Raw genomic sequence first — 57671 nt, forward strand, 5'->3', positions numbered from 1 at the left:
ACCGTCGGTGGTAGGGTCATGGGAACTTGGCTGTGGAGTGATTATGAACTGCGCGCTGGTGCTGATATGCAAAGTAACACACATCGTAAAGAGAGCAATGATCACTGGAATAAAGATGCACAATTTCAAGATTACGGTATTTTTGGTGAGCTGACATGGGATGCCAACGAACATGGAAAAGTTGTTACAGGTGCCCGAGCAGATAGGGTCTTAGTGGATAATGATACTACGATTGGCTCATCTGGCCGTAATACCGTGATGCCGGCTGGTTTTGTGCGTTATGAACATTCGTTGTCGGATATGCCAGTCATGTTGTACGCGGGGGTGGGTTATACCGAGCGATTCCCTGATTATTGGGAGCTGTTTTCACCAACCTATGGCCCTGATGGTACAACGAATGTATTTGATCATTTAAAAACTGAAAAAACGACTCAGTTAGATATCGGTGCAAAATATCATCACGAAAAAACCAGTGCATGGGTTTCTGCTTATATTGGCCGTGTGGATGACTTCATTTTATTCCGTTATAACCCACATAATTCACGAGAAAGCCAAGTTGAAAACGTTAATGCCATGATTATGGGGGGAGAACTGGGTGTTGCTCATAAATTAACGGATGAATGGAAAGCGGATGTGAGTCTTGCCTATGCTTGGGGAGAGAATCGTAGTGATCGACAACCATTACCACAGATGCCTCCATTAGAGACGCGTTTCGGGTTATCTTGGGAGAAAAATGATTGGACTGCGACAGGGTTAATGCGTGTTGTTAGCAGCCAACATCGTGTTGCAATCAATGATGGTAATGTCGTGGGTAAAGATTTTGGTCGTAGTGCTGGTTTTACTATTTTCTCTCTTAATACCGCTTATCGTGTTAACGATCATATGAAGTTAAGTGCTGGTGTGGATAATCTGTTTGATAAAAACTATAGCGAACACCTCAATTTAGCAGGTAATAGTGGATTTGGTTATTCATCTAATGAACCTGTAAATGAGCCTGGTAGAACGTTTTGGGCTAAATTAAACTTAACTTTTTAATTAGATATTACGGATTGAAAGTAAAATAGCCGATAGTGATATCGGGTATTTCAAACGACTGACAAAGCCCTCGTTTTTTGAGGGCTTTGATCTTATAAGGTCAGTATAAATAATGTGCTAACCGATTGGTTAAAAGAAGCATTCCCCCAACAATATCAGTTCGCAGCCCTTGCGGTGAATGAACTGATTTCTGAAGAGCGCCTTGTTAGAAAAATCGATATCGCGATGAGGCTTGAATTTATTTTTGATGTCTTCGCAATACAGGGTGGCTTCCTCTCTTTCATTGCGGTCAGTGCTTTTTTACTGACAGTGTCAGTGATTGTCCCGCCGAAAATAAAAACGCAGGCCTGATTGTCACACAATAAACCATGACTTTTGGGCAAAATAAAAAGCAATAACCAGAGTTTTTACACTTTCAAAGCACAGTACATTGAGCTCATCATCGTCAATGAGGTATCTAACATGCTACTTAAAGGTAAAACGGCAATTATTACTGGCGCATCTTCAGGCATTGGTCGCTCTATTGCCATCATGTTCGCACAGAACGGGGCTTCTGTTTGTTTGACTGGCCGGCGTGAAGAAGAGCTTCAGCGAGTGGTAAGTGAGATCCGTTCTGCGGGGGGAACGGCGATTTATTATGTTGGAGATGTGTGTTTAGAAAAAACGCATAAGGGAATATCAGACCTAATATCTCAAGAGTTTGGTCAGTTGGATATTGCGATTAACAATGCCGGTATGGTCGGGCCAATAAAACCCGTTGCCGAGTTCGATCTCAATGAATGGAATCAAGTTCAGAATACAAATTCTACCGCTGCGTTCTTAGGGGTTAAACACCAGATACCCTTGATGGTTAAATCGGGTGGTGGCTCGATCATATTCACATCCAGTTTTGTTGGCAGTCGTGTTGGGCTTCCCGGAATGAGCAGTTATGGTACGGCAAAAGCGTCCTTGCTGGCATTAGCTAAAGGTATCGCTGCGGATTATTCCGATAAGAAAATACGGGCAAACGTTATTTTACCGGGTGGGGTTAACACGGACATGGCAGGAGATCAGCAACAGCGTGAATGGGCTGCCAATTTACATGCAATGAAGCGGTTAGCTGAACCGGAAGAAATTGCATCTTCAGCGTTGTTTCTGGCGAGCTCTATGTCGAGCTTTATGACTGGGGCTTCACTGTATGTTGATGGTGGCGTTTCAGTGTGCAAATAAGTTTTCTTTCAGAGTAAAAAGCCCCTACAGTAGGGACAAAATACCATCGGGGTCGCATATCGGAGTCATGGTAGTTTTTCCCTTGGAACGAAATGACGTCAGTCGTTAAACGGCGAATAAACCCCATGCAAAAAGCATGAGGCTCGTCAGTGGTCTAAAATACCCGATAGTGATATCGGGTATTTTATAAAAGAACGATGGATAGCGCTAAATATGGTTAGCGGCCAATATCTCTCAGGGCATGACCTTTCATTAAATTTTCTTCAATATGCTCTAATGAAACATTCTTTGTTTCAGGCACAAAGTAGAGTGTGACAATAATAAATAGGGCGTTCAGTGCCGCGTAAACCCAAAATGTATTGGTGTCTCCTAATGTTGATAGCAATGTTAGGAAGGTTGCACTGACAATCATATTGGCTATCCAGTTTGATGTAGTGGAACAAGTGATACCAAAATCACGTCCTCTCAAAGGTTGAATTTCAGAACAGAGCACCCACATAACGGGTCCTGCACTCACAGCAAAGCCAATAATAAAGATTAATAAAAAGGCGATGCTAGTGTACTGTGATAATTGAGAGTGAGCATCGAATGATAATAAGTAGGCAAGAAAACCGATACTGATTGCCATGACACTAAAGCCAAAGGTTAATAATTTTTTCCGTCCGAAACGGTCAACAATCGAAATCGCAAAAATAGTGGCGATGACGTTGACGAGACCAATGAGAACGGTGCCATACATTTGCTGCACGGTACTTTCAAAACCAGCGAGCGAAAAAATTTTGGGCGCATAATACATAATGACATTAATACCGGTCAGTTGTTGCATAAATTGTAATGCAATCCCCAAAAAGACAGTGCGGCGGAAATTACTGTTGCTTTTGAATAATCCAAATCCAGTTTGTTTTACTTTTAAGCTGTTAAATATATCCTCTAATTCTTGTATTGCTTCAGTTTCTGATTTCCTTAATTTTAATAAAATAGCTTTGGCATCATTAGACCTATTTTTGCTGGCTAACCAACGAGGGCTTTCGGGTAAAAAAGTGACGCCAATAAATAACAGAACAGCAGGAATAGCGGTTATTCCCAGCATCCAACGCCATGCATGATCATAACTAAAAGCAGTATCAGAAATAAAAGCCAGTAAAATACCAATAGTAATCATTAACTGATACATAGAGATCATCCCACCCCGGATCTTTTTAGGTGCAATTTCTGATAAATAAGCGGGGGTCGTGAATGATGAAATACCAATAGCGAGTCCTAATATGACTCTTGAAAAAATAAGTATATTGGCATTGGGTGAAAAAGCAGAACCTAACGCACCGATAATAAATAATATTGAGCTAATTAATAAACTTTTCTTTCTTCCCCCCAAAGAAGATAACCAGCCACTAATAATTGCACCGGCGGCTGCACCGAACATCATTGAGCTAACGACGAGTTCTTGTTGGGTTGAAGATATATCAAACTGCTGACTTATAAAGGGAAGGGCGCCAGAAATAACACCGGTATCTAAACCAAAAAAAAGGCCTGCTAGCGCGGCGAGTAAGCCGACAAAGATAACCATAAGACCCGTTGGTGTATTATTTTTAACCATGATCATTAGTCCCTTATCGTAAAGTTAGATTATTATTTATCTGTCCTTTCAAAAGATAAGACTCAGATTTATCCTAACGCGATATTTATCTATTTTCAATGGGAGATAGTTATATTAAATATTAACCTTATTTAAACAACATTCAAATAAATATGTGGAATGATACAATATAGTCGTTATTGGAACATCATTTATTGATGTTTGTTTTGATAATGAAATTGATATTTATTAATGTTAATGATCATAAAAGTATTCAACGTTATTTATGTCAAAATAGCTGTATACAGAAGATGGGGAATTAACGATTAACTCACATGAACATTTTATTCTAAATCTAAAATGTCTTTTTTGTATCATCAATATATTGAATTAAATAATAGACTACATTTGAATGACGATTTTATCGGTAATTGATAGAGCTTATGATGATGGTTGATAATGAGTCATCATTCTATTTGAGGAGCTTTTGAATTTATGATTGATGTATTTTTATTGCTTCAGTCCATATAAACGAATATGTATTATCGGCAATATTACTGCGGTTGTTTTGTTTTTTTATTAACGTTCAGGATGGGAGTCATAACCCCTCGCGTTGCGAAGGGCAATGATAGTGTCAGATAATGACGGGAATATAATAGTTTAGCTCTTTAAGGTAGGTACGAGGACTATTAAGAAATGATTGGTAATTAGGCTTAGTTTTTAAGACATAGTTTTCAATGTCACAGCCTTCGCCTCTCGCTATATCCATACTCGCGAGGACTTTCCCATAAACAGTGTAGATGATATCGTTGTAATCGATGCCATGAAGCTCATCGCAGGTAAACTTAATTTGTAAATAGTCACCATCAGGGAGAGTCATCGTTTTGGGATTAAAGGCGACAGTATCAAGGTCATCCTCATCCAATGCAGTGGTATAACAAAATTGTCCTTCCTGCGAGTCGATCGTATCAACGCCATGAATTGCATATAAATTAGTGGTAACGCATTGGGTTTCACTGAGGAATTCTCGCCAGTAATAGCGTCTGAGTTCTTCGGTTTTAAAATTCCACTCATTAATCCCTTTTGTATACCGGTGCTGTTTGCCGATAAGTGTAATGGGCTCTAACTTGGTTAGGCTAACCTCAACACTAAATTCTTTGCTTTCCCTTAATGGCAAACAAAAGCCTTCAATTTTCCAGCCTGTTCTTTTGCGATATTCAGAAGGTGTGACATTGAACTGTTTTTTAAAGGCTCGACAAAATGTTTGTTGCGAGTCAAATCGATAACGCAAAGAGATATCCATAATGCTATCGTTTGTGAGCCGAAGAGCCACTGCTGAACAAGATAAACGTCTAGCACGGATATAGGAACCTAAGGCAAGCCCTGTTTGGTTTTTAAATAGGCGTTGGAAATGCCATTTAGTATATCCTGATTTTTCAGCAACAGTATCTAAAGATAGGCGAGACTCTAAATTTTTCTCGATCCAAAGAATAATTTCTCTGATAACACTTTCTTGAAGCATGATGACCCTTTTAAATCGGCTTTGTCCAAGATCTAAAATAAAGATAGAGTGAACATGATTTGGACTTTTTAGGCTATACCAAAATACATTCCAGTCGGCATCAGGATAGCATGCCGACTGAGAATTTTTTTAAATAGTTGTGAAGTTAAGTAAGTTTATGACTAAAATCACACCTAACTTAAATTATTAGTCCAATCTAAATCATATACTCACAAAATGATAGGGTTAATTTGCCAAATTTGAGAAGCATAGTCTTTTATCGTTCTATCTGACGAAAAAAATCCCATATTGCAAATATTTTGTGCAACTTTGGCTTGCCAAGCTAATGGGTCTTGATATAGATGATCGACCTGTTCTTGCGTATTAATGTAGCTACGATAATCTGCAAAGAGTAAATATTGATCGCCGCCATCTAATAAGCTATGCGTTAAATCTTGATAAAAATTAGGGGAATCAGGTTTAAAATAGCCGTTCGCAATTTGGTCTATGACCTGTTTTAGTTCCGTATCATTTTCATAATACCAGCGTGGGTAATAGTAGTTTTGCTTGATTTGTTTCACTTTATCAATGGTATTCCCGAATATGAAAATATTATCAGGACCGACATGCTCACGAATTTCAACATTGGCGCCATCTAATGTGCCTATTGTTAACGCCCCATTTAGCGCAAATTTCATATTACCCGTTCCCGACGCTTCAGTACCCGCGAGAGATATTTGTTCAGAAAGATCGGTCGCAGGGATAATTTTTTGTGCCAAACTGACACTGTAATCAGGGATAAAAACGACTTTTAGGCGTGAATCAATGCGTTGGTCATTATTAATAACGGTAGCAACATCGTTGATAAGATGAATAATTTTTTTAGCCGCGCTATAGGATGAGGCCGCTTTACCTGAAAAAATCACCACACGAGGTACCCAATTTTTTTCAGGGTTAGCTAATATTCGATTATAGCGAGTAATGACATGCAGCAAATTTAATAGCTGGCGCTTATATTCATGGATGCGTTTGATTTGTACATCAAATAAGGCTTCGGGATTGATAACAATTTGCTGAGTTTGTGCAATAAAGTGCGCCAATTTCATTTTGTTACTTTTTTTCACTTGGCTCAATTTGTCTAAGAACTGTGGGTAATCTATCCAGTGTTTCAGTTCGCAGAGCTGCGGTAAGTCAACTAACCATTGTTGGCCAATATAACTTTCTATCATCGACGTGAGTTCAGGGTTCGCAATGGCTAACCAACGTCTAGGTGTAATGCCATTGGTGATATTGCAAAATTTATTGGGAAAAATTTTAGCAAAGTCAGCAAAGAGAGAATCCGTCATTAACTGGCTATGTAGCTTAGAGACACCATTCACTTTATGGCTGACGATAGCTGCTAGCCAAGCCATTCGAACGAGCTGTCCATGCTCTTCATTAATGATGGAAACACGTCGAGGAAGTTCATAATCATGTGGAAACTCTTGGCTAACATGCTGTAAAAATTCATCATTAATTTGATAAATGATTTGCAAATGGCGCGGTAGAATTTTACGGATCATTTCAACTGGCCAAGTTTCCAGCGCTTCACTCATTAAAGTATGGTTTGTATAAGAAAATACTCTTTTTGCCAGAGTCATTGCTTCTTGCCAACTCACTTGGTGTTTATCGACCAGTAGTCGAATAAGCTCCGGAATAGCAAGAACAGGATGCGTATCATTTAAATGAATGGCTACTTTGTCCGCTAAGTTATCCCAACGTTTATACACTAGCCAGTGTCGATAAAGTATGTCTTGAACTGAAGCAGAAACAAGAAAAAATTCTTGCTTTAAGCGTAGTTCTTTTCCTGAATAGGTAGAGTCGTTAGGGTAAAGAACGCGGGAAACATTCTCAGAGTCATTTTTTTTCTTTACCGCTGAATAATATTCGCCATCATTAAAAATTTGTAGGTCGAACTCATCGCTTGCTTTAGCGCTCCATAGACGGAGCGTATTGGTTGCTTCAGTATTATAGCCGGGAATGATTTGATCATAAGCAATGGCGATAATATCGTTAGTTTTTACCCATTGATAACGACCTTCTTCTTCGACTACATGGCCTTCAAATTGTATTTGATAGCGACTTTCTGTTCGAGGAAACTCCCAAGGATTTCCATGAGCAAGCCAGTCGTCTGGACATTCAATTTGCTGGCCATTACGAATGGTTTGTTTAAACATGCCGTATTCATAACGAATGCCATAGCCGCCACCGGGTAGGTTCAGTGTGGCTAGAGAGTCTAAAAAGCAAGCTGCTAGCCTCCCTAAACCCCCATTACCTAGACCTGGGTCTGTTTCTTGCTCTAACAACTGTTCGAAATCGAATCCGAGTTCAGTCACTACTTGAGTCAGGTCATCATACATATTCATTGAAATCAATGCATTGGATAATGAGCGCCCAAGTAAAAACTCCATCGATAAGTAGTAAACTTGCTTAACCTGCTGCGAATAGGTTGCTCGATTAGTTGTCATCCAACGGTTTACAACCCGATCGCGTATCGCCAATAAAATAGCCTCTAACCATTCCCTTTGCGTTGCAATATAAGGTTCTTTGCCAATCACAAATTTCAATTTATAGATAATCGAGCTTTTTAGTGCCTCTTGTGTCACTTGGGGAGAATGACATTCATAAACAAAATGGGTGCTCACAATTTCATTCCTTATTCATGATTCAAATTATCTAACATTTCTTTTGTGACAAGAACGATACCCTGTTCAGTTCGGTAGAAACGTTGACTATCTTCTTCAGGATTTTCACCAATGACTGTATTTTCAGGAATAATACAGCCTCGATCGATAATACAACGCCGCAGACGTGATGAACGTCCAACATTGACGCCGGGGAGTAAAATAGAAGATTCAATATTGCAAAATGAGTTAACTCTTACACGAGGGAATAATACGGAATGGATAACAATAGAGCCTGAAATAATACAGCCGCCTGCAACCAGTGAGTTCATCGTCATTCCATGGCTTCCAGAACGATCTTGCACAAATTTTGCTGGCGGTAATGGTTCCATATAAGTTCGAATCGGCCAGTTTCGGTCATACATATCTAACTCAGGTGTCACAGATGCTAGATCAAGTGTCGCGGACCAATAAGCTTCTAAGGTGCCGACATCGCGCCAATAAGGGGGAACATTGCTATTACTTGTGACGCATGAATATTCAAAGGGATGTGCGAGAGCTTCTCGGCGAGCAACAATTTTGGGAATGATATCTTTTCCGAAATCATTACTCGAATTGGGGCAAATACTATCGTCCTCAAGCATTTTGTAGAGATAATCACTATTAAAAATGTAGATCCCCATGCTGGCTAAACATGAATCGGGAGACGCTTTTAATACAGGAGGATGCTGAGGTTTTTCATGGAATTGAGTGATCCAGCGGTTATCATCAATTTCCATTATACCGAATTGATGGGCTTCTTCTTTTTTTACTTTAATACAAGCAACGGTAAATTTTGCGTCGTTATTTACATGATCGAGCAACATGCGAGAGTAATCCATCTTATAGATGTGATCACCGGCAAGGATCACGACATACTCAGCATCATAATTACGAATAATATCCATGTTCTGATAGACGGCATCAGCGGTGCCTTTATACCAGTGATCTGTTATTTCTCGCTGTTGTGCCGGAAGTAAATCGACAAACTCATTCATCTCTTCATTGAAAAAAGACCATCCTCTTTGTATATGTTGGACTAATGAATGAGATTGATATTGGGTGATGACACCAATACGTCTAATTCCAGAATTTAGACAATTGGATAATGCGAAATCGATAATACGAAATTTTCCCCCAAAGTGAACGGCGGGTTTAGCGCGTTTGAGGGTTAAACCTTTAAGACGTGTACCTCTACCACCAGCAAGGATTAGGGCAACTGATTTTTGAGGTAAATGACGTGCTAACATCATCATATTATTCATATCATTATGAGACATACCTTAGAACTCTCCAAAATGAACAAATTGTTATTTAAAGATTCCCCAGTTGCTGCATATATTTTATATTTGTTCTTTTTAATTCAGTGACCTAACTATTGTGTTATTCACTGTTTACAATTGGTTATCACTTTCCAGATATAATATAAATCTTTGAAATCATTTTATGACGGTTATTTATCTAATAATGATGACTATTTTTGATTTTTATGCTTTTTATCATCAATAATATACTAGACTTTGAGAATTAAAATATGACTTTAAATGTTTTTTTATTAAAAAAAATTAATAGTCTGAAATCAATAGACATAAAATGTCACAAAATTTAAAGGTAAACTTACTTAATTCGATTATAATATAGAACTAATCTTATAGTTACTTTTCGAAATGGAAATAAAATATTAATAATAAACATATTAAAAATATGTGTTATAGTCTTTTAAAGACATTCCCAAATTGAATAATACGAAATTAGGATACGTTTTTTTTGTGATTAGTGTCACAATACGTTTTCGGTAATAACATAGCTTGCTTTTAATTTTTTCTAATGTAATTCAAGTTGTTATTATTTTATCTCTAGTATTATTCTTTTGTGGATAATCGTAATTGGAAGGTTTTTTTAGCGTAATTGTTTAATTTAAATCAATTAAATTATAGGGATTGAATGTTAATTTACGCACCATAAAACTAACTGCACTTCGATTATATTTTAGGGGGTTATTATGCAAAAAGATAATATTGCAAAAATGCTAGGTATCAAAATTCGTAAACAAAGAGAAAGTCATAAAATGACGTTAAAGCAAACAGCGCGATTGATTGGTGTTTCAGAGGATCAAATGTGCCGTTTTGAAAGTGGCGAAAGTTGTATTGACGTCGATTCATTATTTCAGTTTGCCTGCTTATTTAATTTAGAGCCAACCACGTTTCTATATGGGGTTGTTAACGTTAACGTAGGTACTCGGTGCACTCTCCATTAAAGGGATAACATATCGCAAGGAAGGTATAAATATCTTGTGAGCACTATCAGTAAAACCACTAGGATTAAACATAGCGAGATACTATGAGAAAGTTAATCGGACCGGAAGAAATTACAGAGCGTCTGCGGTTACTCTGTTTCTTCCGGGCTTGATTGTTCAATATAGTAATATTACTTAATTAATCTAGATTTAATCAAAAAAAACAATCAATAAAGTTATAATTATTAATGTTATTAATTCGTATTGATTATGTTTTTAATCATTAAATAAATTTACTTAATTTAAGTTGTGTTAAAATAGATTCAGTCATTTGATTAACCAGTAATAACTGAGTAGTTACCCGTATTTTGTTTATTTTATGTAAACTTAATATGAAATAATCAAGTTGCTTTATCATCAATGAGTTTTCGTCAATAATTGAATTTTGATTATTGAACATTAGAAAATTCTCGAATTGAAGATCATGATGGTGTTGTTTTAATGACAATTTATCTGAAACATTACCTGTATTAAAAAACAGTTCAAATGAAACGAGAAAGCCATCATTATTTTTAAGGTTAATAATTAATACATCGCCGGCTTCAATATTAGATAGCGGACGAGAGTATTGAACAGATGAGGTATCGAATTTAAAGTCAGGAAGTGAATTGAGTAATAACGTCACTTTTTCTGCAATTAATGAGCGTAATTTAGCTTTAGAAAGCGGGTCATTTTGATCAATTTGCCTATGGGCTGATAAACGTAATAAGCCACTATCGGGTATACTTTTGTTCGATAATATTGCTTTAACTTTGTCGTATTGGTTAGAAAAGAGTAATACGTTACTTTGACAAATATTAGCATCGTTTTGTTTGGCTAATTTTAATAAATCGTTAAATTCATTAGTTCCATAATTTGGAACATTATTAAGTAATATATTTTTACCTGAATGAATAGTGGCCTGAATAATAAATTTTAATAATTCATCACTACAGACGGAGGTGACAATAACGGTATCAACAGCATCATTTTCTATCAGCTGTTCAATTTTTCTTTTTTGACAAATGAAGTAAGAAGCGGAAGGAAGGGGAGACTCAAGCACACAGACGGATTTAAGTTCACAATGGTGTTGGCTATGTAATATTGCCTGCGTATACCATTGGTTATGCCTAGGCGAGCCGATAAGGCCAATACCCGTCTTGTTTAACGAAACAAGCGCATGTTGCTGTTCAAGCAAGCGAAGGTGGCCAAAGAGATAGAGAAAGTGTGTATTCATGTGATCATTCCTCACCGAAAGATTAGTTTCAGGTGTTTACATTATTTCAACATAACAGTGTGGAATAATAATTCCATTATTATTTTTATTGAAATTGATGTTTTCTGATGGGTGTCACAATTTTATTATCGCTGATAATAAATCCATATTGGATTAAATAAACTCTCTATATTCAATTGGTTATGAGATTTTTAATCTATAAATCTATTGTGTGTTTCGATATTTATCGGTCTTTCTGCTGTTAATAAGGATTAATAATCGTATTTTTTATTATATCTTATTGATATTTAAAAAAATTAATTAATTTTATTGTGTGGGGAGTAGAGAAAGGCGTTTAATATAACGTGAGTCTGTTGGGCTTAGTCACAACGGAGGTATTTGTGAGTAAAGCCCATTTTCGATTAAACCAGTTTACTGCCTTGTCGATAAGCCAGCGCAACCGTGAGCGATTGTACTAGGCAAAGTGTTGCGGATTGGGAACGGAATGCATCAACCTGCGCTTCTTTGATAACAAAGCAAACATCACTAAAACTTGCGAGTGGGCTAATTTGGCTATCCGTGATCACGATTTGTTTGGCACCAGTCTGTGCTGCTTTTTCGCTGACCATAATGGTTTCTTCAGCATAAGGTGTAAAACTAATTGAAATGACAACGTCATTTTCACCAATTCGACTTATTTGCTCTTTGAACATACCACCAAGACCGTCAATTAATTGAGGGCGGCACTCTAAATGGCTAAGAGCATAACTTAAATAAGTGGCAACACTGAAGGAACGGCGTAAGCCAATGATATAAACATTATTTGCTTCAGATAAAAGCGTTACTGCCTTTTCTAAATCTTCAGCTGGCGTTCTGGCCGCCATTTGTTGTAATGCTTGCGCATTGGAGTGTGCAAATTCTTTTAAGATCTGAGCGGGATCATCGCTGAGTTCTTGGTCACTATCCATTTCACGAAATAAGCGAGCGCGATCAGTATAGCTTGCTGTCTCTTCAACTAAATTCATACGAAACAATTGTTTCATTTCATTAAATCCACTGAAATTAAATGCATTGGCAAAGCGGATTAAAGTTGAAGGTGGAACATTGGCTTCTTTAGCGATGACCGCCACAGTATCAAATGCCACGCTATTCGTGTTATCCAGCACATAGCGTGCTACTTGTTGCAGCCGTTTACTTAGTTCATCGTAACGGGAGCGAACTTGCTCCTGAAATTCATTCAAATTCGATGCAGTTGACATAAAACCTCCGTGACTAGGCTATTGATTGTAGTTATTTTCAGCCGTTAGTCGAATGTTTTTGAAAAACTAATCCGACCAAATGGAATAATCAATTCATATTGCCTTTCATACTGAGGGCTGATTAAAACGATTTTTAAAACATCTGTCTTTATCTTCAATCGACAATTTCATAAAAACTCAGTCTGGATCACATAAATTGAATGTTATTTCAGTTTTAGTTGAAAATGAAATGAATATTTCATATATCTTTAGCAACAAGGTAACTCTATCAGCTAAAGAGAGGCAACATGCAACAGATTCAGAATTTCATTGGCGGTGAACTTGTATCCAGCCAAAGTGGGCGTTTTGCACCCGTATTTAACCCTGCAACAGGTGAACAAATAGCTCAAGTTGTGTTGAGCGGTGCCGCTGAAACTAAACAGGCAATAGAGGTCGCCCATAAAGCTTTCCCTAAGTGGTCAAAACTGTCACCACTCAAACGTGCTCGTATCCTATTTAAATTTAAGGCACTACTTGAAGCCAATATGGATGATTTAGCGCGTTTAATTTCTCAAGAGCATGGTAAGGTTTTTTCCGATGCGGTTGGCGAGTTAACTCGTGGTCTAGAAGTTGTTGAATTTGCTTGTGGTATCCCACATTTACAAAAAGGTGAGCACTCAGCGAATGTTGCAACAGGTGTTGATAGCCACTCGTTAATGCAACCATTAGGTGTGTGTGCAGGTATTACACCTTTTAATTTCCCTGCCATGGTCCCCATGTGGATGTTCCCCGTTGCGTTGGCTACGGGAAATACGTTTGTACTTAAACCTTCTGAAAAAGATCCTTCTCTCGCGATTGCGCTAGCAAAATTGTTAAAAGAAGCAGGTTTACCAGATGGTGTCTTTAACGTTGTACAAGGTGATAAAGAATCGGTTGATGTACTCTTAAGAGCACCTGAAGTTCAAGCGGTTAGCTTTGTTGGTTCAACGCCAATTGCTGAGTATATCTATACAACGGCTTCAGAACATGGCAAACGTTGCCAAGCTCTCGGCGGTGCGAAAAACCATTGTATCTTGATGCCTGATGCGGATATGAATCTGGCGACAAATGCAATTATGGGCGCTGCATTTGGTGCGGCGGGTGAACGCTGTATGGCTCTATCTGTTGTGCTGGCTGTTGGCGATGAAACTGCGGACACATTGATTACTCATTTAGAAGCGCAAATCGCTAAAATGACTGTCGGCCCTGGCATTGTTGAAGGTAAAGAAAATGATATGGGGCCTGTGATTTCTGCACAGCATAAAGCGAAAATTTGTGATTACATTACCAGCGGTGAGAAACAAGGCGCTAAATTGTTGGTTGATGGCCGTGATTTTAAAGTCGCCGGCTTCGAAAACGGTTATTTTGTTGGACCGACCCTGTTTGATAATGTCACCCCTGAAATGGATATCTATAAAGATGAAATTTTTGGACCCGTACTTGCGATTGTTCGTGTTCCTGATTTCGAAACAGGGTTGAAATTAATTAACCAACATGAGTATGGCAACGGTACCGCTATTTTCACGCGCGATGGTGAAACTGCCCGTGAATTCCAAGAAAATGTCATGGCAGGCATGGTCGGTATCAATATCCCAATTCCAGTCCCAATGGCATTCCATAGCTTTGGTGGTTGGAAACGCTCTATCTTTGGACCTTTGAACGTTCATGGTAATGATGGTGTTCGCTTCTATACACGTATGAAAACGGTTACCAGCCGTTGGCCTGCAAGTGTACGTCTGGAGCATCATGAAAGTAGTTTCACAATGCCAACTATGGAATAAATGGAGCCCCATATGAATAAGCAGACAATGACCACAGCTCAAGCATTAGTTAAGTTTCTGAACCAACAATATGTTGAAGTTGATGGTGAGCAGTATCCGTTTATTCAGGGAATATTTACCATCTTCGGCCATGGTAACGTGGTAGGTTTAGGACAGGCGCTGGAAGAGGCGCCTGGACACCTACAAGTTTATCAAGGATGCAACGAACAAGGGATGGCACACATCGCAACGGGTTTTGCAAAACAGAAAAAACGTAAGCAAATTTGTGCCGTCACATCTTCTGTTGGGCCGGGAGCGGCAAATATGGTGACAGCGGCCGCGACAGCGACCGCTAACCGTATCCCTCTGTTACTGCTGCCAGGTGATACTTTCGCAACCCGTCAGCCGGATCCTGTTTTACAGCAAGTGGAACAGTATGGTGATGGTACGATCAGCACGAATGATTGCTTTCGACCTGTTTCCCGCTATTGGGATCGCGTGTCTCGCCCTGAGCAATTAATGGCAGCGATGATCAATGCGATGCGCGTATTAACCGATCCCGCTGATACTGGCGCAGTGACAATTTGTTTACCGCAAGATGTTCAAGGTGAAGCGTGGGACTATCCTGATTATTTCTTTGCCAAGCGTGTTCATCGTATTGAACGCCGTCCTGCAACGATGGTGAGTTTAGCCGATGCTGTAAATTTAATTCGTAGTAAGAAAAAACCATTACTTATCTGTGGTGGTGGTGTTCGCTATTCCGAGGCGCATGAGGCATTTCGTACTTTTGCTGAACATTATGCGATCCCATTTGGAGAGACTCAGGCGGGTAAAAGTGCCATTGTGGCCGATCATCCGCTGAATGTCGGTGGTATTGGTACAACAGGCGGCTTGGCAGCTAACCTATTAGCGAAAGAAGCAGACTTAATCATTGGTGTCGGTACGCGTTTCACGGATTTTACGACGGCATCCAAATCCTTATTTAGTCACCCTGATGTCCAGTTTTTAAATATTAACGTTGCTGAGTTTGATGCTTGTAAATTAGATGCCTTAAAAATCATTGCTGACGCAAAAGAAGGCTTAACAGCGCTTGATGCCTTGCTACAAGATTGTGGCTATCAGGCTCAGTGGGGTGAGCGTATTCAGCAGGCCAAAAAACAATGGCAATCTGAGTTAGAAAGACTGTTTTCAATTCAGTATAATCCATTGAATTTTATTCCTGAAATTGCGGGACATCTGGATGATAAGTTAGAAGAGTACCGTGAGGTTTTAGGCTCTGAACTGACCCAAACTCGTGTGCTGGGGCTAATGCAACAGTATATGGAGGATGACGCTATTGTTGTTGGTGCAGCAGGCTCGTTACCCGGTGATTTACAACGCATTTGGTTACCTAAACATCCTGATACTTATCATCTGGAATATGGGTATTCCTGTATGGGCTACGAAGTCGCCGCTGCGGTAGGGGCGAAAATTGCCGCACCAGATCAGCCTGTTTATGCGATGGTAGGAGATGGCTCATACCTGATGTTACACAGCGAGTTACAAACCGCCATCCAAGAAAACATAAAAATTACCATTCTGTTATTTGATAATGCAGGATTTGGCTGCATTAATAACCTGCAAATGAGTCAAGGAATGGGCAGTTTTGGCACAGAGAATCGTCACCGTAATCCTAAAACGGGGCAAATGGACGGTCCTTTAGTTAAAGTGGACTTTGCTAAAAATGCCGAGAGTTATGGATGTAAAAGCTATCGTGTTCATGATGAAGCACAATTAATTGCGGCTATCGAAGAGGCAAAATCACAGTCTGGTTGTGTCTTAATTGATATCAAAGTGCTACCTAAGACCATGACTAATGGTTATGAAGCTTGGTGGCGTACAGGAACCGCTCAGGTAGCGAAAAAACCAGAAGTTGTTGCAGCAGCAGATAAAATTAAGGATATGGTCGCAAATCGAGTACGGCAGTACTAGCGCATGGCTCTGTAGGGAGAGTCATGGGCTAAGGGCGGCTTGCCGCCCGATAGTCGCGCCTTAAATCATTCTTTGATGCATCAATAACTGATTAAGGATGGGGGAATTGATACCCTTGTTAAGGGGATGTCGTCATCATCGCCTTAAGCAGAGTCCTGTTTGCAATAACATGGGATTAGCTTGAATTGAGTTAAACAACGTAAGGTTATTTATCGGGAAGTTTGCATGGATGCATTGGCTGCAATTTGACGATTAAAGTGGTTGACGTCATTAAGTTATTTTTTGTTACCCAGCGAAAGCTGGGTTTTTTGTTTTTTGGCGGTTAGTTAACTTTTTATCTGTTGATAAGGGCAAAAAACAGAAAAATAAAAGAGAGTAACTGTAATAAAATCATCGTTAATGAAATATACATTTCAAAATAGCCGTTAAGTCTCATATTGATGGCTTTAAGGCTTACTCTCATTGTGACTAATTACACTGCTGTTAGCCTAATTGCTTGAGTTTACATTGTTATTTTGTGATCGAAATAACACTAAAAATCCACTTAATTATAGCAATTGTTACCTAGCGCTCAAAAACATAATTTTCAATTAATTATAAATTGAAATGAATGTTTTATTTGTTATATTTCATCATATCCTAATAGTGGATTTATAGCCTCAAGGAGCATTTCAATGTTCAATATAGCACTATTTGGCGCAGGACGTATCGGACAGGTTCATGCTGTCAATATTGCCGGCCACAAAGAAACCTCACTTTATTCTGTGATTGATCCTTATCAGCCTAACGCCCTCGCATTGGCTGAAAAGTATCAAGCAAAAGTGCAATCAACAGAAGAAGCGATGCAAGATCCAAATGTTCATGGTGTTCTGATTGCTTCTGCAACGGATACTCATGCGGATTTAATCGAATTGGCAGCAAAAAACAACAAGGTTATTTTCTGTGAAAAACCCGTTCACTTAGATCTTGAACGAGTGAGACAGTGCCTCAAAAGCGTTAAAGAACACAATGTGCCTTTATTTATTGGTTTCAACCGCCGTTATGACCCACAGTTCCGCCACCTGAAAAATTTATTCGAACAAGGCGCGATTGGTAAAGCTGAATCTTTAATTATTACATCACGGGACCCATCACCTCCACCAGCGGAATACGTAAAAGTTTCCGGTGGTATGTTCAGAGATATGACGATTCATGACTTTGACATGGCGCGTTTTATGATCGGAGAAAACCCATGCTCTGTCTATGCGCAAGGCAGCAATGTTGTTGATCCAGCGATTGGACAAGCAGGGGATATCGATACCGCATTTATTATTTTGAAATTCCCTTCTGGTGCCATGGCAACAATTTCTAACAGTCGTCGTTCAGGTTATGGCTATGACCAGCGTATTGAATTACATGGCGAGAAAGGTCTCTTAACCGCAGGTAATATCAAAGAGAATAGCGTTGAGTTTTTAAGCGATGTCGGTTGCTTATCAGCGAAACCGGAGTTTTTCTTCTTACAGCGCTATCACGAAGCTTATAAAGCGGAGTGGAATCACTTTGTTGATATTCTTGCCGGTCGTGCTGAGTCAGAAACAACGGGTACCGATGGTGAGTTGGCACTGTATCTAGCAGATAAAGCGCTTGAGTCATTAAAAACAGGCAAAGAAGTTCAACTTTAACTTTTAATTACCTCTTATTTACCGATTACTAACTATAAAAAGCGGGAAATCATACTCCCGCTTCATCAGTCACCTTACATATATTTATGCGCTAATTATAAATAGAAAGGCTTGGGGGTACTAATGCTGGCTCTACTTTCATTTATCGGCTTTACCTTATTAGTTGCAGGGATTGCCTATTACAAAACACGAAATGCTCATTTAACCTCTTCTGCGGAAGGATATTTCTTAGGCGGTCGTTCTATGACAGGCCTATATATTGGTGGCTCAATGCTGCTAATGAACTTATCGACAGAGCATCTTGTTGGGCTTAACGGTTTATCTTTCCGAACCGGCTTTATTGTTATGGCTTGGGAAGTCATGGCGGCATTAACTATTGTGTTATTCGCCATTTATTTTTTACCGAAATATCTTAAATTAGGTATTTCTACGATTCCTGAATATTTAGAACGCCGCTTTGACAAAAACACCTTGTTAATTACATCCATTCTATTTTTAGCAATGTATGTTATTTCTTTGCTACCAATTGTTCTCTATACAGGTGCGATTGCCCTTGAAAGTTTATTCCAAGTTTCACATGTTTTTAATGTCGATAAAACGACAGCATTGTGGATTATGGTATGGGGTGTCGGTGGTTTAGGTGCTATTTATGCTATTTTTGGTGGTATTAAAGCAATCGCGATTGCAGATACCGTTAATGGTGCAGGGCTTATTATCGGGGGGCTATTAGTCACGATATTTGCATTATTATATGTTGGTGATGGTAATGCGTGGGCGGGTCTAAGTGAAGTTTATCAAGCTCACCCTGATAAGTTTAACTCCATTGGTGACGAAGATTCACTGGTACCCTTTTCGACGCTATTTACTGGTTTGATCGTTTCCAATATGTTTTTCTGGTGTACCAACCAATCAATTGTACAAAAGTCGTTAGGAGCGAAGAACTTAGCTGAAGGGCAGAAAGGGGTGATGCTGTGCGCATTCTTTAAGTTAATTATCCCATCTATTATTATTCTGCCTGGTATCATTGCATTCCATATTCTTAGTGGTGAAATTGATAATCCTGATAATGCATACCCTGTATTAGTACACATGGTGCTGCCTGAGTTTTTAGTTGGCTTTTTCGCCGCGGTGGTTGTTGGTGCTGTATTCTCAACCTTCAGTGGTGGCTTGAACTCATCCGTCACTTTATTCACCGTGAATATCTATAAAGATCGCATCAATAAGAATGCTACTGAAGCTCAAACCGTGAAAGTCGGTAAATATTTAGGTATTGCTTTAGCGCTGGCGACAATGATTATTGCACCTTTAGTGGCTAATGCACCGGATGGGTTGTTTTATTTAATTCAGCAATTACAAGGTATCTTTAACGCACCTATTTTAAGTGTCGTGTTAGTTGGTTTAATGACTAAACGCGTGCCTGCTATTGCGGCAAAATTAGGGCTATTATTTGGAATGTCGGCCTATTTAATTTGCAACTTTGTCTTAGACCTGAATATTCACTTCTTCCATTTAGTCGGTATTCTGTTCGTTGCTAATATTATCTTTATGTTGACGATTGGCTATTTCTTCCCCGGTAAACCTTATGAAGAAGTGTATACAGAGCAAGTGGACATTTCACCATGGCGCTTTGCAACGCCTGTAGCTTGTCTAATCGTGCTGGGTGCAATTTCAATGTACGTCTATTTAGCTCAAGGTGCACCAAGCTACGTCATGGTTGGTTACTATATTTTCGCAGCCATCTTGTTAACGTTTATTATTTATAAATTTTCAAAAGCATGGCTAGCAGGCAAAACACAATCAGTGAATGCATAAAGGAGAGTAACAGATTATGGAGCCATCACTTATCCCGATGGTTAAGCAATTCATCTCGCAGCGTGACCCATTTGATCGCTTAGATGAAATGCAATTAAACCAGTTAGTCAATAGTGTTGAAATTAGCTATTTGACACAACGGGAGGTGTTAAAACCGCAACAAATTGCTGGCCAAGGTTTGTATCTGGTGAGAACTGGGGCGGTGGAACAGCGTTACGCTGATGGCTCTTTAAGAGCAAGGCTGGGGGCCGGTGATGTTTTTGGTTTCAGTGTGTTAAATAAAACAGCGGATTCCCCAGGCGAGTATCAAGTGATCGCGATAGAGAATACATTACTCTACTGTATTCCGAGGGTTTCTTTATTGTTAGCAATGGAGCAAAACCAAGCTGTTCGTCATCATTTTGCTTGTGAAGAAGGTGAACGGTTAGCATCACGCCCTAAGGTCGATAAACTGACAGAAGATAGTCTGTTGTATTTAAACCCAGTATCCTCGATAGAAAATGGCAATATCGTCGTCATTACTCCGGGAACGAGTGTTCAAGATGCCGCTCAAGAAATGGTACGTAAGCACCGTTCATCGGCATTAGTGATGGATGGGGAAATATTATTAGGCATTATTACTGACCGAGATCTCACAAAGCGTGTTGTTGCTTTGGGATTAGATATTAAAACGCCGGTCAGTAAGATTATGACAGAAAATCCAATTACAATTGCGGCGAACGCCCCCATCATAAATGCCATTGAGCTGATGATGCAACATAACATCCGTAGCCTACCGGTGATGACGAACCACCGTATTACGGGGGTTTTAACCGCAACAAGCTTAGTGCAAAAAAACAGCATGCAAGCGGTGTACTTAATTAGCCGAATTTATCGTCAAGATAGCTTAGATGATTTGAAGGCATTAGGCGTGCAACGGCAAGCGGTATTTGAATCTCTGATAGAGGCTGGGGTTCAATCGCACACGATTCAATTGATGATGACATTAATTGCTGATGCCTTTAATAAACAGCTTTTGAAACTGGCTGAGCGAGAACTCGGGGAGCCTCCTTGTGACTATTGCTGGTTTGCTGCTGGATCACAAGCGCGACAAGAGATGCATTACCTTTCCGATCAAGATAATGGCATCATTTTAGCTCGTGAAGTGACTAAAGAAGAAGAGGGCTGGTTTAGGCAACTAGCAGAGTATGTTTGCTATGGCTTGGATGAGTGTGGGTATTCTCTCTGCCCCGGTCATATTATGGCAACCAACCCGAAATGGTGTAAGCCTTTGACTCAGTGGCAAGCTTATTATCAGCAGTGGTTAAAAGAGCCTGAGCAGCTTGCTTTATTAAATATTTCTGTTTTTTTAGATATTCGTTTTCTTTATGGTAGCCAAGTACTTTTCAACTCATTGCTTCGTTCCGCGGAATCTCATTTAAAAGGTAATAAGCGATTACTGTCGATGCTAGTTGCCAACTCCACGCGAATCAATCCACCGTTGGGCATGTTTAGGCAGTTTGTGTTGGTCAAAAATGGCGAAAACCACAGTGTATTTAATATTAAAAAACAAGCGGTAAACCTATTAGTCGAATTGGCACGCGTATATTCATTAGAGGCGGGAGTGTTGACACCATCAACAATGACTCGCTTTGAAGTTGCCCGAGATTCAGGCATTATTAGCGCTGCTTCCTGCCAAGAATTAACTGAAGCATATTTATTTATCAATCAGGTTAGATTTGGCTGCCAGCGTAGGGCATTATTAGCTGGGGATGTACTCTCCAATTTAATCGTTCCTCAACGGCTCACCCAATTTGAGCGAAACCACTTAAAAGATGCGTTTCGTATCATCGCGAGGACTCAAGAAGCTGCGGAACAACGTTATCATGCTAAAGGGATAATGAAATGATAGGTTCATTGTTGTGCTATCATCAACCTTTGACCCGTTTAGCGCGTCGGCGAGCAAAATTATTACGTACTCGTCAGCTACCCACATTATTGCAGGAAGTGCTGGAAGCACCTTTACCTACTGATGATAGCCCATTAAAAACACAAAAAATTCTTTCCATTGATTTAGAAACAACAGGGTTGGATCCCGCAAAAGATCGAATTTTGAGTATTGGGATGGTTACTATTGCAGAGAATAAAATTCTCCTCAAAAGTGCTCAACATTATTATGTGAATGATGTGGAACCTGTTAAAGCGGAAACTGCGGTAATTAACCATATAACGCCAGAGCAATTAAGTGGTGGCATCTCTTTATCTCATGCTGTCGCTTTTTTCTTACATGAAGCAAAAGATAAATGCATTTTGGCGCACGGTGGTGCCATAGAGCAAGCCTTTCTTTCTAACGCACTAAATATAAAAGAATTACCATTAATTTGGTTTGATACACTGAATATCGAAAAAAGCGTGTTAAGCCATAAAAATATTAATCGAAATGATTTCAGTTTATCGGCATTAAGAAACCATTATCAGTTGCCTGATTATGACGCACACAATGCGCTTTCAGATGCGATTGCCACCGCAGAATTATTTCTCGCCCAATCTAAAGTCATTTATCCCTCTCAACATCCTGTTATTAAACAACTTTATAAGCGTTCACTGTAGCGCTTATCTGTTTTTTTGAAATTTTCATTTCATTTTCAACGCTGTTTTATTTCATTTATATCATTCTGAACGAAGAGTTTTATTTTTATTTCTTTATAAATTAGATGATTACATAAAAAACTCAGGCTAGATCACATAATGAAATTAATATTTCTCGTTATGTTGAAAATGAAATAAATATTCCGTATAACATCAGTATTAAATAAAAACATCAGACACAGACATCAAACTAGCTTGCACTATAAATGATGAGCTGCATGAAGGGAGAATACAGAATGAAAGAAATCCGCATTGGTCTGATTGGTACTGGCTACATTGGCCGTGCCCATGCAATAGCTTATGCGCAAGCACCAACCGTATTTCCATTAAAAGGAAAACTCGTTCGCGAGATGGTGGCAGAGGTGACCCCTGAATTAGCTGAAGCGCGCGCAAAAGAGTTAGGTTTTAATCGTTCAACCGATGACTGGCGTAAACTGGTTGCCGACCCAAATATTGATGTTGTTGATATTTGCTCTCCTAACTTTTTACACAAAGAAATGGCAATGGAAGCGATTAAACATGGCAAACATGTTTATTGTGAAAAGCCTCTCGCATTAAATTCTCAAGATGCCAAAGAAATGGTTGCCGCGGCTGAAAAAGCAGGGGTGAAAACGTTAGTGGGTTTTAACTATATGAAGAACCCAGCTGCACAGTTAGCTAAAGAAATTATTGCTAATGGTGAAATTGGGGAAGTGATTCATTTTTATGGCACACATAATGAAGATTACATGGCTGATCCAACCGCACCGATCCATTGGCACTGTTTTAAAGAAAAAGCCGGTTTGGGTGCTTTAGGGGATTTGTCTGCTCATATTGTCAATATGGCTCAATTCTTAGTGGGCGATATTGAAACAGTCTGTGGCGATATGGAAATAGTGATTAAAAAACGCCCAGAAAAAATAGGTTCTTCAGTGATGGTTGATGTTGAAAATGAAGACCAAGCACATGCCATGGTGCGTTTCGCTGGTGGTGCAATGGGCGTGATTGAAACATCGAGGATTGCGGCTGGGCGTAAGATGGGGCTGACTTATGTGGTAACAGGCACAAAAGGCACCTTATCCTTTACCCAAGAGCGTATGGCTGAACTGAAACTCTATCGTCACGATGAGCCTGCAAACCGTCAAGGGTTCAAAACGATTTTAGTTGGGCCAGAACATCCGGATTATGCGCCGTTTTGTAATGGTGCAGGGCACGGTATTGGATTTAATGACCAAAAAACAGTTGAAGTACGCGATTTAATTGATGGTGTTGCGACCGGTGAAAATATGTGGCCTGACTTTGAGGAAGGCTGGAAAGTGTCGCGTATTCTTGATGCTATCGCACGTTCTTATGAAGAACAACGCTGGGTTAAAGTCACTGAAATCAATTAATTCTGTTCAAGGGGTAATTAATGGATAAGCAGAAGAAGTTAGATGTTATCTGCATGGGGCGTATCGCCGTTGACCTTTACGGACAGCAAATTGGTGCGCGCTTAGAGGATATGAGTAGCTTTGCTAAGTATCTCGGAGGATCTTCTGGGAACGTTGCGTATGGTACGGCAATACAAGGTTTGAAATCATCGATGCTAGCCCGTGTTGGGGATGAGCACATGGGACGCTTCATTCGCGAAGAGTTACAACGTGTAGGCTGTGATACCAGCCACCTGATCACCGATAAAGATAGGCTAACAGGATTAGTGATCTTAGGGATTAAAGATGAAGATACTTTCCCTCTGATTTTTTACCGCGAAAACTGTGCCGACATGGCGATTACGCCAGATGACTTTAGTGAAGAGTATATTGCTTCAGCACGTTGCCTTGCTATCACAGGGACTCACTTATCCCATCCTAAAACCCGTGCAGCGGTCCTTAAAGCATTAGACTATGCAAAACGCAATGGCGTGAAAACCGCAATCGATATTGATTATCGCCCTGTACTTTGGGGATTGACTTCACTGGGTGACGGAGAGACACGTTTTATTGAGTCAGACAAAGTGACCGAGCAGCTGCAAGAAGTATTGTCGCTATTTGACTTGATTGTTGGCACCGAGGAAGAGTTTCACATTGCAGGCGGCTCGACCGATACCATCCAAGCATTAAAAAATATCCGAAAACTAACCAAGGCGGAATTAGTCTGTAAGCGTGGCGCATTGGGATGCTCAGTATTTACCGATGTGATCCCAGAAACCTTGGATGAAGGAATTACTGTAAAAGGTGTACGCGTTGAAGTCCTGAATGTATTAGGGGCTGGTGATGCCTTTATGTCGGGGTTATTGCGTGGTTATCTCAATGGTGAAGGTTGGGAAAAAGCCTGTACTTATGCGAATGCGTGTGGGGCGTTAGTCGTTTCTCGTCATGGTTGTGCACCAGCGATGCCAAGCAAAATTGAATTAGATAACTATCTTGAACGAGCCGCTGCTGTACCTCGACCAGACTTGGATCCGATGCTTAATCATTTACATCGTGTGACAACGCGAGCCACACACTGGGAAGAATTGTGCGTAATGGCTTTTGATCATCGCATTCAATTTGTCGATATGGCGCGTGCTGCTGGTGCTGATATTTCATGTATTCCATACCTGAAAAAATTGATTTTCCGTGCAAGCTGTGAAGTGGCGGAAGAGGCTAACTTGCAAGGCAAAGCAGGACTACTGTGTGACAGTACTTTTGGCCAAGATGTGCTGAATGATGTGACTGGTCGCGGTTGGTGGATAGGGCGTCCTATTGAACTACCCGCGTCAAGACCACTATGTTTAGAGCACGGTAATATTGGCTCACAGCTAGTTAGTTGGCCAAAAGAGCATATCGTGAAATGTTTAGTTTTCTTCCACCCGGAAGATAATCATCCATTACGCCTTGAGCAGGAAAAAACCGTTCAAGAGGTCTATAGCGCTTGCTGTCAATCAGGTCATGAATTACTACTTGAAGTCATTCTACCAGCCGATATGGAACGTAATGACGAACTTTATCTCAGAGCAATCAAACGCTTCTATAACTTAGGTATTAAACCTGACTGGTGGAAATTACCGCCATTGAAAGCTGAAAATTGGGATGAAGTGGATGCATTGATCGAAGAACGTGATCCGTATTGCCGTGGTGTTGTGCTATTGGGGCTAGATGCACCACAAGCTGAATTAGAAGCCGGCTTCAATGCTGCTGCGGGCAAATCGGTTGTAAAAGGGTTCGCAGTGGGTCGCACATTATTTGCTAAACCTTCTCTCGAATGGATGAAAGGTGAAATGGACGATGATGCGCTAGTACAGACGATTAAATCAAATTACCACAACCTGATCGCCCTATGGCGTCAGCGTAAATAATTTTACTTTTACCTATACACAGGAGCTTCATCATGGCAATCCAACTCGGAATTAACCCTTTGACATGGACCAATGATGATTTACCAACATTGGGCGCAGAAACGCCACTGGAAACATGTTTAACTGAAGGCCGTCAGGCAGGGTTTGCAGGTTTTGAATTGGGTAATAAATTTCCGCGTAAGGCTGAAATTCTGGGCCCAATTTTAGAAAAACATGACCTTAAATTGGTTTCAGGCTGGTATTCAGGTGAATTACTGACTCGCAGCGTGGAAGAAGAAATTGAAGCAGTACAAGGGCACTTAGCACTACTCCGTGATTTGGGGGCTAAAGTGATGGTCTTCGCAGAAGTGACTCATTGCATACACGGCGACCAAGACAAACCGGTACATATGCGCCCTTTATTCCCTGCGGACAAGTGGGAAGAATACGGTAAAAAATTGACTGAATTTGCAAAATATACCCTATCACAAGGGGTACAAATTGCTTACCACCATCACATGGGGACAGTGATTGAGTCAGCAGAAGATGTTGATAATCTAATGAAACACACTGGTGATGAAGTGGGATTACTGCTTGATACTGGACACTTAACTTTCGCTGGCGCTGATCCCGTTGAAGTTGCTAAGCGTTGGGCTAAGCGTATCAATCACGTTCACTGCAAAGACGTTCGTCCAGATGTACTTAAAGATGTGAAAAATCGTAAAACCAGTTTCTTGAATGCGGTATTAGCGGGTGTCTTTACTGTACCAGGAGATGGTTGCGTTGATTATCCAGCAGTATTTAAAGTATTGAAAAATAGTCAATATGAAAATGGTTGGTTAGTGGTTGAAGCGGAACAAGACCCAGCTATTGCTCATCCACTAACATATGCAACAATGGGTTATAACAACCTGCATAAATTTGCTAAAGATGCAGGACTGATCTAACGAATCATCATAGTGAAGCTCAATGGCTTGAGTTACAGGTTATTGAAGAGTGAAGTTATCCCGATGAATCGATAATTTTCGAGGATTCGGGTAACTGAGCTTCCACAGCTTAAAGTTTGTTTTAGAGGCCGAGGTAAGCGATATGTCAAAATTATTATCAAAGTATCATTCTCCAGATGAAAACAAGCGTACTCAGCATATTACGCCTGAATCCGCTAACTGGGGATATGTGCACTTTGATGTGTATGAACTCAAACAAGGTGAATCTATTTCCTTGCCGGCATCTGAGAATGAAGTTTGTCTAGTGTTGGTTGCGGGTAAAGCAACGGTGAAAACACCAAAGCAGACATTCGAAAATATTGGCGACCGTATGGATCCTTTTGAGCGCAAAAAGCCGTATGCGGTTTATGTGACAGCACAAGAGTCGGTTGAAGTAACCGCAGAAACGGCGCTAGAGCTAGCAGTATGCCAAGCAAAAGGGAAAGGAACTTATCCTACACGTTTGATTGGGCCTGATGACATTGGTGCAGAGCAACGTGGCCATGGCAATAACAAACGTTATGTTCATAACATCCTACCTGATAATAAATCTGCTGATAGCTTACTGGTGGTTGAAGTCTTTACCGATGAGGGATGTACAAGTTCGTATCCAAGTCATAAACATGATACCGATAATGAGCCAGCAGAAACGTATCTAGAAGAAACCTATTACCATCGTTTGAATCCGCCACAAGGGTTCTGTATGCAGCGAGTTTACACTGATGATCGTGAGTTAGATGAGTGTATGGCTGTTTACAACAAAGATGTCGTCATGGTGCCGAAAGGATATCACCCAATGGCCACAATGGCAGGTTACGACAACTATTATCTTAATGTTATGGCTGGTCCGACACGTAAATGGTTATTTACATGGGAAAAAGACCATAGCTGGGTTAATAGTGAAGAGTATGCTGCTAAACATCGTGATAAAAAGTCGTCGTGAATACTCAGAGAGTTTAGCTTGTTTTGTTAATAGCCTTTCACAGGCACGGTATACCGTATATGTGGTCTACGAATTAGCGCGCTTTGATCGGTTATTTAGAGACAATGTGAATTTTTAGAGTATGTACCAAAACCAAAATCTGTTATCTACTATTTGCCGGTAATTTATTACCGGCTTTTTTATTTATTACCATATTAATAAATGATTTTTTCTTATTGAATCAGTTATAAAGCATGTCAATGGTTGAATCTGAATTGTAATGTCAATCACATTATTAATATATTAATCTGTTCGAATGTTTCCGTTGTGTTAATTTTGTGTAAACAAAAACACAATGAGTGAGGTGTGAATGAAGCGCAAAACAGGTTTTTTCTTTGATGAGCATTGTTTTTGGCATAGTACTGGTTTGCATGCAACCACATTGCCTGTTGGTGGTTGGGTTCAGCCTCCGTCAGGCGCTTCTCATGCTGAATCACCGGAAACCAAAAGGCGTCTAAAAAGCTTGATGGATGTCTCAGGGCTAAGCCGCTCTCTTATTTTGTCTTCTGCGGAGCCAGCGAGCGAAGAGACCCTACTCAAAATCCATCCTCAAGAATATTTAACGCGTTTCAAACAGGTGAGTGATAACGGCGGTGGCTTATTGGGTAAAGAGGCTCCATTAGGTCCAGGAAGCTATGAAATCGCTAAACTGTCAGTGGGGTTAGCCTGTGCAGCCGTTGAAGCTGTACTGAAAGGTGAGTTGGATAATGCTTATAGCCTTTCTCGTCCACCGGGGCATCATTGTCTACCTGATGAATCAATGGGCTTCTGTTTTCTTGCCAATATTCCCTTGGCAATTGAATATGCAAAAGAGCGTTTTAACATAGAACGCGTTGCTGTGATTGATTGGGATGTTCACCACGGTAATGGGACCCAGCATATTTTTTGGGATCGCGCCGATGTATTAGCGATTTCGCTACATCAAGATGGATGTTTCCCTCCGGGATATAGCGGTGAAGATGATATTGGGGTTGGTGAAGGCGAAGGATTCAATTTGAATATCCCATTGTTAGCGGGGGCAGGCCACAATAGCTATATTTATGCAATGAAGCAAATCGTTATACCTGCTTTAGAACGCTTTAAGCCTGAACTGATCATTGTTGCCAGTGGTTATGATGCCAATGCAATGGACCCGTTAGCAAGAATGCAACTTCATAGTGAAAGCTTTCGAGAAATGACACAGCTTGTGATGGATGCCGCGGATAGGCTGTGTGATGGAAAATTGGTTATTGTTCATGAAGGCGGTTATTCAGAAGCTTACGTACCATTTTGTGGCTTAGCTGTCATAGAAGAGATGAGTGGCGTCCGTACTGAGGTGATTGACCCGCTATTAGATTTTATTGGTCTTCAGCAGCCAAGGGATGAATTTGAACGCTTTCAACAGCAACAATTAGATAAACTAAAAGAAAAATTTGGTTTGTAATCTTATTCGATAGGGGCTGTTTGCTAATGTGATGCAAAGCCCCTATTTATTAATAAGCGACGGTAAATTGTTTATGAATAAACTGTGGCTTTTCTGCTTCATCAAGAATAGCCACAGCCAGATCTTCAACGGAAATTTTGGCTGGAACATGACCATTCATGAGCAACTGGTTACCTGCAAGCCTAAATGTTTGAGTACGCTCTCCTGATTCTAATATGGCCGCGGGAGACACAAAGGTCCAATCCAGTTCCGGCGTATTCTGTAGTACCTGCTTAAATTCTCTTACAGCCTGCGCACCAGGTTTAATTTCCTCAGGAAAATCGGGAGAATCAATCAATTCTATACCGGGGGCTATCTCTAAACTGCCGGCACCGCCAACAACAATTAATCGCTTGACACCGGATAGCTTGACCGCTTGTAAAATAGCTTGATTACCTATCACGGTATCTTGGTATAGATTAGGATTTTGCCAGCCACCATTAAAAGCACTGATCACAATATCTTGTCCTTTCAGTCGGGCTGTTAGCCATGAAATATCAGTAATGTCACCTGAAGAGGTTATCAAATGGGCATGTTGTGGAAGTCTATTACTGTGACGTGAAATGGCAGTCACTTGGTGTTGGCGTAGCAGTGCTTCTTCAACCAATGGCTTACCAACAAAACCTGTTGCTCCAATAATTGATATTTTCATCTTTTGCCCCGCAATTGATTGACAATATGAGTTATAGTCATTTTATAACCATAATTGATACAGATTTTCTACGTAGCTTTCTTTGAGTATATCTCATTCTGTATGGCTATAGTGGTATTCCCTTATCAATTTACTGAACATTACGAGCCGCTTTGCATCTCATTGCGTTGCAATCGGACCGCCTTGCAACGCATTATTTGGCATCTCGAAATAGTTTTAAGACGATACTCGTGATAATGGCGATGGCACCACCTAGCGCGGTTTCTAATACTCTATCAAAGAGCAGCACGTATGCAGGATGCCGCCAATAGATGACTTGTTCGAGAACCGAAAGAATTAAACTGGTTACAATAAAAGTCATAAAAGTATAGCCGTGATGGAAGCTCATCGGCATTAGAAATGCAAAAACAACGATGGAAATTAGGCCGATATAGGGCATTAGCGGTGTATTGAATAAAAAATAAAGTAAAATAACTGAAAGTAAACTTCCCGCTACACGCTGAAGTGTTATATGAATAATACTTTGTGATTTTGGATGTAAAACAAATACAAAGGTGAGTAACGTCCAATAGAAATGGCCCAGATCTAACATTCGTGGTATGGCTAACGAAAGCAATAAACCTATCGCGTAAGTCATTGATCTAGGGATGATATACTTACGTAGTGTGAATAGGTTTTGTTCAACAAGGCTGCCCGTTAGGATAGTGTGACGATGCATCTTTTGGCTTAAGAGATAACAAGTCATTAGAGTGACGCTACTACCGATTAAAAAACCAAGCGCAAGGCTTTTTGAAATATCAGGTAAAATAGTGCCGATGGTTGACATGATAATCATAAATTTCATGGTCAAATCCATCACAGGATCCGTGCCATACAACTGGTAATAAATAAATGAAAAAATGGCGAGATAAATATAAAAACCTGTGCCTAACCGTAATGTATCCCCGATAAAAATCGCAGCCATGATCATGGCAAGCCAAAAAGCGGTATAGAAATAGTTCTTGTACTCTTTCGCGGCATTAAAAAGGTTAAATGCATATAAGGTTGAGAAAGCGGCCCACATAGAAGCTTGCACATCCATAATAGCAAAAGCGACTGCTGCACTTAATAGCATACAGCCACTAAACATGAGACCGTCATGAATCGCTGGTATTTTTCTCATAAAAAGATGCTCACAATTTGCAGTGTAAGTTATTATTTATTAAGGTAATTTATACTAACACAGATCTTAGTTAAACGCTGTCTATCAATCAATCCATTTGAATTCACAGACAAAAGGCAAACTTCAGCCAAAATAAAGCTAACGGTATTTTTTGCATGCTAAAAAATGCATAATAATGGCAGAGCATGTCGTTATAATGAAAATAAGGAATAAGTGATGCAAGTGAATCCCCATGATTTTGTCTGGATCAGTAGCCTTGATGATTTGCCGAAGGAATCACTGCCTGAATGGGTTATTTCTCAATGGAATAAGCAACTACCATTGGTTGTGCGTAGAGAGGCAACGGCTCAAGAAAAACTTTCAGTGGGAATTCGAGGAATAAAGCCGGGTCAGCGCTTTATCACGCAAATTGATAAGTCAGCTATTACTCACATTATGAATGTAGAATCATTAGTTGCGAATTCCCGTGAATTGCAACGTTCTATGTTTATCGCATTACCGCCTGTACAAGTACTGTTATTACTTTCACAGCATAATTGGCCGTGGGCGTGGGCTGTGACCGGAAGCTGTGCTTATACATTAGTGACTGACATCCAAAGCATGCTTGCCGATTGTGATCTTGACGTATTAATCCGTTGTCCTACACGCCATAAAAAAGAAGATTTTGCTGAGTTCGCGATTAAAGCGAATACACCTTTATGTCGGATTGATATTCATATTGAAACGCCAAAAGGTGGCTTCTCATTAGCGGAATGGTTTAAAAATGAACAGGTGACACTCCATACACCGCGAGGAGCAGTCATAACGGCGGACCCATGGGATGAAAATTTGTAATTGATGGCATAACAGACTGATTATGCTTGTTATTTGTTCGTGTTGCGCAAAAATTAATTTTGATGTTCGTACAGATGATTTTTTTCTAATCGATAGAAAGTCGTGAGTTGGGCTGTTTTCAGCCCAAACGCACGTATCATAGATGTTCTACAAAAGGTTCAGCTAATCCCGCTTGAAGCCACTCTTGCATCGCCGATAATGCGACCATACGGTCAACCCATTGCTGAGCAGCATTGCTGATCGGTAATTGATAACTGCGAATTCTAAACGCAACGGGGGCATAAAAGGCATCTACGGCAGTAAATTGATCTCCGGCTAGCCACGGCCCACCAAAGGTTGTGAGGCCTTCTTGCCATAATTGTTGGAGACGCTTGAGATCTGTTTGTAGTTCTCGGGAAATTTTTTCTAGTGGGGCATGATGAGAAAGATTCATTGCGCATTCTTTACGAAGGGTGGTAAATCCAGAATGCATTTCCGCACTCGCACTGCGCGCCCATGCCCGCGCGTGTTTATCTTTAGGCCATACTTGTGGATACGCTTCATACACATATTCGCAAATCGCTAGGGAATCCCAAACTGTTTGTTTTCCATCAATAAGGCAGGGGACGAGGCCTGAGGGAGAGAATGCTTTAAATTTGTCATAGCTATTGTGACCGCTTCCAATGTCAAAATAGCAAAGGTTTTCTTCGAAAGGGATACCTAAAGTTTTGAGTAATACCCAGGGTCGGAGTGACCACGAAGAATAATTTTTATTAGCAATCCAAAGTTTATACATAATATACCTACCGGATGATCAGCGAAGAGTCATAGAAATTAAGAAGGCTCCTAAAATTAGCATGTTAAAAAATTTAAAGAAAGATAAATACAGTAGTCTTATATATTAAAAGTATATGCTATGAATTAAAATTATAATAAAAAAAGTCACCTTAGATACGAGTAATTAAATAAATGGTTTCTATTATTTACATAAACTGAAGTTAATTTTATTTACATTAATTATTTAGGCTAGACAAAAAATGTTTTTTTAGAAAACAATGATTATGTTGATAGTATTTGAATATCTTCAACAAAATATTTGTTTAAGTTAGGGATAGGAATAATTTTTAAATCCCCTTATGATTACAGTAGGTTATTAAAAAGTGATCGCCTTTTAATTTGTAGGGTTATTAATTATGCAATGGAAAAATAGTACCACTCGCTATGGGCATTTATCGCTGCTCATACATTGGTTAGTTGCAATTGTTGTATATGGAATGTTTGCATTGGGTTTATGGATGGTGACTCTCGGTTATTATGATAGCTGGTATCATCAAGCACCTGAAATTCATAAAAGTATAGGTATTTTATTATTTATTGTTATGGCATTTCGTGTGGTTTGGCGTTTTATTTCTCCCCCACCTAAACCTCTTGAGAGTTATAGCCGTTTAACCAAAATAAGTTCTGCAACTGCTCAAATTTTGATTTATATCATCTTGTTTAGCATTTTGATAAGTGGATATTTAATTTCTACTGCGGATGGTCAACCAATAAGTGTGTTTGGTTGGTTTGATGTGCCGGCTTTATTTACTGGGGCGGCAACGCAAGCCGATACCGCGGGTGAAATTCATCTATATTTAGCTTGGGCAGTTGTTTTGTTATCAGTTTTACATGCTTTTGCGGCATTTAAGCATCACTTTTTTGACCGTGATATTACTTTAAAAAGAATGTTGGGTTTTAATCCCGATAAATAAACGTGGAGATAATTATGTTGAAGAAAACGGTTCTTGGTCTGGCAACAGGTGCATTATTTTTAACAGCGGGTTCTGCATTAGCGGAAACCTATAAATTTGATAAGCAAGGTCAGCACGCATTTATCGAATTCCGTATCCAACATTTAGGCTATAGCTGGGTATATGGTAGCTTTAAGGATTTTGATGGTAGTTTTACTTATGATGCGAAAGACCCATCAAAAGATAAAGTCGAAGTAACAATTAAAACAGGCAGTATCGATACCAACCATGCAGAACGTGATAAACACTTACGTAGTGGTGATTTCTTGAATGCCTCTAAATACCCAGAAGCAAAATTTGTTTCTACTGAAGTGAAGAAAGAAGGTGATGTTTACAAGATCACAGGCGACTTCACATTAAATGGTGTTACGAAGCCCATTACATTAGATGCAAAATTGATGGGTGAAGGTAAAGACCCATGGGGTGGATATCGTGCAGGTTTTGAAGCACAAGGCAATATTAAGCTGAAAGACTTTAACATTAAATCTGATTTAGGACCTAAGTCCCAAGAAGCTGAACTACTGATTTCAGTAGAGGGCGTACAAGACAAGTAATTAATTTTTCAGCTAAAAAGCGCTCAGTGTCCTTTTGTCACTGGGCGCTTTTTTTTAGCTAGGTAATTTCCTTTTTTCCTATAGCTAATTCACTTTATAAAGGGGTAGAATGTATTAATAATTAATTGACTTAAAAAATAATATTTTAGATAAGTCAATTAAGGTTATTTATTTATAGGCACTGTTATAAAGGTAGGGGCCCTTGAAGACAAATAGTTCACGCAAAACAGCATTGATTGTTGTTATTATTTTTATTGCATTTGCGCTCGGTTTTTATTGGTTAGGTAAAGATAATAATACATTATCGACGCAAACGGATGCTGAAGCTCAGACAACTTCTTTAGAGGCACCATTAAGCGCTGTTCAAGTAGAGGCATTAGCTAAGCTTGAAAAACAAATGCCTGTCATTGGCACAATTAAAAAATTAAGCCCAGAAGCGTATTCAAGTTTTGAACAAATTGTTCGTGACTATGAGCCATCGAATGAATTACTGACTCGCCATATATTTGACCAGATCGTTGGCAGTGTCATGCAGTTAGTTATTGAGCGTATACCTTATGCTTCAGATAAATCAGTTATCAACTTTACGAGTAAAGTAAATGATTATTTGAATGTGTTGTTAGAAACTGACCCTTCAGGGAAAACATGTTTCTACTCTCTATTTCCATATTTACGGGATTCGGCAGCGATAATTCCCCCAGCAAAAAGTCATGCGGTATTGTTTAAACAGTTGGAAGCAACTAATGATTTATTACTTTCAACTGAATCAGGCATCAAACAGCCAATGGTCTCACGTGAAGAACAAGCTGCAATTTTGGACGGCATTCAGAAAAAGCTTGTTGCAAAATATGGCGATCAAACATTATTGCTTGAAAATTTAGATAAAGCGAAACAGCAGCCAGCAGTGACTTGTCGTATAACGATGAGTTTTTACGACCAAATTCTCGCTATACCTGACAATCAGAAAAAAGCTGCTTTTTTACGAGCGCTATTTTCAGCCGCTAATTAGTTGATTATGGATTGCAATATCCCATGAAAAAATGATGGGATATTGCGTTTTCAACCAAATTATCTTCTCTAGCATGCTTTTTTCTATCCGAAAATATTTCTCACTCATCATAATTAACTTCCGCGACTAAATAGCATGTAATTGTTATTGTGTGTTTCAAATGATGAATCAACCGTGTGATTACGCGGTAATTCTTCTATACTTTTAACGTCAGAGTGTCATTTTATATTCATTAAGTTTGTGAATATTGTTATTGAGTTCAGTTGATATATTTTATTTATTTGATCCATCAATTTTTTGGCTATGATATGTTTAAAATCTATCGGCGGTAAGTCTTTGTATCTAGGAGGAAAGATGTCATTTGTTAAGAAAAGCATGGTCGCCTTACTCACTGCGGCTGCGGTTTATGTTCCCTCAGTCGTGACTCAAGCTTGTACTCGAGTGGTTTATTTGGGTGAGGATCAGCAGACCATGACCGCTAGAACGATGGATTGGAAATATGATATTGGAACCAATTTATGGATCCTCCCACGAGGTATGGATAGGGATGGTATTGCCGGACCTAACTCCCTCAAATGGAAATCAAAGTATGGCAGCGTGATCGCGTCAGGTTATGATATTTCAACGACAGACGGGGTTAATGAAAAAGGTTTAGTGGCTAACTTATTATGGTTAGCTGAATCAAAATATCCGCAAGCAAATGATAAACAACCGGCATTATCGATCTCATTATGGGCTCAATATATGCTAGATAACTATGCTACGGTTGCTGAAGCAGTCGCTGCATTGGAAAAAACGCCATTATTAGTCATGACAGATAATGTACCAGGGCAGGATCGCTTGGCGACATTACATTTATCCTTGTCTGATGCAAGTGGTGATAGCGCGATTATTGAGTACATTGATGGTAAACAAGTTATTCATCATAGCCGTAATTACCAAGTTATGACCAACTCTCCTACCTATGAAAAACAGTTAGCTATGCAGGAATATTGGCAGGGCATTGGTGGTACGGTGATGCTACCCGGCACAAACCGTTCAGCAGATAGGTTTGCACGCGCACAGTTTTATGTGAATGCTATCCCACAACAAACCACGCCTAATAAGGCTGTAGCAAGCGTGTTTGGGGTGATCCGTAATGTGTCAGTTCCATATGGATTAACGACTGAAAACTCCCCTGAAATTTCATCGACACGCTGGAGAACGCTGGTTGACCATAAGCGTCAATTATATTTCTTTGAGTCAGCATTAACCCCAAATATATTCTGGACCGACCTTAAAAAAATTGATTTCTCAGCAGAAACAGGCAAGGTGAAAAAATTAAGTCTTGGCGTTGAGCAGAGCAATATTTTTTCAGGTGATGCGACCAATGAATATGTGGATAGCAAGCCTTTTGAATTTTTAGGGTTATCAGCGAAACAACTCGGTTATTAAATTTATCGTCATCAACCTTCTGGGAGTCCTGAAGGTTGATTTTGATCAAGCTATCTATTATCACCTTATGAAACCTTTGCAGGTAATCGAATAACATTATAAGATGTATTTAATATGCAACTTAAAGGTGATGATATGAGCGAGTTAGTTTGTTATAAAACCATGCCGGTATGGGATAAAGCTTCTCTGCCTCTCATGTTCCAAGAGCGCCACAACACAAAAGAAGAGACTTACGCGCAACTGAAAGTGCTAAAAGGTTCTCTTGATTTTGTTATTTTTGCTGATGATGGGAGTGAGCAAAAATTCACATTTGATGTTGATAATCAACCTCCGGTAATTGAACCACAAGTTTGGCATCGAATTTCATCCTGTAGTGATGATATGCAATGCCAACTCTCTTTCTTGTGCCATCCTGACATTAAATTCTATAAAGAACACGGATTAACTATCCCACATTCTGAAGTCAGATTTTTATGTGAAAATAAACTATCTCAACCATGCAAAACATTAGACTTAGGTTCAGGAAGAGGTCGTAATAGTTTTTATCTTGCGCTGCAAGGTTATGATGTCACTGCGGTAGATATTAATCCACAGCATATTCAAGCTATTGATTTGGTGAAAAAACAAGCGGGTATAGAAAACATTAAAACCGCAATTTATGATATCAATAGCCACCAAATCAAAGGTGATTATGATTTAATTGTTTCAACCGTCGTTTTAATGTTTTTACAGCGTGAAAACATAGCCGATATCATTGCCGATATGCAAGCTCACACATTACCTGGCGGTATTAATGTCATTGTCTGTGCAGTAGAAACACCGAACGCACCTTTAGACTTAGTTCCATTTAAATGTTTTCTTAAAGCAGGGGAATTAAGCGGATATTATAAAGATTGGGAAATTCTAAAATATAATGAGGATCCAGGTCATCTTCATAGAACTGATGCACAAGGTCAGCGTATTAAACTCAATTTCGCTACCTTAATCGCGAAAAAGAAATAAGTGCTTATTGGTTAATGATGGCGGGATGTATACCATCCCGCCAATGAGTTAGGCTTGATTTACCGTTTTTGTTTGCTCTTCTGATTTTTCTGCTGCACTTCGTTGTAATGTTCTTTCTAATAAAACAGAATAAAGCGGTCTACCGCCGAGTAGTTGTGCGACCATAGTTGCACCTAAACAAGTAATAATCATCGGTAAAATCAGTTGATAATTACTGGTCATTTCAAGGACAAGAACTAGCCCTGTTAATGGTGCCCTAACGGTTGCTGCAAATAATGCTCCCATACCCGCAATAGCAAAAGTCCCTATTTCAATTTGATAATCAGGAAAAATTTCTAAAACACAGTAACCATAGATCCCACCAAAAAGTGTGCCTAATGCGAGTAAGGGTGAAAAAATGCCTCCTGGGGCTCCAGAACTAAAACTGATCGTTGATGTTAGAAAGCGTAAAGCAAAAAATAGAATTAAAAGGGAGATTGTAAAGCTTCCCGCCATCATCTGATGGATCATTGAAAAGCCTCCCCCCACAATTTCAGGCGCGTAAACGCCAATAGCACCACAGCTACCACCAATTAACCCCCCCATTAATACAAAGCGGGATACTTTATTTTGATAGAAGGCGAGAAACTTAGTTTGCAGGTAGAGTAAAAAATTATTAAAACAAATACCCACGACACCAAACAACAGCCCTAAGACTAAATAAAGCCATAGCGTGTTTAGCGGGGCAGATGAAAATTGTCCGATGTTTAGAATCGCTGCTTGGCCACTGATTAACTGGTAGACAATCGTAGACGTGATTGAGCCAATAAAGACAGCTTTGATGGAGATCAGGCTGTATTTAAATTGTGGGCGCATTTCTTCAATGACAAATAAAATACCAGCAAGCGGTGCATTAAAGGCTGTTGATAAACCAGCTGCTGCGCCTGCGGCTAATAGGGTGTGACGTGACTCATTATTTTTAACGCGAAAAATATCATAAAACATTTGGCTTATATTAGCCCCCAGTTGTACGGTAGGGCCTTCACGGCCCAGTACCATTCCGGAACCTAAAGCTCCTAGTCCACCAAAAAATTTAACGGGGATCACTCTCCACCAACGGACTGGGCGTAAATCTTGCAAAGCCCCTTCGATTTCTGGGATACCTGAGCCTCCAGACTCCGGAGATATTTTTTTCACTAAATAGTATCCCACCATCGCTAATATGGCAGATACAGCAAACATGGCTGGAATTATTAGCCATTTATCAGTGACCAGTTCACCAACAGTGCTACTTCTGTAGTTGCTTACCCAAGTTGTCCCTAATTCAAACAAAGAACCAATAAGGCCCACAAATGCGCCAATGACTGCGGCTAAAAGTAAAATCGTCACTGGTGTCTTATTAGACTCTTTCAATCGTCTGAGTATTCCAAAACGATATTTCATTGCAGATTGGCTAATGGGACTTTGTTCGGACATCTTTTTATGACTCTCTATATTGGTAATGAGTAACAAATAGTGATTATTTTAGCACAACAGTAAGTTCGCTAAACCATACCATAAATTTATTGTTAGGTATTTTATTTAAAAGATAACGTAAACCAAACGAAATTTTTCTAATTTAAACTATTGGATAATGATGAGTTATGAATGATTAAGAAAAAGATTATGAAGATTAATAGCTAATTATTTATAGAGGGTGCTTTAAGCTATTTAAGCGTAATAATAATAAGTAATGCTCTAATTTTTATTGAGATTGTGACTTAAATAATCAGTAAGCTAATATTTAGCTCCGTTAGTGACGAATAATTAGGTTTAACGATGCTTAAATTTTTAGATATTTATCCTTCAATCGATATTGTATCTGGCTATGCAATGGTTTCTCAGACTGCAATTAAAATAACGCAGGGTAAACACTATAATAAAGCACAAGTTGATAACAAGATCCTTGGAACCCCAGTTGAAGTCGTTAATCGCTGGCAAAATGCTGGCGCCAAATACGTTCATATGGTTGATTTGGATGCGGCTGCTGGTAAAGGTGACAATTATCAATCCATTAAGGAAGCCGTTGTTAAAGCGAATGCGCAAGTGCAAATTTGTGGGGGGATACGTGACGATGAAACATTATCTCGAGCACTTAATTTAGGTTGCCAAAGAGTGAATATCGGTACGGCAGCGCTGGAAAATGTAGCTTGGTGCGAAAAGGTGCTTATGGAATATGGCGACAAGATCGCAATAGCATTGGATGTTAAACAAATAGAAGGACAATATTATCTTACAAGCCGAGGGTGGAATATCATCAATAAAATGCTATGGCCCGTTTTAGAAAGGCTGAACAAAATAGGCTGTCAACGTTATGTTGTAACCGACGTTGACAGAGGTGGGATGCTTTCCTCTCCTAATTTTGATTTATTACAGCAAGTTTGTAATAAAACGGCTTCTCCGATTATCGCTGGTGGTGGTGTGGCTTCACTTGATGATATTAAAAAATTATCGACTATGCGTAGGCAAGGTATTGAAGGGGTCATCCTTGGTCAAGCGCTTCATATAGGCTTAATAAATTTACCTAATGCATTATTGGCTACCAAGAGTCACGATATTGAATAGAGAGCTTATTTATGAGTCAGTTATTTTCTGTTAGTGCGGAAAATATTAGCTTATTAGGCAGTTTGATTTCTCCTGTAACTAATGCTCGCTTTTATAAAGCATATCGATATTTACCAAAGTTATTTTATTATGAAAATGGTGTCATTAATAGCCGAGGAGAAGTTTATTATCAAAAATTGAATTGTAATCAAATTATTTATCAATTAATGGAATTGAAAAATCAATATTTAATGGTCCCAGATATTGAATCTGAGAAGGTCATAAAGTATGTCATTGCTGACCATATGTTTTCTAAATTGCTAAGAATGTTAGACTTTATTATTGGTAATAATGATGAGGATAGGGATGTTATTAACGGATATATAAAAGCAATTGATTGGTGTGCGACAGTGATTATAAATTTCATCATGGGAACTGATTTACCTAAATATCTAGGTGAAATGGAGAGTCTCAGTATAAATTCAAATTTAGGGTTAAAGTATCCAAGAGAACAAATAGAGGGAGATAATCATTTTATTTCATTAACATCTGCATTATGGTTAACTGAACAATATGATTATATCGTTGGTATTGCATTAGGGGGAGTAGGGTGCTCTGCGCTCATATCTTGCTATTTAAAAAAGCCTTTAGGAATAATTAAGCTATCTCATTATGATGAGGTTAATATAAACAAGAAAATACCCTTTTATCGTAGTTGGGAAGGAGCAGGTAAGATACTCTTAGTGGATGATAATTGTGGAAGTGGGCGAACCCTGAGTCATGCTAAAAAATATCTCAAACAAGTCACGATGAATGATATTTCAACTTTTGCAACAGAGTTACATTGGGAAAAATTTTTTAGAAAAAAAGTCTATCAGCATCCAGAGAATATCTTTAATCCTAAAATGCTAACTGAGCTTTCGCCTTGGTGTTTTCGACATTTTGAATTAATAAATTTGTTAAGGAAAAAAGAAAAATATCATACGGAAACGGCACGTATCACAACAGCCGACTGGATAGATTATTCGCTGACGATTATTTCGCTATTAGAAAAAATACTTCCAGAAGAAAAGTATTTATTAAACCTGAAAAGCAAGTTTGAACTTTTCATGAACAATAACCAATAAAGGACAATTATGGGGAAGTCACATATAATATGGGATTGGAATGGTACGCTTTTAGACGATGTTCATATCTCTCTTCTTGCAGCAAATAAAGTATTTAATCAGTTAGGCTTTAAAGAGTTAAGCTTACATGAATATCGAGAGAACTACTCTGTTCCGGTGAACATTTTTTATCATAATGTGATGGGGAGAGAACCGACTAAATCGGAATGGCAAACAATAGGTGATGTATTTAACCAATATTATAAACCCAATGTTAGAACGGCCTATTTATCTAGAGGGGCTATTGAAGCATTACAATATAGAAATAAAAATAAGTTCACTCAATCAGTTTGTTCTTTAATGGAACAAGACGAACTTAACCAAAGTATTTTTGATACACAGGTATCTTCATATTTTAATTTAGTGGAAGGGCGGACATTACCTTTATTAAAAAAGGGAAAATCCGAACAACTTTCATTGCATATAAAAAAATTAAATATTTTACCATCACGGTGTGTTGTGGTTGGTGATGCCGCAGATGATGCATTATCTGCTTTTGAAGTAGGGGCTAAAGCGATTCTTTATACTGGTGGGACTCATTGCGCTGAGAATTTAGCTAAGACAGGAGCCTATCTTGTTGATTCGCTTTTAGGAGCTGCAATGTTAGCAGAAGATATTGTTTAAATAGATAGGAGGATAAATGTTGTATTCAGTGGTTGGGTTACAGTTTGGGGATGAAGGCAAAGGCAAGTTTGTTGATTATCTTGCGGGAAAAATAAAACATATCGCAAGGTTTAATGGCGGCGCCAATGCTGGTCATTGTGTACAAGTAAAAAATCAACGACAGTCATTTTCACAGCTACCCGCTACCTTATATCAAGGAAATATGTATATTTGCCAAGGGGCATTAATCAGTCTTGAAATTTTAATTAGCGAAATAGAGCGTCTTAAGCAAATTAGACAAGATATCTCCATTTATATTGATTATCGATGTCATATTGTCTTACCGATTCATGCTTCATTGAATCAAGCATCCGAAAAATTCAAAGGAAGTCGCAAGATTGGTTCTGTAGGGCTTGGGATCGGTGCATGCTTTGAAGATAAAGCCAATCGGCATGGCATTCGTCTCTATGATGCGCTTGATAAAATAAAACTTCGTGAAAAATTAGCTTTCCTGTGGGATTTAAGGGAAAAACAGATCACATATGTATTTAATGACACATTAACGCTAGAGTTTGAAGATGTTGTAGAACGCTTATATGAACAATGTCAGTATATTAAACCTTACCTTGCTTTTACGGATAAAAAAATACGTCAATTGCTTGGGGATAATAAGGATGTTTTGCTTGAAACATCTCAAGCGACCTTTTTGGATAATGCATTTGGTTCCTATCCTTATACCGTTGCTTATCAAACATTGGTGCAAAGTTGCTTTTCTATTATCGGTATACCTGCTTCACCGATTCATGTTTTAGGAGTAATGAAAGCTTATATGATCAGAGTTGGTAATGGCCCATTCCCAACCGAATTACATGATGATGCAGCAATTAATATTCGTGAACGTGGAAATGAGTATGGTACGGTTTCAGGGAGGCCAAGGCGTTGCGGATGGTTAGATCTGAATTTAATCAAACAGGCTATTGAGCTTAATGGTGTAACAGAATTAGCGATAACAAATGTGGATGTATTAGCAAATGTAGATGAAATTAAAATTGCTATAAATTATATGAAAAAAGATAAGCCTATTACTTGTGAAGCGGCTTTATTAAATTTATCAGAGGTGACACCAATATATTATACATTTCGAGGTTGGCCTCAATTAAAGGGGAACTATCATAGCCGATTAGAATTACCTGTAGAATTACGTTTATTTTTATCATTTATTGAAGAGCATACAAATAAAAAAATTCGTTACATTTCGTATGGGGCCGATAGAGATAAAACAATTATTTGTCATTAAGTTAAGAAGAAAATTATGATAAATTATGTAACTGGTTTTATGTATTCACCAGATGCAACTCAGGTTGTGCTGATAAAAAAACGTCAACCAGAATGGCAAAAAGGAAAGTTTAATGGTGTAGGCGGAAAAATACATCAAGGAGAACCCCCTGAGGAGGCTATGAGGCGCGAATTTTTGGAAGAAACAGGGGTAATGACTGCCGTATCCGATTGGCGATGTTTTTTAATTCTTACAAATCCTGATAAATATCGTATATATATGTTTTCTACTTATAGTGAACAATTTACTCAGGTTAAGACAGTTGAGAAGGAAGAAGTCAGTGTTCATCACACAGCGTCATTACCAAAAAATAAAATTGCTAATTTAGCTTGGTTAATTCCATTATCTCAGGACCAAAAAATTATTTTGGATACACCATTAACAATAGATTGTCGTTAATAAAAATCCGAAGTCTTGTAAATTCACCCCATAATGATTATCAAAATGGGGGTGAATTATTTAATTTAAAACTGGTAGATGAGACCTAAGCCAAGTACATTATCAGTATTGATCTCATAATCACGAGTAAATTCTTTATCTTTTAATAAATTGATTTTGTAATCAATAACAGCGGTCATATTTTTGTTGAAATCATAAGCAGCACCAACTGCAATATATTTCACCAAATCTTGACTACCGTAGGTGCCGAGATTTTTACCTTTAGATTGGTTGTAACCAAGAGAAGGGGTTAAACCGAAATCGAATGAATACAATGCAACAACTTCTAAGTTCTCTGTTTTATTTGCGATAGATTCAGAATCATCACCACCAAAGCGAGTTGTATTTAGGGTTTGACCATACATTGCAGCTAAATAGAGTTCATCAAGCTCTAATTTACTACCAATATTCCATGCTTCAGCACGTTTACCCGTTGCCCCGACAGAACCATTTTTTTGACTTGGCGTACGTGATGAGTTCGAATAACCCCCACCGATAGATATACCCCAACCTAGTTCATAGGCTGTAGAAAAACCGTAACCATCACCATTATTATCTAATGAGCTGTCGCCAGTTGATTTGTTTTGGTCACCATTTTTACCTTGATATTGCAGAGCAAAACTCAGACCATCAATATAACCAAATGCATTATTATTGCGATAAGTTAATAAATTACGGTTACGACTCATCATATATGTGTCTTCTTGGTCCATAGTATCTGCTCCCCACAGAGGTAATACATCGGTCCAAGCATTCGTATCATAGATCACACCATAATTGCGGCCATAGTCCACAGAACCAAAGTCGGCAAATTTCAATCCTGCATAGGCCAATCGATTCTGGTTTTCGTTATCCGATTCCGCTTTATGAGTTGTTGTTTCCCATTCGAAACGGCCAAAACCAATGAGTTGGTCAGTAATTTGAGTATCACCTTTAAAGCCTAAACGAACGCGTGAATCATCCCCATCTTCACCACTTTTAGCATCTGCAAAATAGTGTCGAACGTCAATTTGACCATACACATCAAGCTTATTGCCATCTTTATTATAGACTTCAGCGGCATTAGCAACACCAGCAGCGAATAACGCTGGGATCGCTATCGTAATAATATTATTTTTTTTCATGACTAATCCTTTAACCCAATAACTATATAAGTGAAATTTTGCCTATCTAACAAGTTAAGCGAGGGTATTATCAAGTGAATAAATCAAATCTTGCAAGCACTAATTAGACTAAAAATGACACTATATACATTAAGTACACTGCAATAAGGCTAATTTTCCCTATTTTATTAGGTAGATAGATGTAAATAGTTCTCATTCAATGAAAACATTAATATAGATCAATAAACCTTCAGATAAGCTTCAAATCCCTCTTCCTTATTATCGAAAAAGGTTTAATCTTAATGTTGTATATAAAATGCAACTTATGAGGCAATGAACATGTACTGTGTGCAATGTGAACAAACAATTAGAACTCCAGCTGGAAATGGCTGTGCATACGCACAGGGTATGTGCGGTAAAACAGCAGAAACGTCAGATCTACAAGACTTATTAGTTGCGGTGTTACAAAGTCTCTCTGCTAGCGCTGTAACAGCACGTGAATTAGGTATTATTGATCACGACGTAGATAGTTTCGCCCCTAGAGCGTTTTTCTCAACATTGACAAATGTTAATTTCGATTCAGAACGTATTATTGGTTATGCTCGAGAAGCTATTTATTTAAGAGATAAATTAATCAAGCAATGCCAAGCAAAAAATAGTGCTATTGTATTTAACCATCCTTTAATTAATATTCAGCTTAAAGGTAATGATATTATTGCATTGCAAAAACAGGCTGAAGATTTTGCACTTGATATTGATAAAGCACAAGTTGGTGATGATATTCATGGTTTACGCATGCTTTGTTTATATGGTTTAAAAGGTGCAGCGGCTTATATGGAGCATGCGCATGTATTAGGCCAATATGATAATGATATCTATCGCCAATATCATGAAATTATGGCGTGGTTAGGTACGTTACCCGCAAATATGAATGAGTTGCTTGATAATGCGATGGCTATTGGCATGATGAATTTTAAGGTAATGGAAATTCTCGATGCTGGAGAAACTGGAGAATTTGGTCATCCAGTGCCAACAGAAGTGAATGTTCGCCCAGTTGCGGGGAAATGTATTCTTATTTCAGGGCATGATCTAAAAGATTTGAAAATGCTATTAGAGCAAACCGAAGGTACAGGTATTAATATCTATACCCATGGTGAAATGTTACCTGCACATGGCTATCCGGAACTGAAGAAATATTCACACCTTGTCGGTAATTATGGTAGTGGCTGGCAAAATCAGCAAACCGAGTTTGCTAAATTTCCAGGTCCTGTTCTGATGACCTCAAACTGCATTATTGACCCAGATGTTGGGCAATATAAAGACCGTATTTGGACTCGTAGTATTGTGGGTTGGCCTGGAGCCAAACATTTAACCGGTGATGATTTCTCTGAAATGATCAACCAAGCTTTAGCCATGAATGGTTTTCCATACACAGAAATTGAGCACAAAATTACGGTTGGATTTGGGCGTCAAACATTATTGAGTGCAGCTGATACAGTGATTGATCTTGTCTCTCAGAAAAAACTACGTCACGTATTTTTGGTTGGGGGATGTGATGGTAGCCGTGGTGAGCGTAGCTACTACACTGATTTTGCGCGTAGTGTACCTGAAGACTGCTTAATTCTCACATTGGCGTGCGGTAAATATCGTTTTAATAAATTAGATTTTGGCACTTTAGAAGGCTTACCTCGTTTATTAGATGTTGGACAATGTAATGATGCATATTCCGCAATCATGCTTGCTGTAAACTTAGCAGAAAAATTAGGTTGTGGCGTTAATGACTTACCGTTGAGTTTAATCCTATCTTGGTTTGAGCAAAAAGCGATTGTTATTTTATTAACGCTATTATCGCTCGGTGTTAAAAATATCTATACCGGCCCAACAGCACCAGGATTCTTAACTGAAAACCTATTAAACATACTGAATGAAAAATTTGGAATGCGTAGTATTACGACTGTTGAACAAGATCTAGCTGAAATTCTGCCTGCATAATATTAAGTGTGATAGGGGAAATTTATTTCCCCTAATTGGAGTGATACCATGACAATGCCGAGTAGTTTATGTCCAAATAGAATGCAGATACATTCTATCCATCAAGAAACTTCCGATGTATGGACGATTAATTTAATTAATCACGACTTTTATACCTATTCTCCGGGACAATACGCTCTTGTTAGTATTAAAAATAGCGATGAAATCATGCGTGCTTATACGATTTCATCGACCCCTGGACAAAGTCGTTTTATTACTATTACGGTCAGACGATTAGAGCAAGGAACGGGGTCATGTTGGTTAACGAGCTCGGTAAAGCCAGGTGATTATCTATGGCTTTCAGATGCGCAGGGTGAGTTTACTTGTGCTGAATTAAATAGTGATCAATATTTGATGTTAGCTGCTGGCTGTGGTGTAACGCCAATTATGTCGATGGTACGTTGGTTAATGGCATACCGCTCTCAAGCTAACGTAAAAGTTTTATTTAATGTGCGAGATGAGCAGCAAATTATTTTTGCGGATGAGTGGCAACAATTAATTGCACAATATCCATCACGATTACAGTTATGTATTATGCCGGAATCTCCTGATCATGGAGGGGTTGCGGAAGGGCGTTTAACCCTTGAAAAATTATCTGCATTAGTGCCAGATATTTGTTCTCGCATCGTCATGACGTGTGGGCCCACACCTTATATGAAAAATGCCCAGCAATTTGCAAAAACGTTAGGTGTGCCACCTGAACACTTCTTCATGGAACGCTTCTCGCTAGAACCGGAACCGATTGCCAGTGAAGAGACCATTACCTTAAAAATTCGTCAACGTTTGGTTGATTTTAAGGTTCCGGTGGGAACGTCTTTGTTATCGGCTTTAGAACAAAATAAACAACCAGTGATTGCTGCTTGTCGCGCTGGTGTTTGTGGGAGTTGTAAAACAAAAGTATTATCAGGAAATTATACAACGACCAGTACGATGACATTAACAGAGGAAGAGATTGCCGCAGGGTATGTTTTGGCTTGTAGTTGTCAATTACAAGGCGATACAGAGATTGCGTAAATAAAACAATTAAATGAACTGTCTCATTATATATCCCACTAATAATGAGACAGTGACTTATAGACAAGTTATTAAATAACTATACATACGTAGTTATAAGTTATTATATAAAAATCACTATGTAATTTTTATTAGCGTTAAATTTGTTTACTTTAAAACGGGTCCTTCAGGCATAAAATAAACCGATAATTTACTTAATGCATTTATAGCTGAGACGGCTATCTCTTTATTTGGGTCTTGGCAAAGATTGATAATACGAACAATCGCTTCTTGGTATTCAATCGTTGCTTTATAATCTCCCAAAGCTGCTATTGCAGCGATTTTGATCTCATCATTAACGCGAAATGTTAGATTCGTCAGCATACCGACAATAGTTCTGTCCATAATTAAAACTTCACTCTTTAATTAACTTGAAGATATTTTAAATTAAAATTATATATATTAACTTCCAAATTGATCGTTTATTTAATGTTTTTATTTTGAAAACATCAAAAATGAGACTTTTTTTCGAGTTAAATAATGCATTAAGTGCATTCTCTTATTTTTTTATTTTCTTTGATTGAGTTAGTTAATTAAAGTAAGTAAATTTATCGTTGAATAAATTTACCTGTATTATGGATTTTATTGTTATTTATTTTCGTTCAATAAATTCTAATGAGCTAAATTAATATGTTCAGTTTTATTCGTTTGGCGAACATCTCATAATAATATAAAACAGCGAAGAAAACTTTTTTTGCCTTTATTCTTATGGGGTTATGAAGATAACTATTCAAGTGCTACTTTCTATTGGTTATTATGAACAATAGCAGTAAATAGCGTATTATTTACTAGGAGAAAAAATAAAAAAAACATCAATGGTTACATTTTGTAACACCAAGAATTGTTGTTATACATAAACCTAAACAAAACTTAAACAAGGCTATGGTCATCGGAAATTAACCGTATTTTCGGGGTGGTAATTAATCATCTTATGGTTATAATTCGCGTCGCATCAAAAGTGCAGTATCTCGTTAGGCGAGGCTCCTATACAAACACAGGTTACTGATCTGACGACGTCGAGAGACGCCCAAGATCAGGACAGGATATATCGACCGAAGGTATATCCCCATGTAACTTCCAATATATGTGTTGGATACGTTGTATAGTGCTAAAACCGAGACGTAGAGATAGCCATCGCATTCTCTCATCTGGTTTCGCCCCTATGTGAGTACTGTTTGAGTAAACAACAGTAACTAGGGACTAATAAAATGACATTCACTACCCAGAACAAAGCGGGATCTGTAGCAATCGCTCAGTCCGCAATGAAAGGCGCACGCCTGAATACCAACAACACTCAGCAACCAAAAATTGACGACGCAACTGTCAGTGCATATATGAGCCAATCTTATTTGCCTGTTTCTATTGCAGATTCAGTTGATTGCGTGAAAAAAAATCTGATCGAACATTTAGAGGGTGAGCAAATTCCTACGTATTTGTTCGTTGTGGATCAGGAAAATTATTTAAATGGTATCCTTTCCGTTAAATCATTATTAGCAGCTGAAGAAAATTTGCTTGTGTCTGATATTATGCGTCACAACTACTTTTCAGTTTCTCCTGAGCAATCACGTCATGATGTTTATGATTTGATTAATCATAGTGGTTTAGACATGATACCGGTTGTACAATTTGGCAAATTGATGGGGGTTTTAAGACCTCAAGATATCGCTGAATTGATAGAAGATGAGAATACGTTAGATGCACAACTTCAAGGTGCGACAACACCACTTGAAGAGCCTTATTTAGCAACAAGCCCAGTGACATTATGGCGTAAACGTGTTGTATGGCTATTGATGCTATTTGTTGCAGAGGCTTATACAGGCACAGTGTTAAAAGCTTTTGAAGAGCAATTAGAAGCCGCAATCTCTCTTGCTTTCTTTATTCCATTACTGATTGGAACAGGGGGAAATAGCGGAACACAAATCACTTCTACGCTTGTCAGAGCGATGGCATTAGGTGAGGTTAGCTTACGTAATCTAGGTGCAGTCCTGAAAAAAGAAGTATCAACATCGTTTTTAGTGGCAATAACTATCGGTGCCGCTGCTTTAATTAGGGCCTGGATTTTAGGCGTTGGGGCTGAAGTCACTATTGTTGTGAGTTTAACGATTGTTGCAATTACTATGTGGAGTGCGATTGTTTCTTCTATTATCCCAATGGTATTGAAGAAATTAAAAGTGGATCCGGCTGTTGTATCAGCGCCATTTATTGCGACTTTTATTGATGGAACAGGTTTAATTATTTACTTTGAAATTGCCAAATTGGTGATGACGGAGTTCGCCTAAAGACACACCATCGATATGATGCGGCAGTGTTATTTAACATCTGCCGCAACCAACGAAATAGTCTGTTTTAAGACTTCACCGCATTTTCGACACAAATACTGATTCTCCCCTCTAACAACTTTATTATGCCTTCTGATCGTTAATTCATGTGATGTCGTACAAGCACAATAATAAGTAAAAGTTCGGCTTTTCACTGAAGAAACTGCAAAATGATGAGTTCGATTCGCTGGAACTTCCAAAATCTGTTCCATCATCCATTTCCATTCATGGCCATGGGGTGCAATACCTTGTCGGCCAAACATACGATAGACTAATAAGTGCGCTAATTCATGGGGAATAACTTGCTCAATAAAGAGATCACCATTTTCAATCAGTAGGATTGAGTTTAAGCGGATTTCCCATTCTTTTAAGTATGCGCTGCCAGCCGTTGTGCCTCGTTGTTTATAGTTAACTGTTGGTTCTGGAAATGTTTTTTCCAGTTTTTGTTGTGCTAAGTGAAGCTTTTCACGCAGTGTATGCATGACTTTCTGTTGAAGATAGATAGGGACGCGTACTGTTTTCATGATGGCAAGAATAATATAACCCGACCTAGAGAAACAAGTCTTATTGACTATCATTATATTAAATAATATATTGTTTAATTATATAATATATAGAGGTATATCATGAGCGATAATTCTTCAGAACTCGTGCTCTCTGCAATGAAGCAGGCCGCAATACACACATCGTCGTTATTGAAAACATTAGGTAACCCTGATCGGCTGTTGCTGCTGTGTCAGTTAACGCAGGGAGAGGCCTGTGTGAGCGAGTTAGAAGCCTCATTAGGTATACAACAACCCACGCTTTCTCAACAATTGACGGTGTTACGTCATGAAGGCCTTGTGGTAACACGCCGTGAGGGGAAGCGTATTTATTACGCTATTGCGGATGAAAAGCTTTTTACACTGCTAAATACACTCTATCAACTTTATTGTCCTGTACAGGAGAAATAACAATGTCTATTGATTGGGCTAATTTCACTCCGTGGTCAGCCGCCGCAGGAGGAGTATTGATCGGCGCCGCGGTCTCACTATTACTTCTTTTAAATGGCAGGATTGCCGGTATCAGTGGCATTTTAAGTGGAGTATTGAAACCTATCGCCGGTGATACGGCTTGGAAAGTTGCATTTATATTAGGCATTATGATTGCTCCATCTTTATTTATTCTCTTCTTTTTTTCACCTGAAGTCACTATTACCACAAGCACACCCATTATTATTCTTGCAGGATTACTGGTCGGGTTTGGTACAAGAATGGGCAGTGGATGTACAAGTGGTCATGGTATTTGTGGCATGGCAAGGTTTTCTCGTCGCTCTATTGTTGCGGTGGTGACTTTTATGGTGGTGGCATTTGCGACAGTGGCACTGATAAATTTCTTTGATTTAAGAGGATAAAGGTATGCCTATCGTTATCGCCTTAATCTCAGGTTTATTATTTGGCTTGGGATTATTATTAGCGGGTATGGGAAATCCAGCAAAAATTCTGGGATTTTTAGATATTACAGGAAATTGGGATCCATCGTTGTTAGTGACAATGGCTGTTGCAATGGGAATGAGTGCGATTGCCTTCGCTGTCGCGAAAAAACGCCAAGTCAGTTTATTAGCGTGTCCAATGCAGATCCCAACAAATCAAAAAATTGATAAGCCACTCATTATAGGTAGTGTGTTATTTGGATTGGGGTGGGGGCTAGCGGGTATTTGTCCTGGACCAGCACTATTATTAACGGGAATGGGGATAACTCAAGGCATCGTTTTCACGTTAGCAATGATAGCGGGAATGTCTATTTTTCAAATAACCAAAAAATAAATATAAGCCCCATGACAAGCGGGGCTTATACCTTTATTCGTAAATTAAAAATATCGATTAACTTTTGCTCCCCTTCTTTTTTATCATATGAAAATAAATATAAGCTTATTTAAAAATATACTTATCATGATAAATATTTCACTTTTCCTATTGAACTTTTCATAAAACACCCTTGTTAAACACACAATAATATAAATGAACAGCGCTTTCATAAATGAATGAACTGTTCAAAAAAATCTATTTAAGTGAATATCAGAGGTGGGTTATGAAAAAGCAATTTCAGCAAGTCCTTTCCTTAAACTGTTTATGTTCATTATTACTGATAGCTTCTCAATCTGTTTTCGCTCATGGTTATCCCACTGTTTTACCATGCCGAGTCTATTGACTTCAGCTCATCACACAACGGAGCTAAAAAGTACAAATTGTGGCACGTAAGTATCCGATGACTGCACTGAGTATTGCGTCATTCTTGCCGTATGGAATGTTTATGATTCTGTAAATGCTTTTTGTGAATCAGTCAGTGATGTCATATCTGCCATTAATGTAGGAATAAACGCGATACCAACAGGCATTAATAGTTGGTATTTCCGGCTAAATTGAGGAGTTAGATATGCTTAAACTATATAAAGTACTTCTTACCATGCTTGTAAGTCATTTTGCTAGCCAATTTTCGTATGCTGCCCTTCCGGGTAAACCCTCTATTCAGTGGGGAGAGAGCGTTTACAGTCTAGTCACTGTTTCTAGTGATGCGACCGCTTATGAAAAGTTGGTGACAAGAAAAACTGCCGTTGATGTTGAAGTGAGCTGGGCTCTATGGAATGGTGATTATGGAACGACAGCTAAGGTTTATTTAGATAGTAAAGAAGTATGGAGTGGCGCATCCACAGGTGCATCAGGTAAAGCTACAATCTCAATTTCTAAGGGGGGTAAATATCAATTACAAGTTGCGTTATGTAATGGAGATGAATGCAATCTAAGTGATGCAAAAGAAATTATCGTTAAAGACACCGATGGAAGCCATCTTGATCCGCTTAAGCCGCAGTTATTAGAAAATAATAAAGCTTATACACAAAATTCAGGCAAAGTTATTGCCGCCTATTTTGTTGAGTGGGGCGTTTACGGGCGGAAATTTCCAGTTGATAAGATACCCGTACAAAATCTAACCCATATTTTATATGCTTTTATTCCTATGTGTGGTGGTAATGGGATTAATGATAGCTTAAAAGAAATTGAAGGTAGCTTTGAGTCGTTACAAAGATCATGTTCTGGTCGAGAGGATTACAAGGTTAGTATTCATGACCCATGGGCAGCCCTTCAATTAGGGCAAACTGGTACTGTTGATCCATATAAAGGGAATTTTGGTCAACTCATGGCAATCAAACGTGCTTATCCAGATTTAAAAATATTACCTTCGGTGGGTGGATGGACATTGTCAGATCCATTTTATGCGCTAAAAGATAAAACGAAACGGGATACTTTTGTCAGTTCAGTAAAAGAGTTTCTACAAACATGGAAGTTTTTTGATGGCGTTGATATTGACTGGGAATATCCCGGTGCAAATGGAGCCAGTGTGACATTAGCGTCAGATAAGGATGGTGAAACCTATTTATTACTGATGCAAGAACTCCGTGCTATGTTGGATGAATTAGAAAAAGAAACCGGACGCCAATATCAATTAACTTCCGCAATCAGTGCGGCCAAAGTGAAAATTGATAAAGTTAATTTTGGGTTGGTACAAAAATCAGTCGATCATTTCTTTATGATGAGCTATGACTTTTATGGTGCTTTTGATTTAAATACACTGGGTTATCAAACCGCTCTTAATGCATCAAGCTGGCGGCCTGATACTGAATATACAACAGTCAATGGTGTGAATGCATTATTAGCACAAGGTGTTGATCCAGGGAAAATTGTGGTAGGTGCAGCGATGTATGGCCGAGGTTGGACTGGCGTAAATGGCTATACTGCGGGTAACCCTTTCACGGGCAAAGCGACAGGCCCAATAGCGGGAACGTGGGAAAATGGGGTTGTTGATTATCGCCAAATAAAAAATCAGTATATGAGTGGAGAATGGGTATATAGCTATGATGCTGTAGCGGAGGCTCCATATGTATTTAAAGCATCAACAGGCGATTTAATTACGTTTGATGATGAACGCTCAGTACAAGCGAAAGGAAAATATGTTTTAGATAAAAAACTCGGCGGATTATTTGCATGGGAAATTGATGCAGATAATGGTGATATTTTGAACAATATGAATTCTAGCTTAGGTAATAGTCTCTCTAAATAAGTGATTGTATGATTTAATATAGAGGGAGAATATTTCCCTCTATATTGGTGATTGTTTGAATGTTAGTTTTTTCATTGATAATAAATATATATTTTGGGATTTTTTAATTGTTTTATCTAATCAATATTTTTTGTTGTGTTTTTATTTATTAATTATATATCAAGTAAAAAGGTTGGTTGTTATTAAATAAATAGATTAGGATATTTCTTGATTGTTTATTATCGACATTATGATAGTTCTATATCTGAATTAATTTAATATTCATGCGCTGAAATCATTGTATTAGCTATTTTAAATTAATAGGAGCTTATATGAGTAGATTATCCGTGGATGCAATTAATATAATAAGTACTATCAAAAAAACAGGATCTTTTTCAACGGCCGCAGATGTATTACATAAAACACCTTCAGCAATTTCATATCAAGTATTGAATATAGAAAGCCGTTTGAATGTGAAGCTTTTTCACCGTAATGGGCCTATAGTGCGTTTGACTAAAGAAGGGGAGTTTTTATTGCAAGAAGGCGCATGGATCTTAAATGCAATGCAAGATCTTGAAAATAGAGTAAGGAATATCCCCACGCTTGATAATCAAATCCGTATTGTGGTGGAAAAATTTTTACCACTCGATATCTTTGTGCAAGATATTCGAGATTATATTAATACGAATGGAGATGTTCATATTTCTATTCAAAGGGAGGCAATGACGGGGGCATGGGATGCATTAAAAGAGAATAGAGCCGATTTTATCATTGCTCTAGGCTATATCCCTGAAAATATAAAAGCCAGTACTCAACTCCTTGGCAAAATTAGTTTTTCACTCTGTGTCTCTCCTTCACATCCTTTCGCATCACAAAGGAAAATAATTACTAGAAAACAATTACTCAATGATATTTATGTGGAAATTGCGGATAGTAGCCATGAGTTATCAATTAATAAAGAAAAAGAAATGACATTGGAGCGACAAATACTGGTTTGTGATTTAGAAAGTAAATTAATATTACTGAAACGCGGGATTGGTTATGGTTTCATTTGTCCCTTACATATAAAGAACGAGTTAAAAAATCAAGAACTCGTTATTGTGCCTGTAGAAATACCTAAAGATGATCAATTTATTTGGTTAGCTTGGCATCCCTCAAGTAAGGGGGGCAATTTCTCTTGGTGGAAAGAGCGATTAATCAAAAAAATAGATACATCAAGTTTTGTCGAAAATTTGTCTAAATCATAATAGAAGATATGTTAAATATTTTTCGGTTTGTGAGGCTGAGTTATGCTGAGCTACCCTAGTTATTATGATACAACCTATCTCTAGGGTTGGCTTATTTTATTATTTAGATATTGAACTATTGAGTTTTCTACTAAATTAGTTCAATTCATTTATTGAATTGAGCTGGTATTCTATGATTAATAGGGAGTGACAGTGACTAGATTGAAGGAGAGCGGATATTTTTAGGGCTATTCAGCGTGTGTAAATATTAAATCTATATTTCAATGAGTAGCAAAATAATCGAACATATTGAGTGTTAAAAAATAAACCCCAGCATTGTGGGGCCTATTTTTATTATCAGAGCCTTTTGTTTTATTTCAAACCGGCAGCTTCACGTAAAATAGCCGCTTTGTCAGTTTTTTCCCAAGGGAATTGAGAACGACCAAAGTGACCATATGATGCAGTTTGCTGATAAATAGGGTGTAGCAAGTCCAGCATTTGAATGAGTCCGTATGGGCGTAAATCGAAAAATTCACGTACTAACAGAACCAGTTGTGCCTCTGGAACTTTACCTGTGCCAAATGTTTCAACCATGATAGAGGTTGGCTCAGCCACACCAATTGCATAGGATACTTGGATTTCACAACGATCCGCTAAACCAGCTGCAACAATGTTTTTTGCAACATAGCGTGCCGCATAAGCAGCAGAACGGTCGACTTTAGAGGGATCTTTACCAGAGAATGCTCCACCACCATGACGAGCCATACCGCCGTATGTATCAACGATAATTTTTCGGCCAGTTAAACCGCAGTCACCCATTGGTCCACCAATAACAAAACGACCTGTTGGGTTGATAAAGTATTTTGTTGTTGGAGCTAACCATTCAGTTGGAAGAACGGGTTTGATAATTTCTTCCATCACCGCTTCATGTAAATCTTGCTGTTTGATGTCTTCAGAATGCTGAGTTGATAATACAACAGCATCAATACCAACAATTTTGTTGTCGTCATATTGGAATGTTACTTGGCTTTTCGCATCTGGGCGCAACCATGGTAATGTGCCATTTTTGCGGACTTCAGCTTGGCGCTGTACCAAACGGTGAGCATAAGTCACTGGTGCAGGCATAAGAACGTCAGTTTCATTTGTCGCATAACCAAACATAATACCTTGGTCACCAGCACCTTGTTCTAATGGGTCTGCACGGTCAACACCTTGGTTGATATCTGGTGATTGTTTACCAATCGCACTTAAAACCGCACACGAGTTCGCATCAAAACCCATGTCTGAGCTGGTATAACCAATTTCGCGAACGGTTTTACGTGTGATCTCTTCAATATCAACCCAAGCGCTGGTGGTGATTTCTCCCCCAACCATCACCATACCTGTCTTGACGTAGGTCTCGCAAGCAACGCGAGCTTTTGGATCTTGCTCAAGAATCGCATCAAGAACCGCATCAGAGATTTGATCGGCAATTTTATCAGGATGCCCTTCCGATACAGATTCAGAAGTAAAGAGATGTGTAGCCATGAGATTAATACCTTAGAATTCGCTGATTGTAATTGGATGTTTTAACATCTAGACGTCTATTTTAATATTTTAACAAAAAAAGTGCCACCTGTTTTTGTTCTTGATAGAAAAACAGTGAGTGAAAAGACGTTACTGACAAATTTTATTTCTATTAGGGCAATAACGTTTTGCAATTTCTGCCTAATCAATGTATAAACAGCGACCGTGACGGTTAGTTAAAAATTTTCCGTTATACACCAGTAGGCAGACAATGTGCCTGCTATCGATCAGGAGTGTTTATCTTTTTCGTTATTGATAAAGATTAAACAGTTATATTGGGGGTTAATGGGTAATGATCCATAATCTACTGAATAACAGTAATCAACAGCTGAACGCGGATCGCCGCGTGTCTTTGGCGTTTACTTTCCTGCCTTTGTTTACTTCTTCTCGAAGTTACCATCATCTTCTTAGTACACCTTTGGCTACCAGTCGATAACTGTCTGCCAAATGGT

48 protein-coding genes and 1 riboswitch (1 of these 49 running past the window's edge) are annotated in these 57671 nt (G+C 38.7%); of the genes, 34 read left to right on the top strand and 14 right to left on the bottom strand.

Going from position 1 to position 57671, the window contains the following annotated elements:
• From M1F03_RS06215 to M1F03_RS06225, 3 genes are all read left to right on the top strand, one after another.
• Positions 1-1035, top strand: partial view of a TonB-dependent copper receptor gene (locus tag M1F03_RS06215; RefSeq protein WP_154621999.1) — the 3' portion only. Its footprint begins 1008 nt before the window's first position; the window shows 1035 of its 2043 coding nt (coding positions 1009-2043); the start codon falls outside the window, past its left edge; it ends in the stop codon at positions 1033-1035.
• A 114-nt stretch (positions 1036-1149) separates the two neighbouring features.
• The gene (locus tag M1F03_RS06220; RefSeq protein WP_154621998.1) at positions 1150-1386 is read left to right on the top strand and encodes a hypothetical protein; all 237 of its coding nucleotides are present in this window, start codon (positions 1150-1152) and stop codon (positions 1384-1386) included.
• 111 nt (positions 1387-1497) lie between these two features.
• Positions 1498-2244, top strand: a complete 747-nt coding sequence (locus tag M1F03_RS06225; protein ID WP_251463804.1) for an SDR family oxidoreductase — start codon at positions 1498-1500, stop codon at positions 2242-2244.
• Positions 2245-2461: 217 nt separating this feature from the next.
• Here M1F03_RS06225 and M1F03_RS06230 read toward each other — a convergent pair whose 3' ends face one another.
• From M1F03_RS06230 to glgC, 4 genes are all read right to left on the bottom strand, one after another.
• Entirely contained in the window at positions 2462-3841 is a 1380-nt protein-coding gene (locus tag M1F03_RS06230) for a sugar porter family MFS transporter (protein WP_154621996.1), read from the bottom strand.
• A 613-nt stretch (positions 3842-4454) separates the two neighbouring features.
• Positions 4455-5342, bottom strand: a complete 888-nt coding sequence (locus tag M1F03_RS06235) for a helix-turn-helix domain-containing protein (RefSeq protein ID WP_163860868.1) — start codon at positions 5340-5342, stop codon at positions 4455-4457.
• Positions 5343-5551: 209 nt separating this feature from the next.
• Positions 5552-8005, bottom strand: coding sequence for a glycogen/starch/alpha-glucan family phosphorylase (glgP, locus tag M1F03_RS06240; protein WP_251463806.1), 2454 nt, complete (start codon positions 8003-8005; stop codon positions 5552-5554).
• Between the two features lie 11 nt (positions 8006-8016).
• On the bottom strand, positions 8017-9303 hold the full coding sequence (gene glgC / locus M1F03_RS06245; protein ID WP_196713394.1) for a glucose-1-phosphate adenylyltransferase: 1287 nt from the start codon (positions 9301-9303) through the stop codon (positions 8017-8019).
• Positions 9304-10025: 722 nt separating this feature from the next.
• Here glgC and M1F03_RS06250 point away from each other — a divergent pair.
• Positions 10026-10280: a helix-turn-helix domain-containing protein gene (locus M1F03_RS06250; RefSeq protein ID WP_154635594.1), complete on the top strand. Its 255-nt coding sequence runs from the start codon at positions 10026-10028 to the stop codon at positions 10278-10280.
• Positions 10281-10542: 262 nt separating this feature from the next.
• On the opposite strand, the gene M1F03_RS06255 is transcribed toward M1F03_RS06250, so the two are convergent.
• Together M1F03_RS06255 and M1F03_RS06260 are read right to left on the bottom strand one after the other, a co-directional pair.
• A complete protein-coding gene (locus M1F03_RS06255) occupies positions 10543-11535 on the bottom strand; it encodes a hypothetical protein (RefSeq protein WP_251463808.1) in 993 nt (330 codons plus the stop codon).
• Positions 11536-11936: 401 nt separating this feature from the next.
• Complete coding sequence (locus tag M1F03_RS06260; protein ID WP_196713392.1) at positions 11937-12773, bottom strand: MurR/RpiR family transcriptional regulator; 837 nt, start codon at positions 12771-12773, stop codon at positions 11937-11939.
• Between the two features lie 287 nt (positions 12774-13060).
• Here M1F03_RS06260 and M1F03_RS06265 point away from each other — a divergent pair, with 287 nt between their 5' ends.
• From M1F03_RS06265 to M1F03_RS06315, 11 genes are all read left to right on the top strand, one after another.
• On the top strand, positions 13061-14572 hold the full coding sequence (locus M1F03_RS06265; RefSeq protein WP_251463811.1) for a CoA-acylating methylmalonate-semialdehyde dehydrogenase: 1512 nt from the start codon (positions 13061-13063) through the stop codon (positions 14570-14572).
• Between the two features lie 12 nt (positions 14573-14584).
• The gene (iolD, locus tag M1F03_RS06270; RefSeq protein WP_318840108.1) at positions 14585-16522 is read left to right on the top strand and encodes a 3D-(3,5/4)-trihydroxycyclohexane-1,2-dione acylhydrolase (decyclizing); all 1938 of its coding nucleotides are present in this window, start codon (positions 14585-14587) and stop codon (positions 16520-16522) included.
• Between the two features lie 674 nt (positions 16523-17196).
• Positions 17197-18183, top strand: coding sequence for an inositol 2-dehydrogenase (iolG, locus tag M1F03_RS06275; RefSeq protein WP_154622711.1), 987 nt, complete (start codon positions 17197-17199; stop codon positions 18181-18183).
• A gap of 123 nt (positions 18184-18306) precedes the next feature.
• Positions 18307-19995, top strand: a complete 1689-nt coding sequence (locus M1F03_RS06280) for a solute:sodium symporter family transporter (RefSeq protein WP_154622712.1) — start codon at positions 18307-18309, stop codon at positions 19993-19995.
• A 16-nt stretch (positions 19996-20011) separates the two neighbouring features.
• The gene (locus M1F03_RS06285; RefSeq protein ID WP_163860872.1) at positions 20012-21883 is read left to right on the top strand and encodes a DUF294 nucleotidyltransferase-like domain-containing protein; all 1872 of its coding nucleotides are present in this window, start codon (positions 20012-20014) and stop codon (positions 21881-21883) included.
• A complete protein-coding gene (locus tag M1F03_RS06290; RefSeq protein ID WP_154622714.1) occupies positions 21880-22584 on the top strand; it encodes a 3'-5' exonuclease in 705 nt (234 codons plus the stop codon). The genes M1F03_RS06285 and M1F03_RS06290 overlap by 4 nt, the downstream gene beginning before the upstream one ends.
• Before the next feature lie 275 nt (positions 22585-22859).
• Positions 22860-23993, top strand: coding sequence for a Gfo/Idh/MocA family protein (locus tag M1F03_RS06295; RefSeq protein WP_251463815.1), 1134 nt, complete (start codon positions 22860-22862; stop codon positions 23991-23993).
• A gap of 20 nt (positions 23994-24013) precedes the next feature.
• Positions 24014-25918: a bifunctional 5-dehydro-2-deoxygluconokinase/5-dehydro-2-deoxyphosphogluconate aldolase gene (locus M1F03_RS06300; RefSeq protein ID WP_251463816.1), complete on the top strand. Its 1905-nt coding sequence runs from the start codon at positions 24014-24016 to the stop codon at positions 25916-25918.
• Between the two features lie 32 nt (positions 25919-25950).
• Positions 25951-26844, top strand: coding sequence for a myo-inosose-2 dehydratase (gene iolE, locus M1F03_RS06305; RefSeq protein ID WP_154622770.1), 894 nt, complete (start codon positions 25951-25953; stop codon positions 26842-26844).
• Between the two features lie 142 nt (positions 26845-26986).
• Positions 26987-27826, top strand: coding sequence for a 5-deoxy-glucuronate isomerase (gene iolB, locus M1F03_RS06310; protein ID WP_154622771.1), 840 nt, complete (start codon positions 26987-26989; stop codon positions 27824-27826).
• 349 nt (positions 27827-28175) lie between these two features.
• Positions 28176-29288, top strand: coding sequence for a class II histone deacetylase (locus tag M1F03_RS06315; protein ID WP_154623866.1), 1113 nt, complete (start codon positions 28176-28178; stop codon positions 29286-29288).
• 49 nt (positions 29289-29337) lie between these two features.
• On the opposite strand, the gene M1F03_RS06320 is transcribed toward M1F03_RS06315, so the two are convergent.
• Complete coding sequence (locus M1F03_RS06320; RefSeq protein WP_154623865.1) at positions 29338-29979, bottom strand: NAD(P)-dependent oxidoreductase; 642 nt, start codon at positions 29977-29979, stop codon at positions 29338-29340.
• 193 nt (positions 29980-30172) lie between these two features.
• Entirely contained in the window at positions 30173-31141 is a 969-nt protein-coding gene (locus M1F03_RS06325; RefSeq protein WP_154623864.1) for an FUSC family protein, read from the bottom strand.
• Between the two features lie 216 nt (positions 31142-31357).
• On the opposite strand from M1F03_RS06325, the gene M1F03_RS06330 reads away from it, so the two are divergent.
• Positions 31358-31975, top strand: a complete 618-nt coding sequence (locus tag M1F03_RS06330) for a malonate decarboxylase holo-ACP synthase (RefSeq protein WP_154623863.1) — start codon at positions 31358-31360, stop codon at positions 31973-31975.
• 136 nt (positions 31976-32111) lie between these two features.
• Here the strand turns inward: M1F03_RS06330 and M1F03_RS06335 are convergent, their stop codons facing one another.
• The gene (locus tag M1F03_RS06335) at positions 32112-32750 is read right to left on the bottom strand and encodes a glutathione S-transferase family protein (RefSeq protein WP_154635592.1); all 639 of its coding nucleotides are present in this window, start codon (positions 32748-32750) and stop codon (positions 32112-32114) included.
• 397 nt (positions 32751-33147) lie between these two features.
• On the opposite strand from M1F03_RS06335, the gene M1F03_RS06340 reads away from it, so the two are divergent.
• From M1F03_RS06340 to tehB, 5 genes are all read left to right on the top strand, one after another.
• On the top strand, positions 33148-33705 hold the full coding sequence (locus M1F03_RS06340; RefSeq protein WP_154622051.1) for a cytochrome b: 558 nt from the start codon (positions 33148-33150) through the stop codon (positions 33703-33705).
• Between the two features lie 14 nt (positions 33706-33719).
• Complete coding sequence (locus M1F03_RS06345; RefSeq protein ID WP_154622050.1) at positions 33720-34298, top strand: YceI family protein; 579 nt, start codon at positions 33720-33722, stop codon at positions 34296-34298.
• Positions 34299-34500: 202 nt separating this feature from the next.
• Positions 34501-35307: a topoisomerase IV gene (locus M1F03_RS06350; RefSeq protein WP_154624030.1), complete on the top strand. Its 807-nt coding sequence runs from the start codon at positions 34501-34503 to the stop codon at positions 35305-35307.
• A gap of 354 nt (positions 35308-35661) precedes the next feature.
• Positions 35662-36741, top strand: coding sequence for a linear amide C-N hydrolase (locus M1F03_RS06355; protein WP_154624031.1), 1080 nt, complete (start codon positions 35662-35664; stop codon positions 36739-36741).
• 114 nt (positions 36742-36855) lie between these two features.
• Entirely contained in the window at positions 36856-37743 is an 888-nt protein-coding gene (gene tehB, locus M1F03_RS06360; RefSeq protein ID WP_251463820.1) for an SAM-dependent methyltransferase TehB, read from the top strand.
• Between the two features lie 48 nt (positions 37744-37791).
• Here the strand turns inward: tehB and clcA are convergent, their stop codons facing one another.
• Positions 37792-39198, bottom strand: a complete 1407-nt coding sequence (clcA, locus tag M1F03_RS06365; protein WP_154624033.1) for a H(+)/Cl(-) exchange transporter ClcA — start codon at positions 39196-39198, stop codon at positions 37792-37794.
• A gap of 342 nt (positions 39199-39540) precedes the next feature.
• On the opposite strand from clcA, the gene M1F03_RS06370 reads away from it, so the two are divergent.
• From M1F03_RS06370 to M1F03_RS06390, 5 genes are read left to right on the top strand one after another with little or no spacing between them, the layout of a single operon-like run.
• Positions 39541-40326: a HisA/HisF-related TIM barrel protein gene (locus M1F03_RS06370; protein ID WP_251463822.1), complete on the top strand. Its 786-nt coding sequence runs from the start codon at positions 39541-39543 to the stop codon at positions 40324-40326.
• Between the two features lie 11 nt (positions 40327-40337).
• Entirely contained in the window at positions 40338-41432 is a 1095-nt protein-coding gene (locus M1F03_RS06375; protein ID WP_251463824.1) for a phosphoribosyltransferase family protein, read from the top strand.
• Positions 41433-41441: 9 nt separating this feature from the next.
• On the top strand, positions 41442-42095 hold the full coding sequence (locus tag M1F03_RS06380) for an HAD family hydrolase (RefSeq protein WP_251463826.1): 654 nt from the start codon (positions 41442-41444) through the stop codon (positions 42093-42095).
• A gap of 16 nt (positions 42096-42111) precedes the next feature.
• Complete coding sequence (locus tag M1F03_RS06385; protein WP_154635591.1) at positions 42112-43371, top strand: adenylosuccinate synthetase; 1260 nt, start codon at positions 42112-42114, stop codon at positions 43369-43371.
• A gap of 15 nt (positions 43372-43386) precedes the next feature.
• On the top strand, positions 43387-43809 hold the full coding sequence (locus M1F03_RS06390) for an NUDIX domain-containing protein (protein ID WP_196713385.1): 423 nt from the start codon (positions 43387-43389) through the stop codon (positions 43807-43809).
• Positions 43810-43874: 65 nt separating this feature from the next.
• Here M1F03_RS06390 and M1F03_RS06395 read toward each other — a convergent pair whose 3' ends face one another.
• Positions 43875-44972: a porin gene (locus tag M1F03_RS06395; protein ID WP_154624038.1), complete on the bottom strand. Its 1098-nt coding sequence runs from the start codon at positions 44970-44972 to the stop codon at positions 43875-43877.
• Between the two features lie 318 nt (positions 44973-45290).
• Here M1F03_RS06395 and hcp point away from each other — a divergent pair, with 318 nt between their 5' ends.
• Together hcp and hcr are read left to right on the top strand one after the other, a co-directional pair.
• Entirely contained in the window at positions 45291-46943 is a 1653-nt protein-coding gene (gene hcp / locus M1F03_RS06400; RefSeq protein WP_154624039.1) for a hydroxylamine reductase, read from the top strand.
• 48 nt (positions 46944-46991) lie between these two features.
• Positions 46992-47996, top strand: a complete 1005-nt coding sequence (hcr, locus tag M1F03_RS06405; protein WP_154624040.1) for an NADH oxidoreductase — start codon at positions 46992-46994, stop codon at positions 47994-47996.
• Positions 47997-48143: 147 nt separating this feature from the next.
• Here hcr and M1F03_RS06410 read toward each other — a convergent pair whose 3' ends face one another.
• Positions 48144-48380, bottom strand: a complete 237-nt coding sequence (locus M1F03_RS06410) for a HEAT repeat domain-containing protein (protein ID WP_154635590.1) — start codon at positions 48378-48380, stop codon at positions 48144-48146.
• Between the two features lie 615 nt (positions 48381-48995).
• Positions 48996-49169, top strand: a riboswitch (M-box (ykoK) riboswitch).
• Between the two features lie 74 nt (positions 49170-49243).
• Here M1F03_RS06410 and M1F03_RS06415 point away from each other — a divergent pair.
• Positions 49244-50314 (top strand): magnesium transporter, encoded by a 1071-nt coding sequence (locus tag M1F03_RS06415; protein WP_163860880.1) that lies wholly within the window; start codon positions 49244-49246, stop codon positions 50312-50314.
• 29 nt (positions 50315-50343) lie between these two features.
• On the opposite strand, the gene M1F03_RS06420 is transcribed toward M1F03_RS06415, so the two are convergent.
• A complete protein-coding gene (locus M1F03_RS06420) occupies positions 50344-50877 on the bottom strand; it encodes a SprT family zinc-dependent metalloprotease (protein WP_154622146.1) in 534 nt (177 codons plus the stop codon).
• A gap of 102 nt (positions 50878-50979) precedes the next feature.
• Between M1F03_RS06420 and M1F03_RS06425 the strand changes: the two genes are divergently transcribed.
• From M1F03_RS06425 to M1F03_RS06445, 5 genes are all read left to right on the top strand, one after another.
• Positions 50980-51306 (top strand): ArsR/SmtB family transcription factor, encoded by a 327-nt coding sequence (locus M1F03_RS06425; RefSeq protein ID WP_251463828.1) that lies wholly within the window; start codon positions 50980-50982, stop codon positions 51304-51306.
• A gap of 2 nt (positions 51307-51308) precedes the next feature.
• Complete coding sequence (locus M1F03_RS06430; RefSeq protein WP_154623688.1) at positions 51309-51746, top strand: YeeE/YedE family protein; 438 nt, start codon at positions 51309-51311, stop codon at positions 51744-51746.
• Between the two features lie 4 nt (positions 51747-51750).
• Entirely contained in the window at positions 51751-52158 is a 408-nt protein-coding gene (locus M1F03_RS06435) for a DUF6691 family protein (RefSeq protein WP_154623689.1), read from the top strand.
• A 610-nt stretch (positions 52159-52768) separates the two neighbouring features.
• Entirely contained in the window at positions 52769-54448 is a 1680-nt protein-coding gene (locus M1F03_RS06440; protein ID WP_154635544.1) for a glycosyl hydrolase family 18 protein, read from the top strand.
• Between the two features lie 311 nt (positions 54449-54759).
• Complete coding sequence (locus M1F03_RS06445) at positions 54760-55674, top strand: LysR family transcriptional regulator (protein WP_154622999.1); 915 nt, start codon at positions 54760-54762, stop codon at positions 55672-55674.
• Positions 55675-56025: 351 nt separating this feature from the next.
• Here the strand turns inward: M1F03_RS06445 and metK are convergent, their stop codons facing one another.
• Entirely contained in the window at positions 56026-57180 is a 1155-nt protein-coding gene (metK, locus tag M1F03_RS06450) for a methionine adenosyltransferase (protein ID WP_154622998.1), read from the bottom strand.
• Positions 57181-57671 lie beyond the last annotated feature (491 nt).

Origin of the sequence: Providencia sp. PROV080, from assembly GCF_033688105.1 — a bacterium.
Lineage (GTDB): Bacteria > Pseudomonadota > Gammaproteobacteria > Enterobacterales > Enterobacteriaceae > Providencia > Providencia zhejiangensis.

Bases quoted from the DNA above. Each gene is read 5' to 3' on its own strand.
- M1F03_RS06435 (WP_154623689.1), top strand. From the start codon at position 51,751: ATGCCTATCGTTATCGCCTTAATCTCAGGTTTATTATTTGGCTTGGGA.
- metK (WP_154622998.1), bottom strand. From the start codon at position 57,180: ATGGCTACACATCTCTTTACTTCTGAATCTGTATCGGAAGGGCATCCT.
- clcA (WP_154624033.1), bottom strand. From the start codon at position 39,198: ATGTCCGAACAAAGTCCCATTAGCCAATCTGCAATGAAATATCGTTTT.
- M1F03_RS06410 (WP_154635590.1), bottom strand. From the start codon at position 48,380: ATGGACAGAACTATTGTCGGTATGCTGACGAATCTAACATTTCGCGTT.
- M1F03_RS06370 (WP_251463822.1), top strand. From the start codon at position 39,541: ATGCTTAAATTTTTAGATATTTATCCTTCAATCGATATTGTATCTGGC.
- M1F03_RS06315 (WP_154623866.1), top strand. From the start codon at position 28,176: ATGAAGCGCAAAACAGGTTTTTTCTTTGATGAGCATTGTTTTTGGCAT.
- M1F03_RS06395 (WP_154624038.1), bottom strand. From the start codon at position 44,972: ATGAAAAAAAATAATATTATTACGATAGCGATCCCAGCGTTATTCGCT.
- M1F03_RS06230 (WP_154621996.1), bottom strand. From the start codon at position 3,841: ATGGTTAAAAATAATACACCAACGGGTCTTATGGTTATCTTTGTCGGC.
- M1F03_RS06440 (WP_154635544.1), top strand. From the start codon at position 52,769: ATGCTTAAACTATATAAAGTACTTCTTACCATGCTTGTAAGTCATTTT.
- M1F03_RS06385 (WP_154635591.1), top strand. From the start codon at position 42,112: ATGTTGTATTCAGTGGTTGGGTTACAGTTTGGGGATGAAGGCAAAGGC.
- M1F03_RS06425 (WP_251463828.1), top strand. From the start codon at position 50,980: ATGAGCGATAATTCTTCAGAACTCGTGCTCTCTGCAATGAAGCAGGCC.
- M1F03_RS06355 (WP_154624031.1), top strand. From the start codon at position 35,662: ATGTCATTTGTTAAGAAAAGCATGGTCGCCTTACTCACTGCGGCTGCG.
- M1F03_RS06300 (WP_251463816.1), top strand. From the start codon at position 24,014: ATGGATAAGCAGAAGAAGTTAGATGTTATCTGCATGGGGCGTATCGCC.
- M1F03_RS06260 (WP_196713392.1), bottom strand. From the start codon at position 12,773: ATGTCAACTGCATCGAATTTGAATGAATTTCAGGAGCAAGTTCGCTCC.
- iolE (WP_154622770.1), top strand. From the start codon at position 25,951: ATGGCAATCCAACTCGGAATTAACCCTTTGACATGGACCAATGATGAT.
- M1F03_RS06250 (WP_154635594.1), top strand. From the start codon at position 10,026: ATGCAAAAAGATAATATTGCAAAAATGCTAGGTATCAAAATTCGTAAA.
- M1F03_RS06390 (WP_196713385.1), top strand. From the start codon at position 43,387: ATGATAAATTATGTAACTGGTTTTATGTATTCACCAGATGCAACTCAG.
- M1F03_RS06415 (WP_163860880.1), top strand. From the start codon at position 49,244: ATGACATTCACTACCCAGAACAAAGCGGGATCTGTAGCAATCGCTCAG.
- M1F03_RS06280 (WP_154622712.1), top strand. From the start codon at position 18,307: ATGCTGGCTCTACTTTCATTTATCGGCTTTACCTTATTAGTTGCAGGG.
- iolG (WP_154622711.1), top strand. From the start codon at position 17,197: ATGTTCAATATAGCACTATTTGGCGCAGGACGTATCGGACAGGTTCAT.
- M1F03_RS06225 (WP_251463804.1), top strand. From the start codon at position 1,498: ATGCTACTTAAAGGTAAAACGGCAATTATTACTGGCGCATCTTCAGGC.
- glgC (WP_196713394.1), bottom strand. From the start codon at position 9,303: ATGTCTCATAATGATATGAATAATATGATGATGTTAGCACGTCATTTA.
- M1F03_RS06335 (WP_154635592.1), bottom strand. From the start codon at position 32,750: ATGTATAAACTTTGGATTGCTAATAAAAATTATTCTTCGTGGTCACTC.
- M1F03_RS06290 (WP_154622714.1), top strand. From the start codon at position 21,880: ATGATAGGTTCATTGTTGTGCTATCATCAACCTTTGACCCGTTTAGCG.
- M1F03_RS06345 (WP_154622050.1), top strand. From the start codon at position 33,720: ATGTTGAAGAAAACGGTTCTTGGTCTGGCAACAGGTGCATTATTTTTA.
- M1F03_RS06235 (WP_163860868.1), bottom strand. From the start codon at position 5,342: ATGCTTCAAGAAAGTGTTATCAGAGAAATTATTCTTTGGATCGAGAAA.
- M1F03_RS06285 (WP_163860872.1), top strand. From the start codon at position 20,012: ATGGAGCCATCACTTATCCCGATGGTTAAGCAATTCATCTCGCAGCGT.
- tehB (WP_251463820.1), top strand. From the start codon at position 36,856: ATGCAACTTAAAGGTGATGATATGAGCGAGTTAGTTTGTTATAAAACC.
- M1F03_RS06265 (WP_251463811.1), top strand. From the start codon at position 13,061: ATGCAACAGATTCAGAATTTCATTGGCGGTGAACTTGTATCCAGCCAA.
- M1F03_RS06330 (WP_154623863.1), top strand. From the start codon at position 31,358: ATGCAAGTGAATCCCCATGATTTTGTCTGGATCAGTAGCCTTGATGAT.
- hcr (WP_154624040.1), top strand. From the start codon at position 46,992: ATGACAATGCCGAGTAGTTTATGTCCAAATAGAATGCAGATACATTCT.
- hcp (WP_154624039.1), top strand. From the start codon at position 45,291: ATGTACTGTGTGCAATGTGAACAAACAATTAGAACTCCAGCTGGAAAT.
- iolD (WP_318840108.1), top strand. From the start codon at position 14,585: ATGAATAAGCAGACAATGACCACAGCTCAAGCATTAGTTAAGTTTCTG.
- M1F03_RS06375 (WP_251463824.1), top strand. From the start codon at position 40,338: ATGAGTCAGTTATTTTCTGTTAGTGCGGAAAATATTAGCTTATTAGGC.
- M1F03_RS06320 (WP_154623865.1), bottom strand. From the start codon at position 29,979: ATGAAAATATCAATTATTGGAGCAACAGGTTTTGTTGGTAAGCCATTG.
- M1F03_RS06255 (WP_251463808.1), bottom strand. From the start codon at position 11,535: ATGAATACACACTTTCTCTATCTCTTTGGCCACCTTCGCTTGCTTGAA.
- iolB (WP_154622771.1), top strand. From the start codon at position 26,987: ATGTCAAAATTATTATCAAAGTATCATTCTCCAGATGAAAACAAGCGT.
- M1F03_RS06295 (WP_251463815.1), top strand. From the start codon at position 22,860: ATGAAAGAAATCCGCATTGGTCTGATTGGTACTGGCTACATTGGCCGT.
- M1F03_RS06430 (WP_154623688.1), top strand. From the start codon at position 51,309: ATGTCTATTGATTGGGCTAATTTCACTCCGTGGTCAGCCGCCGCAGGA.
- M1F03_RS06340 (WP_154622051.1), top strand. From the start codon at position 33,148: ATGCAATGGAAAAATAGTACCACTCGCTATGGGCATTTATCGCTGCTC.
- M1F03_RS06380 (WP_251463826.1), top strand. From the start codon at position 41,442: ATGGGGAAGTCACATATAATATGGGATTGGAATGGTACGCTTTTAGAC.
- M1F03_RS06420 (WP_154622146.1), bottom strand. From the start codon at position 50,877: ATGAAAACAGTACGCGTCCCTATCTATCTTCAACAGAAAGTCATGCAT.
- M1F03_RS06445 (WP_154622999.1), top strand. From the start codon at position 54,760: ATGAGTAGATTATCCGTGGATGCAATTAATATAATAAGTACTATCAAA.
- M1F03_RS06325 (WP_154623864.1), bottom strand. From the start codon at position 31,141: ATGAGAAAAATACCAGCGATTCATGACGGTCTCATGTTTAGTGGCTGT.